54 protein-coding genes and 1 pseudogene (2 of these 55 cut by a window edge) are annotated in these 56864 nt (G+C 68.9%); 36 read left to right on the forward strand and 19 right to left on the reverse strand.

Annotation, left to right across the window (positions count from 1 at the left end; translation table 11 throughout):
• Both ACFWHU_RS09970 and ACFWHU_RS09975 read right to left on the reverse strand, forming a co-directional pair.
• On the reverse strand, nt 1-246 hold the beginning of the coding sequence (locus ACFWHU_RS09970) for a TetR/AcrR family transcriptional regulator (RefSeq protein ID WP_387224558.1). 384 nt of this gene lie to the left of the window's left edge; the window shows 246 of its 630 coding nt (coding positions 1-246); it begins with the start codon at nt 244-246; the stop codon falls past the left edge of the window.
• A gap of 52 nt (nt 247-298) precedes the next feature.
• The gene (locus ACFWHU_RS09975; protein WP_387224559.1) at nt 299-1012 is read right to left on the reverse strand and encodes a hemolysin III family protein; all 714 of its coding nucleotides are present in this window, start codon (nt 1010-1012) and stop codon (nt 299-301) included.
• Nucleotides 1013-1251: 239 nt separating this feature from the next.
• On the opposite strand from ACFWHU_RS09975, the gene ACFWHU_RS09980 reads away from it, so the two are divergent.
• Nucleotides 1252-3114, forward strand: a complete 1863-nt coding sequence (locus ACFWHU_RS09980) for a phosphoenolpyruvate carboxykinase (GTP) (RefSeq protein ID WP_385791202.1) — start codon at nt 1252-1254, stop codon at nt 3112-3114.
• Between the two features lie 96 nt (nt 3115-3210).
• Here the strand turns inward: ACFWHU_RS09980 and ACFWHU_RS09985 are convergent, their stop codons facing one another.
• The 3 genes from ACFWHU_RS09985 to ACFWHU_RS09995 form a co-directional block, all read right to left on the reverse strand.
• Nucleotides 3211-5640, reverse strand: coding sequence for an endonuclease/exonuclease/phosphatase family protein (locus ACFWHU_RS09985; RefSeq protein WP_387224560.1), 2430 nt, complete (start codon nt 5638-5640; stop codon nt 3211-3213).
• A gap of 293 nt (nt 5641-5933) precedes the next feature.
• A complete protein-coding gene (locus tag ACFWHU_RS09990; protein ID WP_387224561.1) occupies nt 5934-6350 on the reverse strand; it encodes a hypothetical protein in 417 nt (138 codons plus the stop codon).
• 82 nt (nt 6351-6432) lie between these two features.
• Entirely contained in the window at nt 6433-7644 is a 1212-nt protein-coding gene (locus ACFWHU_RS09995) for a pyridoxal phosphate-dependent aminotransferase (RefSeq protein ID WP_387224562.1), read from the reverse strand.
• A 182-nt stretch (nt 7645-7826) separates the two neighbouring features.
• Between ACFWHU_RS09995 and ACFWHU_RS10000 the strand changes: the two genes are divergently transcribed.
• Nucleotides 7827-9449, forward strand: coding sequence for a choice-of-anchor I family protein (locus ACFWHU_RS10000; protein WP_387224563.1), 1623 nt, complete (start codon nt 7827-7829; stop codon nt 9447-9449).
• A 101-nt stretch (nt 9450-9550) separates the two neighbouring features.
• On the opposite strand, the gene ACFWHU_RS10005 is transcribed toward ACFWHU_RS10000, so the two are convergent.
• The gene (locus tag ACFWHU_RS10005; RefSeq protein ID WP_387224564.1) at nt 9551-11176 is read right to left on the reverse strand and encodes an amidohydrolase family protein; all 1626 of its coding nucleotides are present in this window, start codon (nt 11174-11176) and stop codon (nt 9551-9553) included.
• A 73-nt stretch (nt 11177-11249) separates the two neighbouring features.
• Nucleotides 11250-12539, reverse strand: coding sequence for an amino acid deaminase (locus ACFWHU_RS10010; RefSeq protein WP_385791191.1), 1290 nt, complete (start codon nt 12537-12539; stop codon nt 11250-11252).
• Nucleotides 12540-12715: 176 nt separating this feature from the next.
• Between ACFWHU_RS10010 and ACFWHU_RS10015 the strand changes: the two genes are divergently transcribed.
• The 6 genes from ACFWHU_RS10015 to ACFWHU_RS10040 all read left to right on the forward strand — a co-directional run bounded on the left by ACFWHU_RS10015 (nt 12716) and on the right by ACFWHU_RS10040 (nt 18553).
• The gene (locus ACFWHU_RS10015) at nt 12716-13819 is read left to right on the forward strand and encodes a sugar kinase (protein WP_387224565.1); all 1104 of its coding nucleotides are present in this window, start codon (nt 12716-12718) and stop codon (nt 13817-13819) included.
• A complete protein-coding gene (locus ACFWHU_RS10020; protein WP_385791187.1) occupies nt 13816-14604 on the forward strand; it encodes an IclR family transcriptional regulator in 789 nt (262 codons plus the stop codon). The genes ACFWHU_RS10015 and ACFWHU_RS10020 overlap by 4 nt, the downstream gene beginning before the upstream one ends.
• A complete protein-coding gene (locus ACFWHU_RS10025; RefSeq protein WP_387224566.1) occupies nt 14601-15020 on the forward strand; it encodes a RidA family protein in 420 nt (139 codons plus the stop codon). The genes ACFWHU_RS10020 and ACFWHU_RS10025 overlap by 4 nt, the downstream gene beginning before the upstream one ends.
• A gap of 172 nt (nt 15021-15192) precedes the next feature.
• Complete coding sequence (locus ACFWHU_RS10030; protein WP_387224567.1) at nt 15193-16671, forward strand: GntP family permease; 1479 nt, start codon at nt 15193-15195, stop codon at nt 16669-16671.
• A 15-nt stretch (nt 16672-16686) separates the two neighbouring features.
• Nucleotides 16687-17127: a hypothetical protein gene (locus ACFWHU_RS10035; protein ID WP_387224568.1), complete on the forward strand. Its 441-nt coding sequence runs from the start codon at nt 16687-16689 to the stop codon at nt 17125-17127.
• A gap of 115 nt (nt 17128-17242) precedes the next feature.
• A complete protein-coding gene (locus ACFWHU_RS10040; protein WP_387224569.1) occupies nt 17243-18553 on the forward strand; it encodes an Nramp family divalent metal transporter in 1311 nt (436 codons plus the stop codon).
• Between the two features lie 89 nt (nt 18554-18642).
• Here ACFWHU_RS10040 and ACFWHU_RS10045 read toward each other — a convergent pair.
• From ACFWHU_RS10045 to ACFWHU_RS10070, 6 genes and pseudogenes are all read right to left on the reverse strand, one after another.
• Nucleotides 18643-19751: pseudogene (locus ACFWHU_RS10045) on the reverse strand (chitinase).
• A gap of 111 nt (nt 19752-19862) precedes the next feature.
• Nucleotides 19863-21524: a chitinase gene (locus tag ACFWHU_RS10050; protein WP_385791722.1), complete on the reverse strand. Its 1662-nt coding sequence runs from the start codon at nt 21522-21524 to the stop codon at nt 19863-19865.
• 253 nt (nt 21525-21777) lie between these two features.
• A complete protein-coding gene (locus tag ACFWHU_RS10055; protein ID WP_385791176.1) occupies nt 21778-22221 on the reverse strand; it encodes a hypothetical protein in 444 nt (147 codons plus the stop codon).
• A 64-nt stretch (nt 22222-22285) separates the two neighbouring features.
• The gene (locus ACFWHU_RS10060) at nt 22286-22708 is read right to left on the reverse strand and encodes a DUF3592 domain-containing protein (RefSeq protein WP_385791174.1); all 423 of its coding nucleotides are present in this window, start codon (nt 22706-22708) and stop codon (nt 22286-22288) included.
• A 10-nt stretch (nt 22709-22718) separates the two neighbouring features.
• Nucleotides 22719-23363: a hypothetical protein gene (locus tag ACFWHU_RS10065; protein WP_385791172.1), complete on the reverse strand. Its 645-nt coding sequence runs from the start codon at nt 23361-23363 to the stop codon at nt 22719-22721.
• Between the two features lie 25 nt (nt 23364-23388).
• Nucleotides 23389-24852 (reverse strand): hypothetical protein, encoded by a 1464-nt coding sequence (locus ACFWHU_RS10070; RefSeq protein ID WP_387224570.1) that lies wholly within the window; start codon nt 24850-24852, stop codon nt 23389-23391.
• 484 nt (nt 24853-25336) lie between these two features.
• Here ACFWHU_RS10070 and ACFWHU_RS10075 point away from each other — a divergent pair, with 484 nt between their 5' ends.
• From ACFWHU_RS10075 to ACFWHU_RS10175, 21 genes are all read left to right on the forward strand, one after another.
• Entirely contained in the window at nt 25337-26215 is an 879-nt protein-coding gene (locus ACFWHU_RS10075) for a hypothetical protein (protein ID WP_385791168.1), read from the forward strand.
• Between the two features lie 127 nt (nt 26216-26342).
• The gene (gene cpaB, locus ACFWHU_RS10080) at nt 26343-27056 is read left to right on the forward strand and encodes a Flp pilus assembly protein CpaB (protein ID WP_078075323.1); all 714 of its coding nucleotides are present in this window, start codon (nt 26343-26345) and stop codon (nt 27054-27056) included.
• Nucleotides 27057-27063: 7 nt separating this feature from the next.
• The gene (locus ACFWHU_RS10085) at nt 27064-28311 is read left to right on the forward strand and encodes a CpaE family protein (RefSeq protein ID WP_385791166.1); all 1248 of its coding nucleotides are present in this window, start codon (nt 27064-27066) and stop codon (nt 28309-28311) included.
• Between the two features lie 65 nt (nt 28312-28376).
• A complete protein-coding gene (locus tag ACFWHU_RS10090) occupies nt 28377-28835 on the forward strand; it encodes a TadE family protein (protein ID WP_387224571.1) in 459 nt (152 codons plus the stop codon).
• Nucleotides 28836-28838: 3 nt separating this feature from the next.
• Nucleotides 28839-29225 carry a TadE family protein gene (locus ACFWHU_RS10095; protein WP_387224572.1) on the forward strand — a complete coding sequence of 129 codons (387 nt, stop codon included), beginning with the start codon at nt 28839-28841 and terminating at the stop codon, nt 29223-29225.
• Between the two features lie 89 nt (nt 29226-29314).
• On the forward strand, nt 29315-30655 hold the full coding sequence (locus tag ACFWHU_RS10100) for a CpaF family protein (protein ID WP_387224573.1): 1341 nt from the start codon (nt 29315-29317) through the stop codon (nt 30653-30655).
• Nucleotides 30656-30712: 57 nt separating this feature from the next.
• Entirely contained in the window at nt 30713-31651 is a 939-nt protein-coding gene (locus ACFWHU_RS10105) for a type II secretion system F family protein (RefSeq protein ID WP_387224574.1), read from the forward strand.
• A 16-nt stretch (nt 31652-31667) separates the two neighbouring features.
• Complete coding sequence (locus tag ACFWHU_RS10110) at nt 31668-32552, forward strand: DUF5936 domain-containing protein (protein ID WP_387224575.1); 885 nt, start codon at nt 31668-31670, stop codon at nt 32550-32552.
• A 61-nt stretch (nt 32553-32613) separates the two neighbouring features.
• On the forward strand, nt 32614-33951 hold the full coding sequence (locus tag ACFWHU_RS10115) for a sensor histidine kinase (RefSeq protein WP_387224576.1): 1338 nt from the start codon (nt 32614-32616) through the stop codon (nt 33949-33951).
• Nucleotides 33952-34023: 72 nt separating this feature from the next.
• Nucleotides 34024-35124 carry a response regulator gene (locus tag ACFWHU_RS10120; protein ID WP_387224577.1) on the forward strand — a complete coding sequence of 367 codons (1101 nt, stop codon included), beginning with the start codon at nt 34024-34026 and terminating at the stop codon, nt 35122-35124.
• A 221-nt stretch (nt 35125-35345) separates the two neighbouring features.
• A complete protein-coding gene (locus ACFWHU_RS10125; RefSeq protein ID WP_387224578.1) occupies nt 35346-35582 on the forward strand; it encodes a hypothetical protein in 237 nt (78 codons plus the stop codon).
• Complete coding sequence (locus tag ACFWHU_RS10130; protein ID WP_387224579.1) at nt 35579-36223, forward strand: pilus assembly protein TadG-related protein; 645 nt, start codon at nt 35579-35581, stop codon at nt 36221-36223. Before ACFWHU_RS10125 ends, ACFWHU_RS10130 begins: the two co-directional genes overlap by 4 nt.
• Before the next feature lie 86 nt (nt 36224-36309).
• The gene (locus tag ACFWHU_RS10135) at nt 36310-36840 is read left to right on the forward strand and encodes a hypothetical protein (protein ID WP_387224580.1); all 531 of its coding nucleotides are present in this window, start codon (nt 36310-36312) and stop codon (nt 36838-36840) included.
• Nucleotides 36840-37508 carry an OmpA family protein gene (locus tag ACFWHU_RS10140; protein ID WP_387224581.1) on the forward strand — a complete coding sequence of 223 codons (669 nt, stop codon included), beginning with the start codon at nt 36840-36842 and terminating at the stop codon, nt 37506-37508. The genes ACFWHU_RS10135 and ACFWHU_RS10140 overlap by 1 nt, the downstream gene beginning before the upstream one ends.
• Before the next feature lie 290 nt (nt 37509-37798).
• Nucleotides 37799-38035: a hypothetical protein gene (locus ACFWHU_RS10145; RefSeq protein ID WP_387224582.1), complete on the forward strand. Its 237-nt coding sequence runs from the start codon at nt 37799-37801 to the stop codon at nt 38033-38035.
• A 553-nt stretch (nt 38036-38588) separates the two neighbouring features.
• The gene (locus ACFWHU_RS10150; RefSeq protein ID WP_387224583.1) at nt 38589-39758 is read left to right on the forward strand and encodes a Hint domain-containing protein; all 1170 of its coding nucleotides are present in this window, start codon (nt 38589-38591) and stop codon (nt 39756-39758) included.
• Complete coding sequence (locus ACFWHU_RS10155; protein WP_385791143.1) at nt 39758-40150, forward strand: hypothetical protein; 393 nt, start codon at nt 39758-39760, stop codon at nt 40148-40150. Before ACFWHU_RS10150 ends, ACFWHU_RS10155 begins: the two co-directional genes overlap by 1 nt.
• Before the next feature lie 444 nt (nt 40151-40594).
• A complete protein-coding gene (locus ACFWHU_RS10160; RefSeq protein ID WP_387224584.1) occupies nt 40595-41794 on the forward strand; it encodes a polymorphic toxin-type HINT domain-containing protein in 1200 nt (399 codons plus the stop codon).
• Complete coding sequence (locus ACFWHU_RS10165; RefSeq protein ID WP_387224585.1) at nt 41791-42321, forward strand: hypothetical protein; 531 nt, start codon at nt 41791-41793, stop codon at nt 42319-42321. The genes ACFWHU_RS10160 and ACFWHU_RS10165 overlap by 4 nt, the downstream gene beginning before the upstream one ends.
• Nucleotides 42318-43418 (forward strand): phosphotransferase family protein, encoded by a 1101-nt coding sequence (locus ACFWHU_RS10170; protein WP_387224586.1) that lies wholly within the window; start codon nt 42318-42320, stop codon nt 43416-43418. Before ACFWHU_RS10165 ends, ACFWHU_RS10170 begins: the two co-directional genes overlap by 4 nt.
• Nucleotides 43419-43548: 130 nt before the next feature.
• Nucleotides 43549-44376, forward strand: a complete 828-nt coding sequence (locus ACFWHU_RS10175; protein ID WP_387224587.1) for a hypothetical protein — start codon at nt 43549-43551, stop codon at nt 44374-44376.
• 17 nt (nt 44377-44393) lie between these two features.
• Here the strand turns inward: ACFWHU_RS10175 and ACFWHU_RS10180 are convergent, their stop codons facing one another.
• Entirely contained in the window at nt 44394-44747 is a 354-nt protein-coding gene (locus ACFWHU_RS10180; protein WP_385791132.1) for a DUF192 domain-containing protein, read from the reverse strand.
• A gap of 125 nt (nt 44748-44872) precedes the next feature.
• On the opposite strand from ACFWHU_RS10180, the gene ACFWHU_RS10185 reads away from it, so the two are divergent.
• The gene (locus tag ACFWHU_RS10185) at nt 44873-45829 is read left to right on the forward strand and encodes a prepilin peptidase (protein WP_387224588.1); all 957 of its coding nucleotides are present in this window, start codon (nt 44873-44875) and stop codon (nt 45827-45829) included.
• A gap of 68 nt (nt 45830-45897) precedes the next feature.
• Nucleotides 45898-46686, forward strand: a complete 789-nt coding sequence (locus tag ACFWHU_RS10190; RefSeq protein ID WP_387224589.1) for a class I SAM-dependent methyltransferase — start codon at nt 45898-45900, stop codon at nt 46684-46686.
• Between the two features lie 58 nt (nt 46687-46744).
• Here ACFWHU_RS10190 and ACFWHU_RS10195 read toward each other — a convergent pair whose 3' ends face one another.
• Both ACFWHU_RS10195 and mgrA read right to left on the reverse strand, forming a co-directional pair.
• Complete coding sequence (locus tag ACFWHU_RS10195) at nt 46745-47938, reverse strand: winged helix DNA-binding domain-containing protein (RefSeq protein WP_387224590.1); 1194 nt, start codon at nt 47936-47938, stop codon at nt 46745-46747.
• 358 nt (nt 47939-48296) lie between these two features.
• Nucleotides 48297-49334 carry an L-glyceraldehyde 3-phosphate reductase gene (mgrA, locus tag ACFWHU_RS10200; protein WP_387224591.1) on the reverse strand — a complete coding sequence of 346 codons (1038 nt, stop codon included), beginning with the start codon at nt 49332-49334 and terminating at the stop codon, nt 48297-48299.
• A gap of 187 nt (nt 49335-49521) precedes the next feature.
• On the opposite strand from mgrA, the gene ACFWHU_RS10205 reads away from it, so the two are divergent.
• The 5 genes from ACFWHU_RS10205 (at nt 49522) to ACFWHU_RS10225 (ending at nt 55414) form a co-directional block, all read left to right on the forward strand.
• Nucleotides 49522-50286, forward strand: a complete 765-nt coding sequence (locus tag ACFWHU_RS10205) for an isoprenyl transferase (protein WP_385791121.1) — start codon at nt 49522-49524, stop codon at nt 50284-50286.
• A gap of 413 nt (nt 50287-50699) precedes the next feature.
• Nucleotides 50700-52016, forward strand: coding sequence for a PhoH family protein (locus tag ACFWHU_RS10210; protein WP_387224592.1), 1317 nt, complete (start codon nt 50700-50702; stop codon nt 52014-52016).
• Between the two features lie 391 nt (nt 52017-52407).
• On the forward strand, nt 52408-53106 hold the full coding sequence (locus ACFWHU_RS10215; RefSeq protein WP_385791118.1) for a transglycosylase SLT domain-containing protein: 699 nt from the start codon (nt 52408-52410) through the stop codon (nt 53104-53106).
• 137 nt (nt 53107-53243) lie between these two features.
• Nucleotides 53244-54638, forward strand: coding sequence for an AI-2E family transporter (locus ACFWHU_RS10220; protein WP_387224593.1), 1395 nt, complete (start codon nt 53244-53246; stop codon nt 54636-54638).
• A complete protein-coding gene (locus tag ACFWHU_RS10225; protein WP_385791114.1) occupies nt 54635-55414 on the forward strand; it encodes a hypothetical protein in 780 nt (259 codons plus the stop codon). The genes ACFWHU_RS10220 and ACFWHU_RS10225 overlap by 4 nt, the downstream gene beginning before the upstream one ends.
• Here the strand turns inward: ACFWHU_RS10225 and ACFWHU_RS10230 are convergent.
• The 3 genes in view from ACFWHU_RS10230 to ACFWHU_RS10240 are tightly spaced (at most 22 nt apart) and all read right to left on the reverse strand, a layout consistent with a single transcriptional unit that may run on beyond the window.
• Nucleotides 55401-55982: a carboxymuconolactone decarboxylase family protein gene (locus ACFWHU_RS10230; RefSeq protein WP_385791112.1), complete on the reverse strand. Its 582-nt coding sequence runs from the start codon at nt 55980-55982 to the stop codon at nt 55401-55403. The genes ACFWHU_RS10225 and ACFWHU_RS10230 overlap by 14 nt on opposite strands.
• Before the next feature lie 22 nt (nt 55983-56004).
• Nucleotides 56005-56271, reverse strand: coding sequence for a hypothetical protein (locus ACFWHU_RS10235; protein WP_387224594.1), 267 nt, complete (start codon nt 56269-56271; stop codon nt 56005-56007).
• On the reverse strand, nt 56268-56864 hold the 3' portion of the coding sequence (locus ACFWHU_RS10240; RefSeq protein ID WP_385791108.1) for an SPFH domain-containing protein. It continues 339 nt past the right edge of the window; 597 of the gene's 936 nt are visible here — the last part of the coding sequence; its start codon lies beyond the right edge, outside the window; it ends in the stop codon at nt 56268-56270. The genes ACFWHU_RS10235 and ACFWHU_RS10240 overlap by 4 nt, the downstream gene beginning before the upstream one ends.

A 56864-nucleotide genomic window follows, 5' to 3' on the forward strand; every position in this document is an offset into this window, starting at 1 on the left:
GGGGTCGAACTCGTCGGTGAGGACGATGTCTTCCTTCGTCGGGAAGTAGCGGAAGAGGGTGGACGGGGAGACCTCGGCCGCCGCCGCGATCTGTTCGATCGTGGTCGTCTCGTAGCCCTGCTCGTCGATGAGCCGGTACGTCGCCTCCCGGATCGCGACGCGGGTCTTGAGCTTCTTGCGTTCGCGCAGGCCCAGCCGGGGCTGTGGCGCGTCGTCGCCGGGAGGGGGAGGTGCGGAAGCGGCCATGCCGCTTATTGTCCGGCATCGCGCGGGGGAGCCGCTTCGGCGGCGGGCCTGGTCAGGAGTGCTGGTAGGCCACCAGCGAGATCCCGACGTAGTGCGTGACGAACGCGGCGAGCGTCAGGGAGTGGAAGACCTCGTGGAAGCCGAACCACCGCGGTGACGGGTTCGGTCGCTTGAGCCCGTAGATCACGCCGCCCGCGCTGTAGAGCAGCCCGCCGACGATGATCAGGACGAGGACGACGATCCCGCCCGTACGCATGAAGTCCGGCAGGAAGAAGACCGCGGCCCACCCCATCGCGATGTAGCAGGGGGTGTAGAGCCAGCGCGGGGCGCCGACCCAGAAGACCCTGAACGCGATGCCCGCCGCCGCCGCGCCCCAGACCGCCCAGAGCAGCGTCCGGCCGGTGGAGTCCGGCAGCAGCAGCATGGTCAGCGGGGTGTACGTGCCCGCGATGATCAGGAAGATATTGGCGTGGTCGAGCCGGCGCAGTACGGCCTCGCCCCGAGGGCCCCAAGTGCCGCGGTGGTAGACGCCGCTGACGCCGAAGAGCAGGCAGGCCGTGGCGACGTAGATCGCGCAGGCCACCCGCGCCTTGGTGGAGTCGGCCATGGCGATCAGCACGATTCCCGCGATCACGACGGCCGGGAACATCCCCATGTGCAACCAGCCGCGCATCATCGGCTTGACCGGGGTCGGCAGCTGGATCTCGGTCGGCCCCCCTTCGGGTGGTTGGGGGTTCGCGAGCGAGTCGGACGCGGGAGAAGTCATGCGCTCATGCTACCTACGGGACCGTAGGTTCCGGGTGGCTGTGTGGCAGGCCCGACATCCCGCGTAGCGGGAGGGAGCGGGGCGGAGTGGCGATGCTCACGTGTGCGGCCCTCTGGACAGATGGGCGCGGGCGTCGGATGATCAAATGAGTGCGGTCGGCACCGGATGAGCGGTAACGAAGCATCCGGGTCGCAGCCCCCACGGGGCATACACCTACAAACCCTCACCAAGGAGTAACCGTGGCGCGCGACGCAGGGATTTCCAACGGAGACCCCCTCAATCCCGTGGCTCCCACCGCCCCGACCGGCCACCAGGAGCTGATCTCCTGGGTCGACGAGATCGTGGCTCTGACCCAGCCGGACCGGGTGGTCTGGTGCGACGGCTCGGAGGCCGAGTACGAGCGCCTGTGCGGGGAGCTCGTGGCGAAGGGCACGTTCACGAAGCTCGACCCGATCAAGCGCCCCAACTCGTACTACGCGGCCTCCGACCCCACCGACGTGGCGCGCGTCGAGGACCGCACCTTCATCTGCTCCGAGAAGGAGGAGGACGCGGGCCCCACGAACAAGTGGAAGGCCCCGGCGGAGATGCGCGACATCTTCACCGGCGAGCAGGGCGTCTTCCGCGGCTCGATGCGCGGCCGGACCATGTACGTCGTCCCGTTCTGCATGGGCCCGGTCGGCTCCCCGCTCTCCGCGATCGGGGTCGAGATCACCGACTCCGCGTACGTCGCGGTCTCCATGCGCACGATGACGCGCATGGGGCAGCACGTCCTCGACGAACTCGGCGACGACGGCTTCTTCGTCAAGGCCGTTCACACGCTCGGCGCGCCCCTTGAGGCGGGCCAGGCCGACGTGCCGTGGCCGTGCAACTCCACCAAGTACATCTCGCACTTCCCCGAGGACCGCGAGATCTGGTCGTACGGCTCCGGATACGGCGGCAACGCGCTGCTGGGCAAGAAGTGCTACGCGCTGCGCATCGCCTCCGTCATGGCGCGCGACGAGGGCTGGCTCGCGGAGCACATGCTGATCCTCAAGCTCACGCCCCCGCGCGGCGAGTCCAAGTACGTGGCCGCGGCCTTCCCTTCGGCCTGCGGCAAGACCAACCTCGCGATGCTGGAGCCCACGATCTCCGGCTGGACCGTCGAGACGATCGGCGACGACATCGCGTGGATGCGGTTCGGCGAGGACGGCAGGCTGTACGCGATCAACCCGGAGGCGGGCTTCTTCGGCGTCGCGCCGGGTACCGGTGAGCACACCAACGCCAATGCCATGAAGACGATGTGGGGCAACTCCGTCTTCACGAACGTCGCGCTCACCGACGACGGCGACGTGTGGTGGGAGGGCATGACGGAGGAGCCGCCCGCGCACCTCACGGACTGGAAGGGCAACGACTGGACCCCGGAGTCCGGGACCCCGGCCGCCCACCCCAACGCCCGCTTCACCGTGCCGGCCGGCCAGTGCCCGATCATCGCGCCCGAGTGGGAGGACCCCAAGGGCGTCCCGATCTCGGCGATCCTCTTCGGCGGGCGCCGCGCCTCCGCCGTACCGCTGGTGACGGAGTCGTTCAACTGGCAGCACGGCGTCTTCCTCGGCGCGAACGTCGCCTCCGAGAAGACCGCCGCCGCCGAGGGCAAGGTGGGCGAGCTGCGCCGCGACCCGTTCGCGATGCTGCCGTTCTGCGGCTACAACATGGGCGACTACATGGCCCACTGGGTCAAGATCGGCGCCACGGCCACGGCCAAGGGCGACGAGTCCAAGCTCCCGAAGATCTACTACGTCAACTGGTTCCGCAAGAACGAGGCGGGCAAGTTCGTCTGGCCCGGCTTCGGCGAGAACGGCCGCGTACTGAAGTGGATCGTCGAGCGCCTTGAGGGCAAGGGCGAGGGCGTCGAGTCCCCGATCGGTATCCTCCCGGCGAAGGGCGCCCTGGACACCAAGGGCCTCGACCTCTCGGACGCGGACCTGGACTTCCTGCTCACGGTCGACAAGGAGGTCTGGCGCGAGGAGGCGTCCCTGGTCCCGGCCCACCTGAACACGTTCGGCACGCACACGCCGCCGGAGCTGTGGGACGAGTACAACGCGCTGGTGAACCGCCTGTCCTGACCCGTCCCACGGGACGCACCCCCGACCACCCTCCGAGAACGGCCCCCGGAGCCCATCCCTCACGGCTCCGGGGGCCTCGGCGTGCTCGTCGGGGTCCTACTTCAGGCGGACGACCTGCGGGTCGTGGTCGCTCGCCTGGTCGGCGAACTCCGCGTTGATGTGGACCACGTCGTACCCGGGCTTCTTGATGCCCGGACTGACCAGGATGTGGTCCAGGGTCTGGGAGTTGCCGTCGTAGACGTAGCTGTAGCGCTCGTTCCTTGGCAGCTTGTCCATCAGGTCGGTCAGGATTCCGCCGCGGGTGAGGACGGCGACCGGCTTGGAGAACTGGTAGTCGTTCAGGTCACCGAGGACGACGACCTTGGCCTTCCTGTCCTTGGCGAGCAGCCCGGCGACGAAGTCGTGGACCTCCGTCGCCTGGGTCAGCCGCTGGGTCTCGGAGCCGAGCGTCGGCGGCTGGAAGACGCCGTGCGTGGGCTGGTCGCCGCCCTTGGAGTTGAAGTGGTTGCCGATCACGAAGACCTGCTCGCCGCGGAAGGTGAACTCGCCGACCAGCGGCTTGCGGCTGCTCTTCCAGGCGTCCGAGACCGGGCTGATCCGGCCCGGGGACACGGACAGCGTGATGTCCTTGCCGTGCTTGCCGGTGGTGACGACCTCGGTGGCGGTGGTGGCGTCGCCGCCGGGCCGGTCCACGAAGGAGACCCGCGCCGGGTTGAAGAGGAAGACGTTACGGATGTTGCCGCCCGGCTCACCGCCGTCCGTCTTGTCCGCCGGGTCGACGGAGCGCCAGTCGTACGCCGGGCCGCCCGCCGCCCGGATCGCGGCGACGAACTGCGCGAGGGTCCTGTCCGCGGCGACCGTGCCGTCGTCCTTGGCGCCGTTGTTGTCCTGGATCTCCTCCAGGCTCACGATGTCCGGCGTGGCGAGGTTCTTGACGACGCCCTCGGCCAGCCGGTCGAACTTGGCCTGCGGGTCGGTCGGATCGAGGTTCTCGACGTTGTACGTGGCGACCGACAGCTCGTCGGACCTGCCCTTCTTCGCCACCTCGGGCTTGAGACCGCCCGACTTGACCGTGCCCACAGTGGTCGCCTGGAGGCTGTATCCACCGAAGTTGCCGTAGTCCACCGGGCCGCTGGTCGTACCGGCGAGGGTGTCGCCCACATTGGCCGTGACCTTCTCGCCGGTCAGCGAACCGAGCAGCAGACGGCCCGAGTTCAGCTGGTCGTACGAGGGGTAGACGGTGCCGCCGCGCGGGGTCGGGTTCTGCCTGGGCTTGGTGGTGACCCAGGTCTCGCCGTACGCGTTGGAGGCGCCCACCACGCGGCTGTCGCCGACCTGGACGAGCATGCCCTCACGGGACTCGAACCAGTCCAGCGCGTAGCCGCCGGGCTTCAGCGCGAGCGACTCGATGCTGAGTCCCTTCGCGTCCGGCGCGTAGGTCTCGGGCAGTGAGCCGGCGCCGATCAACTCGGCCCGCGGCAGCGGGTTGCCGGAGGAGAGGACGGCGGTCGTCGGGCCGGTCAGCTCGGTGAGCGACTGGGAGCCGGAACTCTGGCCGCCCGGGTAGTACTCGGTGACCTTGCCGCTGACCACGACGGAGTCGCCGAGCTTCACCTGCGGGGCGGACGAACCGGTGAAGACGAAGACACCCTCGCTGGTGGCCGGGTCGCCGTCCGGCGCGGTGTCCTGGATCCAGAAGCCACGCGAGCCGGTCACACGGACCGCGGTGACCACACCCGGCACGTTGGTGACGGTCTTTCCGGCCTGCGGGGAGATCCGGGTGGTGCCCTGGATGTCGTGGATCCGCAGCTCGCCGGGGGTGGTGTCGGTGGGTGAGGGGGTGGGGGACGGCTCGCCGCCGTCGCCCGCGCCCGCGCTGTTGCGCGGCGACGGCGTCGCGCCGCTGAAGTCGGCGGAGTTGTTGTCCGTGTCCGCGAGCGCCGTGTTGCGCGCCACGGAGTGGGTGTTGTCGGAGCCGGTCGCGGGCGTGTTCTCCCGTACGGTGGCGGTGCCGAAGCCGGCCAGGTCCTTGATGTTCGTGTCGGCCGCGCAGTCGGCGGCGCTCACGCAGGTCAGCGGGGTGGTCGAGCGGACGAGCGCGACGGTGCCGCTGCTCGCCGACATGGCGATGGTGCCGGCCGCGTCGGGGGCGGGCAGCGGGGTGTCGCCGCCGGAGCCCTTGGACTCCTCGACGAGGTAGCTGCCGCCCGCGGGGATGGCGCCCTTGATCTCGGTGACCTGCCACTTGGACGTGGGGCCGGGCGAGCCGCTCAGGTACTGCACGGACCAGCCGGTGAGGTCGAAGGGACCGTCGCCGGTGTTGCCCAGCTCGATGAAGTCGTTGGTGAGGGTGGCACCGGAGTTTCCGCCACCGCCGTACACCTCGGAGATGACGGCGTCGGGGGAGGGCGTCGCCTGAGCGGTGAACGGAAGCGCGATGAGCGATGCGGCCAGGCCGACGGGGAGCGCCACGGCGATCGCCCTGGCACGGCGGCCACGCAGGGCCGGGGGTATGGATGGGGGCACGGAGAGCTCTTTCTTGCGGATGTGACAGGAGGTACGCGTGCGAGTCGTGTGACATGCGTACGAAGCGTGAGGACCCTGGAAATCGGCTCAAGATACGCGCGTAGATAAAACGGCAACAAGACCCTGGACGCGGTAAATGCCAAGTTTTTCCCGACTGTTCGCCGGATTTAACCTGGTTGCCCCGGCGGGGAGTGGAGCTCTCTCAGTCGGGGGCCCGGACCGGCCATCTGCCACAGTGCGCCGGCCATGCCGGTCGCCGTGGCCGGCCGCCGTTCGGGTGCGGCGCCGACCGCTCAGCGGGTGGCGGTGAGGGGCTGGGCGGGCTTCTCCTCCAGGGATCGGAGCGCCGCCGTGTGGGCGTCCATGCGTTGCGCCGTGAGGATCGCCGCCGCCGTGTCCGCGCGGGAAGCGGCGACCACCAGGGCGCGGCCCGCCAGGTCCAGCGCCCGCCGGTGCAGGACGACGGGATCGGGGCCGGATTCCCGCGCCGGCGTACGGAGCGGGGGTGCGCCGCGCAGGCGCGTGATCTGCTGGGCGATCCCGTCTCCCGCGTCCGTGAGTCCCAGGTCGTCGGTGACCGCCAGCAGCGCCGCGAGGTGCCGGGCGAGCTGGATGTTCAGCTCCTCCTCGCGGGTGCGGTGCGGGAAGTCGCTGTTCGCGTCGGCGCCGGCCATGGTGTGTACCGACTTGGTGCGGATCGGCTCGTACATGGGAATGGCCTCCTGGCGTCGTCAGGAGGCCACTCTACATTGGAATCAGTCTAAAGTTGAGCCCAGTCAACAGACCCGCCGTCTACGGCTGCGAATAGCCGTCCAGGAAGTTTCCGATCCGCGTCACCGCGTCCGCCAGTTCCCGCGCCGCCGGGAGCGTCACGATGCGGAAGTGGTCGGGCTCCGGCCAGTTGAATCCCGTCCCGTGCACCACCATGATCTTCTCGCGCTGGAGCAGATCGAGGACCATCTGCCGGTCGTCCTTGATCTTGAAGACCTTCGGATCGAGCCGGGGGAAGAGATAGAGCGCGCCCTTCGGCTTCACGCAGGTGACGCCCGGGATCTGGGTGAGCAGGTCGTACGCGGTGTTCCGCTGCTCCAGGATGCGCCCGCCCGGCAGGACGAGATCGTCGATCGACTGCCGGCCGCCGAGCGCCGTCGCCACCGCGTGCTGCGAGGGCATGTTGGCGCACAGCCGCATATTGGCCAGGATCGTCAGACCCTCGATGTACGAGGTCGCGTGCTTCTTCGGGCCGCAGACCGCCAGCCAGCCGGAGCGGAAGCCGGCGACGCGGTAGTTCTTCGACAGGCCGTTGAAGGTCAGGGTCAGCAGATCGGGCGCGAGGGCCGCGGTCGGGGTGTGGGTCGCGCCGTCGTACAGGATCCGGTCGTAGATCTCGTCCGAGCAGACGATGAGCCCGTGCCTGCGGGCGATCTCCGTGAGCGCGAGGAGCATCTCGTCGCTGTAGACCGCGCCGGTCGGGTTGTTCGGGTTGATGATCACGATCGCCTTGGTGCGGTCGGTGATCTTGCGCTCGACATCGGCCAGGTCCGGCATCCACTCCGCCTGCTCGTCGCAGCGGTAGTGCACGGCGGTGCCGCCGGCGAGGGACACGGACGCGGTCCACAGCGGATAGTCCGGCGCCGGTACGAGGACCTCGTCGCCGTCGTCGAGCAGTGCCTGCATCGACATCTGGATCAGCTCGGAGACGCCGTTGCCGAGGTAGATGTCCTCGACGTCCAGCTCGATGTTCTTGGTCTGGTAGTGCTGCATCACCGCCCGCCGCGCGGACAGCAGCCCCTTCGCGTCGCCGTAGCCGTGCGCGTCGCCGAGGTTGCGGAGGACGTCCTCCAGGATCTCCGGCGGGCACTCGAAGCCGAAGGCCGCCGGGTTCCCGGTGTTGAGCTTCAGGATGCGGTGGCCTGCTGCCTCCAGCCGCATCGCCTCGTCGAGGACGGGACCCCGGATCTCGTAACAGACATTGGCGAGCTTGGTTGACTGGATGACCTGCATGACGGCGAGCTTACGACCGGGTTTCGCGAGGCGCCTGGTGTTTTTGACCACGTCGGTCCGGAGTGTGAGACGGGGAGGCCCGAGAACCCCCGGCGGGCCCCGCATTTTGTTGAGGCAGTGTTCACCGAAGCGGCCCGGTCAGTTCACCCGCCCAGCGGGGGGTCGCACAACGCTGGGCGCTCATGAAGAAGCGCAGCACACTCCTCGCCCTGGCCACCGTCACGGTCATGGCCGCCACCACCGCACTGCTGCCGTCGGCCCTGGCCACCGGCTCGCACACGAAGCCCGGCCACGGCGGCAAGCTCGACCTCACCTTCCTCGGCCGCTACGAGAGCGGCAAGTACGACGAGGGCGGCGCGGAGATCACCGCGTACGACTCCAGGACCCGCCGGGTCTTCACGATCAACGCGCAGGCCGGCACCGTCGACATCCTCGACATCCGCAACCCCGCCGAGCCCCGCAGGACCGGGCAGCTCGCTACCCCCGGTGCCAACAGCGTCGCGGTCCACGACGGTCTGGTCGCCGTCGCCCAGCAGGCCGAGGCCAAGACGGACCGGGGCACGGTCTCGTTCTTCCGCGCCTCCGACGGCCGCAAGCTGAAAGAGGTACGGGTCGGCGCCCTGCCCGACATGGTGACGTTCACCCCCAAGGGTGACCGCGTCGTCATCGCGAACGAGGGCGAGCCCGACTCGTACTGCCCGCCCGGCGGCGAGGAGCCCGCGGGCATCGACCCCGTCGGCTCCATCAGCGTCGTGGAGCTGGACCGGGGGCGTGGCGGCGACCTCCGGGGCGCCACCGTACGCACGGCCGGCTTCGAGAAGTGGGACCGCAAGAAGGCGGAGCTGACCCGGGACGGCGTACTGATCTACGGCCCGAACGCCTCCGTCAGCCAGGACATCGAGCCCGAGTACGTGGCGGTGTCCGAGGACGGCCGCACCGCCTGGGTCACCCTCCAGGAGAACAACGCGCTCGCGCTCGTGGACCTGCGCCGCGCCGAGGTCGAGAAGATCGTCCCGCTCGGGAAGAAGGACCACTCCAGGCCCGGCAACGGCCTCGACGCCTCCGACAAGGACGGCGTGAACATCCGTACGTGGCCGGTCAAGGGCCTCTACAAGCCCGACGGGATCCACGCGTTCACCGCGCGCGGCGGCGAGTACACCGTCAGCGCCAACGAGGGCGACGCCCGCGACTGGGACTGCTTCGCCGAGGAGGTGCGGGTCAAGGACGTCGAGCTGAACCCGAAGGCGTTCCCTGACGCCGCCGCGCTCCAGAAGGACGACGCGCTCGGCCGCCTCAACATCACCAGCACCTCACCGCGCGACAGCCGGGGCCGGGTCACCGAGCTGAACTCGCTGGGCGGTCGCTCGATCTCCGTTCGTGACGAGCGCGGCCGGCTGGTCTGGGACTCCGGGGACGACCTGGAGCAGCTCACGGCAAAGGCGTTCGGGGAGAACTTCAACACCGACCACGCCGAGAACGCCCCCGACAGCCGCAGTGACAGCAAGGGCCCGGAGCCGGAGGGCATCACCACCGGAACGGTGCGCGGTACGACGTACGCCTTCGTCGGTCTGGAGCGGGTCGGCGGCATCGCGGCGTACGACCTGAGCGACCCGCGCCGCCCCAAGGCCGCCGGATACGTCAACTCGCGTGATTTCGCGGGTGACCCGGAGGCCGGTACGGCGGGGGACCTTGGGCCGGAGGGCGTGCTGTTCGTCGCGGCGAAGGACAGCCCGACGGGTGACGCGCTGCTGGTGGTCGGCAACGAGGTGAGCGGGACGACGGCGATCTACCGGGTGGGCCGCTGAGGGCGGGGCCGGCCGCCGTTGCCGGGTTGTCCTCGATCGCCGGACGGGCTTGAGTTCCGCCGGACGGGCTTGAATTGCGCCCGTCCGGCGGTGGGGGCGGCCTACGGCTGACGCCGTACCGACCGGCCCGCCAGGACGTCCGTGCGGCGGCCGTCCTCGATCACGAAGCGGCCGTCGATCAGCACGTGCGGGATGCCCACCGGCAGGGTGCGCGGCGCGGCGAAGGTCGAGCCCGCCGCCACCGTCTGCGGATCGAAGAGCACCAGATCCGCGCGGTAGCCCTCGCGGACCAGGCCGCGGTCCGCGAGACGCAGCCGCGCCGCCGGGCGCGAGGTCAGATGGGCCACGCACTCCTCCAGAGACAGGACGTCGAGCTCGCGCACGTACCGGCCCAGATACTGCGGGAAGGTGCCGTACGCGCGCGGGTGCGGCTTCGCGCCCTGGAGGATCCCGTCGCTGCCGCCGGTGTGCACGCGGTGGCGCATGATCTCCCGCACGTTCTCCTCGTGCCCGACGTGCTGGAGGATCGTCGAGCCGAGCCGGTCGTCGATCAGCAACTTGCGGGCGGTCAGCCAGCCGCTCTCGCCGCGCAGCCGCGCCGTCTCGGCGATCGTCCGGCCGACATGCGCCGTGAGCGCCGGGTCGGCGACACCGGAGATCTCGATGGTGTCCCACTCGATGGGCACACCGTGGCAGCCGTCCGCGCCGATCTCCTCCATGTGGTGCCGGATCTTCTCGGCGGTCGCCGCGTCCCGCAGCCGCTCCAGGATCGCGTCCTGACCGCCCGCGCTCGCCCAACTGGGCAGCATCGCCACGAGCGTCGTACAGCCGGGCGTGTACGGATAGGTGTCGAGCGAGATGTCCGCGCCGTCGTCCAGCGCCTTGTCCAACAGGGTGATCAGATCAGGTGCCCTGCCCTTGTTCACACCGAAGTTCATGGTGGCGTGGGCGAGATGGAGCGCGCAGCCCGCGGTGCGCGTGAGGTCGACCATCTCCTCGTACGCGCGCAGGGCGCCCGCGCCGTAACTGCGGTGGTGCGGGCAGTAGTAGCCGTCGTAGCGGGCCACCACCCGGCAGAGTTCGGTGAGTTCGGCGTCGTCCGCGTACATGCCCGGGGTGTACGTGAGCCCGGAGGACATGCCGACGGCGCCCTGCTCCAGGGACTCGGCGACCAGTTGTCGCATTCGGTCCAGTTCGGCGGGGGTCGCCGGGCGGTCGTCCTGGCCCACCGCGTACATCCGGACCGTGCCTTGCGGCACGAGATACGCCGCGTTGACCGCGATGCCCCGGCCGCCGAAGCCGTGGTCGAGCCGGTCCAGGAACTCGCCGACCGTACGCCAGTCGAAGTCCACCGACGTGTCGCCGGGCGCGCCGCCGTTCCAGCCGGTGATGGCCCGGCGGACCTCGGTGAGCGTGGTGTCGTCGACGGGGGCGTACGACAGCCCGTCCTGGCCGATCACCTCCAGGGTCACGCCCTGCGCGGCCTTCGCCGAGTGGTCGGGGTCCCGCAGCAGCGCGAGGTCGCTGTGCGCGTGCATGTCGATGAAGCCGGGGGCGAGGGCGAGCCCCCCGGCGTCGACGACGCGCGCCCCGGAGAGCGCGGGGCCGGCGCCGGGCCCGTGGCGGCGGATCTCGGCGATACGGCCGTCGGTAACGCCGACGTCCGCCCGGAAGGAGTCCTGACCCGTGCCGTCGACGACACGCACGTCCCGTATGACGAGATCCATGGCTGGCAGCGCTCTCTCTGTGTCGTAGGGGTGCTGGTGAGCGGTTCGTCCTCGGAGGAACCCGCGCGTCGCGTCAGAAGAACGTACGGATGAGATCGGTGACCGTGCCGTCCGCCTCGGCCAGCGGGATCAGCTGCCACTTGTCGAACGACGTGCACGGGTGCGAGAGCCCGAAGCCCACCCAGTCGCCGACCTCGATCACAGCGTCCGGCGACGTGTGCAGCTTGCCGTGCTGGTCGGAGAGGCCGGTGACCGTGATGCCGCGCGCCGGACGGATCTCGCCGGTGCGCGCGTCGCGCACGACCTGCGCCTCAGGCAGGTCGAGGTCGTACGCCGCGTCCCGCTTGCCCGCGTTGACGAACGCCTGCTCCGGCGACGGGCGCGAGATCACCTGGGCCCAGAGCCGGAAGGCCGGCTGGAGCGCGCCCTCGGCGGGGATCCGGTTGAAGGGGGTCAGCCGCTTGTAGTGGCCGTCGTCGTGGGACACGTACGCGCCCGAGCGCAGCAGTTTCAGTACGGGGCGGGACAGCACGGGGATCTCGGCGAAGACGTCCGCGACCGCGTCGAACCACGCGCTGCCGCCCGCGCTCACCACCACCTCGTCCACGGTCCCGGAGAACCGGCCCGCCGCGTCGAACTCGGCGGCCAGCGCGGTCAGCCGGCGCAGCCAGGCGCGTACGGTCTCGTTGTCGGCGTGCGGCACTTCGCCCTCGTAACCGGCGACGCCCACCAGCCGCAGCGTGTCGGTGGCGGCCACGGCGTCGGCGACCCGCGCGCACTCCGCCTCCTTACGGACGCCGGTCCGCGCGCCCTCGCCCGCGCCCAGCTCCACGACGACGTCCACGGGGCGCGAACCGCCCGCCGCCCGCAGCGCCTGGTCCATCAACTCGACGCCGCGCACGGAGTCGACGTAACAGATGAAGCGGAAGGCCGGGTCGCCGTCCAGCTCGGCGGAGAGCCAGCGCAGCGCGACCTCGTCGACGACCTCGTTGGCGAGGAAGATCCGCTGGATGCCGAACGCCCGGTAGACACGCACCTGGTGGGGGAGCGCGGCGGTGATCCCCCACGCGCCGTACTCCAGTTGGCGCGCGAAGAGCTGCGGGGACATGGACGTCTTGCCGTGCGGGGCGAACGCCAGGCCGTGCCGCTCGGAGTAGGTCTCCAGGAGCGCCAGGTTGTGGGTGAGGGACTCGGCGGAGAGGGCCAGCACCGGGGTGGTGAAACCGCCGGTGAAGAGGTTGCGGCGTTCGGCGGCCAGCTCGGCGACGGTGAGGCCGTCGGCGTCCGGCGGCAACCCTTTGAAACGGTGGTCGAGACGCTCGTTCCTGAGGTGCTCTTCGCTGAGTCGTCCGGCGACCGCCATAGGGCCTCCTCCATCTGTCTCGTTGCAACATGTGCAACACCCATTGCGTATGACGCTTGACGCTGTCTAACATCCGAGCCGTTGCCGGGTCAATGATGGGCCCGGCGCCCCGGCCGGTGAAGGCCAAGGCCGGACCAGGTGAAGTCCGCCGGCCATGACGAGCGAGGAGCCCCCGAGTGCCCGCAACGGTAGAGGCGGACCCGACCGGCCCCGGTGGGCCCGGCGGGTCCGTCGACGTGGTCAGCCTCGGTGAGTCCATGGTCACCTTCCTGCCCTCGCGCCCCGGCCGTCTCGCCGACGTCCCCTCTTTCACGCGGACCATCGGCGGCGCCGAGTCCAACGTCGCCTGCGCGCTCGCCGCCGCCGGGCACACGGTCAAGTGGATCAGCCGCGTCGGCGCCGACGGCTTCGGCGACCATCTCGTGGAGGCGATCGGCGCGTACGGCGTCGACACCTCCGCCGTACGCCGCGACGCGGACGGCCGCCCGACCGGCATCTACTTCCGTACGGCCACGGACCGCTCCACCACCGCCCACGAGGTCGCCTACTACCGGGCGGGCTCGGCCGCGTCCGCGATGTCGCCGAAGACGATGGACCGCGCCGACCTGTTCTCCGGCCGCGTCCTGCACCTGTCCGGCATCACGGCCGCGCTCTCCGGCGACTGCCTCGCCCTGATGCGCGAGCTGTCCGAGTGCCGGGCGGGCCGGCCGCTGCTGTCCTTCGACGTGAACCACCGTCCCGCCCTCTGGCGCGACGACTCCGGTCCGCGCGAGCTGCTCGACCTCGCTCGCGGCGCCGACCTCGTCTTCGTCGGCGACGACGAGGCCGCGCAGCTCTGGGACCTGCACAGCCCGGAGGCGATCCGGGAGGCGCTGCCGGAGCCCGCGGTGCTGGTGGTGAAGGCGGGCGCGGACGGCGCGACAGCCTTCGTACGAGACCCCGCCACCGACACAGGCTCCGGCACGGACACCGTCACATCCGTACCCGCCCTGGCCGTCGACGTCGTGGCACCCGTCGGCGCGGGCGACGCCTTCGCCGCCGGCTTCCTGTCCGCGACGCTCCGGGACCTGCCGACCGCGGCCCGGCTGCGCCACGGCCATCTGATGGCCGCCGCCGTACTCACCGACGCCGGCGACGTCTGCGTCCCGCCCGCCCGCGCGCACGCCGACCGCCTCGCCGCACTGGACGACGCGGCGTGGGGCACACTGCGGCTCGGCCCCGGCTGGACGTCCGGGGCCGAGGAGCCCGGACAGCGCCAGGAAGCGGTACCCACCTCATGAGCCAGACCGTCGACCGCGCGCTGAGCATCCTGCCTCTCCTCGCCCGTGGCCCCGCCGACCTCGGACAGGTCGCCGCACGCCTCGACGTCCACAAGTCCACGGCCCTGCGGCTGCTCCGCACCCTGCACGAGCACGGGCTCGTCTACCGCCAGCAGGACCAGCGCTACCGCCTCGGCGCCCGCCTCTTCGCGCTCGCGCAGGAGGCCGTGGAGAGCCTGGACGTACGCGAGATCGCCCACCCGCACCTCACGGCGCTGGGCGAACAGTGCGGCCACACCGTCCATCTCGCCGTCATAGAGGACAGCGAAGTCCTCTACATCGACAAGGTCGAGAGCCGCTACCCGGTCAGGATGTACTCCCGGATCGGCAAGCCGGTCGCCGTCACCGTCGCGGCCGTCGCCAAGCTGCTCATTGCCGACCTGCCCGAAGCCGAGCGCCGCGCACTCGCCGAGCGGCTCGACTTCCCCATGTACACCCCCCGTTCGATCCCGAACGCCGCCGCCTTCCTCAAGGAGCTGGCGACCGTACGCGAACAGGGGTGGGCCACCGATCTCGGCGGCCACGAGGAGTCCATCAACTGCATCGGGGCCCCGATCCGCGGTGCGGACGGCCGGGTCGTCGCCGCCATGTCGGTGTCCGCGCCGAATGTCGTCGTCACCGTCGATGAACTCCTCGCCCTGCTCCCGCTGTTGCGCCGCACCGCCGACGCCATCAGCCGCGAGTATTCGGGGCACACGCACCAACCGGAACCCGCACCCCACGCTCTTCGGAAAGAGATCTCATGAGCGACCAGACCGCGAAGACCGCAGTCGTCCCCGCCACGCACGCCGCGCCGCCGGCCAAGTTCTCCCACGGCATCCGCAAGGGCAACATCCTCCAGGTGGCCGGGCAGGTCGGCTTCCTGCCGGCCGTTCCGGGGGAGGCCCCGACCGTGGCCGGACCGACACTGCGCGAGCAGACGCTCCAGACCCTCGCCAACGTCAAGTCCGTCCTGGAGGCGGGCGACGCGAGCTGGGACGACGTGATGATGCTGCGCGTCTACCTCACGGACGTCGCGCACTTCGCCGAGATGAACGAGATCTACAACACCTACTTCGAGGAGCAGAACCTCAAGGACGCGCCCGCCGCGCGTACGACGGTGTACGTCGGTCTGCCCGCCGGGCTGCTCATCGAGATCGACGCGCTGGCCGTACTCGGCTGATCCGGGCCCTCCGGCCCCTCGGCCGGACGGTCCGACCGCCCGATCCCCACTCGGCACGGCACGGTGCCCGTTCCCCGTACCCCACGGGCGCCGCGCCGCTATCCCCCCTGCCCGATTCCCCGCTCGGGAGCCCGCTCGACACGCTCTGATGCACGAAACACGAGGTCCCCCCATGCTGCTCGCAGCCGACGCACCCCCCGCGCCCGAGGCCCCGCCCCACACCGGCGGACTGCTTCTCCTGATAGACGGGACGGCCGGTCTGCTGACCGTCGCCGTCCTCGGAATCGTTCTCCTCCTCGTCCTGATCATCAAGGTCAGGCTCCAGCCGTTCGTCGCCCTGCTCGGTGTCTCCATAGCCGTCGGCCTCGCCGCCGGACTGTCCGTGACCGAACTCTTCGGCACGGTGCAGAAGTCGGCCGCAGTCTCGATGATCGAGTCGGGCATGGGCGGCATCCTCGGCCATGTCGCGATCATCATCGGACTCGGCACGATGCTCGGCGCGATCCTCGAAGTGTCGGGCGGCGCCGAGGTGTTGAGCACCCGCCTGCTCAACCTCTTCGGCGAGAAGCGCGCCCCGCTCGCGATGGGCGTCACCGGTGTCGTCTTCGGTATCCCGGTCTTCTTCGACGTCGGCATCTTCGTCCTCGCGCCGATCGTGTACGCCGCCGCCAAGCGCTCCGGCAAATCGATCCTGCTCTACGCGATGCCTTTGCTCGCCGGTCTGTCGATGACCCACGCGTTCCTGCCGCCGCACCCGGGCCCCGTCGCCGCCGCCGGTCTGTTCAACGTGGACCTCGGCTGGGTCATCCTGATGGGCGTCGTCGTCGGCGTCCCGGCCGTGCTCGCCGCCTGGGTCTACGCCGCGTGGATCGGAAAGCGCATCTTCGTCGACGTACCGCAGGACATGGTCGAGGCCGCGGCCGAGGCAAAGAGCGCCGTCGCCGCCGAACAGGAGGCGTCGGGCGTCGCCCCGCCCGAGAGGCCGGTGGCCCTCGGTACGGTGCTCGCGATCATCGGCACCCCGCTGATCCTCATCCTGCTGGCGACGTTCTCCTCCATAGCCCTGGACCCGAGCACGCTCCGGTCGGTCGTCGAGTTCTTCGGCCACCCCTTCGTGGCGCTGACGATCGCGCTGCTGCTCGCGTACTACCTGCTCGGCATCCGGCGCGGCTGGTCCCGCAACTCCCTGGAGACCGTCTCCACCGCGTCCCTCAAGCCGGTCGGCAACATCCTGCTGGTCGTCGGCGCGGGCGGGGTCTTCGGAGCCGTACTCAAGGGCAGCGGCATCGCGGACGCGCTCGCCGACACCTTCAACGACGTCGGCCTGCCGATCATCCTGCTGGCGTGGCTGATCTCGGTCGTGCTGCGCGTCGCCCAGGGCTCGGCGACCGTCGCGATCGTCACCACGGCGGGCATCGTCGTGCCGCTGGTCGAGGGCCAGGACATGTCGCAGGCGCACCTCGCGCTGATCATCATGGCGATCTCGGCGGGCTCGATCTTCGCCTCGCACGTCAACGACGGCGGATTCTGGATGGTGGCCAAGTACTTCGGCATCTCCGAGCGCGACACCCTGAAGTCGTGGACGGTGCTGGAGACGGTCCTGTCGGTGGCCGGATTCGTGGTCGCGGCGCTGCTCAGCCTGGTGATTTAGGTACGGTACGGCTCCATGTACCCGGAGCCGAACCCGTACGCGAATCAGCAGCAGAACCCGTACCTGAATCCGCCGCCACACCCCCAGCAGAACCCGTACCTGAACCCGCCACCGCAACCCCAGGCGCAACCGAACCACTACGCCGGCCCGCACGCCAATCCCGAATTCCTCGCGGCCGACAGCACGAGCGGCATCGTCGTCGACGAGACGGGCGTGACGTTCGACTTCGAGGGGCAGAGCGCCGAGTTCCCCTGGTCGGACATCCAGTCCGTGCACTCCAAACCGGGCGGCGGCCACCGGCTCATGGTGGCCGTCGTGCTGCCCGGCGGGAAGTTCTACGAGTGCGTGGTGAAGGCGCGCAACCGCGTGACGCTGGAGCAGTGGTTCCGCGACCTCGGTCACGTCCTCCACGTCTATCTCGGCCGCCAGGACAACCCGGCCTCCTGGACGCCCTGAGCGACACCTCTCGTCGGCGGAAACGGAACCGAGACCGCCGGACCTCTTGCGCGATCTTCGCCGTACGGCTTTGGTGACCCGAGTCACTTACGGGGACGAGTGTGGAGGTCGACGCATGGCAGAAATCACCGACAGCGGTACGGACGCCGCCGAATCGCGGCCGCGCAAGTCGAGTTGGAGGTACATCGGCCCCGGCATCGTCGTGGCCGCGACCGGTGTCGGCGCCGGCGACCTGGTCGCCACCCTCATCGCGGGCAGCAAATTCGGCTACACGCTGCTCTGGGCGGCCGTCATCGGCTGCGTCGTCAAGATCTCCCTCGCCGAGGCCGCCGGCCGCTGGCATCTCGCCACCGGCCGCACCCTCTTCGAGGGCTGGCGCAGCCTCGGTCAGTGGACCACCGTCTACTTCGCGATCTACGTCGTGATCTGGGGCTTCGTCTACGGCGCGACGGCCATGTCGTCGAGCGCCCTGCCGATCGTGGCGCTCTTCCCCGACGGTCCCGGCCTCAAGACCTGGGCGGTCGTCTTCGGGCTGCTGGGCCTGCTGTTCGTCTGGTTCAACAGGTATCTGGTCTTCGAGAAGTTCATGACGGTCGTCATCGGCATGAAGTTCCTGATCGTCGTGTACGTCGCGATACGCGTGGCGCCCGACCTCGGAGCTGCCTTCGCGGGGCTCGCCCCCGTACTGCCTGACGGCTCGCTGCTGTACACGCTCGGTCTGATCGGCGGGGTCGGCGGCACGATCACGATGGCCGCCTACGGCTACTGGGTCAACGCCAAGGGCTGGACCAACACCAGCTGGATGAAGGTGATGCGGATCGACAACCGCGTCGCCTACCTCACCACGGGCGTGTTCGTCGTCGCCATGCTGATCATCGGCGCCGAGCTGCTGCACTCCTCGCAGATCGCGCTCACCTCCGGCGACCGGGGCCTCATCGACCTCGGTGTGGTCCTCGAGGAACGCTTCGGCGTCGTGACGGCGAAGCTCTTCCTGATCGGCTTCTTCGCCACGTCGTTCGGCGCGCTGGTCGGCGTGTGGCACGGCGTGAGCCTGATGTTCGCGGACTTCGTCGAGCGCTTCCAGCGCGAGCGGAAGACCGGCGAGGCCGTCGGCGAGCGGACGGTCGACGAGGTCGCCTCGGGTGCGCGCGAGCGGTCGGTGCCCTTCCGGGCGTATCTGCTCTGGCTGACCTTCCCGCCGATCGGACTGCTCTTCCTGGACCAGCCGTTCGGCCTGGTCGTGGTCTACGGCGTGCTGGGCGCGTTCTTCATGCCGTTCCTGGCGCTCACGCTGCTGTGGCTGCTCAACTCCTCGCGTACGCCGGCGGAGTGGCGCAACGGCATCGTCAGCAACGTGATGCTCGCGGCGGGCGGGCTGCTGTTCGTCGTCCTGTGCGTGCAGCAGGTGCGGGACCTGCCCTGGTGAGCGACGGGTGAGGGAAACACACGGTGGCGCCGTCGGAGTCCGACGGCGCCACCGGTCTGTGGGGGGTGGTTCGGGGTGTCGCGATACGGCTACGGCAGGCCGTGCACGTGCGGGCCGACCGCCTTGGACCAGGCGTCACCGCTGGACGCGTCCCAGTTGGTGGACCAGGCCATCGCGCCGCGCAGACCCGGGTAGGTCTTGTCGGGCTTGAAGCTGCCGCAGTTAGTGCCCTGCGTCAGACAGTCGAGCGCGTCGTTGACGACAGCGGGGTCGGTGTAGCCGCCGCCCGCCGCGCTCGGCGAGGCCGGCAGGCCGAGGCCGACCTGGGAGGGGTCGAGGCCGCCTTCGAGCTGGACGCAGGCGAGTGCGGTGAGGAAGTCGACCGTGCCCTGGGAGTAGACCTGGCCGTCGCAGCCGAGCATCGAACCGCTGTTGTAGTACTGCATGTTGACGACCGTGAGGATGTCCTTCACGGCGAGCGCGGTCTTGAAGTACTCGTTGGACGTCGACTGCATGTCGATGGTCTGCGGCGCCATCGTCAGGACGAATCCGTCGCCCGCCCGACCGGCGATCGACTTCAACGCCTGCGTCATATAGGTGGAGTTGAGGCCGTTCTCCAGGTCGATGTCGACGCCGTCGAAGCCGTACTCGTCCATCAGCGCGGACACGGAGTCGGCGAAGGCGTTCGCCGACGCCTCGTCGTTGACCGAGACGGTGCCCTTCTCGCCGCCGATGGAGATGACGACCGACTTGCCCGCGGCCTGCTTGGCGGCGACGTCGGCCCTGAACTGCTCGTCGGTGTAGCCGCCGAGACCGGCCGAGTCGAGGGTGAAGTCGACCTGCCCGGCCGTGCCGGTGGCGTCCGCGAACGCGACGGCGATGATGTCGTAGTCGTCCTGGACCTCGGCCAGCGTCTGGACGGTCGCGCCGTTGTTGAAGTTCTGCCAGTAACCGGTCACGGCGTGGGCCGGTACGGCGGCGGGTGCGGCGGCGGGTGCGGCGCGGGCTCGTTCGCGGCGTTGGCCGCGGGTACGGCCAGTCCGGCGACGGCGAGAACGCCTGCTACGGCGAGGACTTTGAGCGTGCGGGGCGTGCGGGATCGCGCTTTCCTGTGCACTGCATGGCCTCCGTGGGGGGAGATGTGGGGGCGGTACGGAACGGTGGCCACCGTTTGAACGTACAAACTGGTCCAGACCATTGGCCTTGTCAAGGGCCTGGACACGATGGGCCGTTTTCGGCCCGGATCACACAGCAGCGCCGCCGGGGGAGCGGCGGCGCTGCTGGTCCGTGCGTGGGGGAGCGTGGGGATCTACGGCAGGGCGTGGACGTGCGGCCCTACCGCGTTGGACCAGGCGTTGCCGGCCGTCGCGTCCCAGTTGGTGGACCAGGTCATCGCGCCGCGCAGCGCCGGGTAGGTCTTCGACGGCTTGAAGTTGCCGCAGTTGGTGCCGCGCGTCAGGCAGTTGAGGGCGTTGTTGACGATGGTCGGGGAGACGTAACCGCTGCCCGCGCCACGGGTCGAGGCGGGGACTCCCAGGCCTACCTGGGAGGGGTCGAGGCCGCCTTCGAGCTGGATGCAGGCGAGTGCGGTGAGGAAGTCGACGGAGCCCTGGGAGTAGACCTGGCCGTCGCAGCCGAGCATCGAACCGCTGTTGTAGTACTGCATGTTGACGACCGTGAGGATGTCCTTCACGGCCAGTGCCGTCTTGAAGTACTCGCTGCCGGTCGACTGCATGTCGATGGTCTGCGGCGCCATGGTGAGCACCAGCCCGGAGCCGGCCTTCGCCGAGAGCTGCCGCAACGCCTTCGTCAGATACGTGGAGTTGATGCCGTGCTCGAGGTCGATGTCGACCCCGTTGAAGCCGTACTCCTGCATCAGGGCGTAGGTGCTGTTGGCGAACGCCGTCGCCGAGGCGTCACTGTTGATCGTGACGTTGCCCTTCTCACCGCCCACCGAGATGATCACGGACTTGCCGGCGGCCTTCTTCGCGGCGACGTCGGACTTGAACTCGGCGACCCCGGAGTAGCCGACGGCCGGGTCGAGGTTGAAGACGATCTGGCCCGGCGTGGTCGTCGAGTCGGCGAACGACACGGCGATGATGTCGAACTGGGCCTGGACGTCACGGAGTTTCTGGACGGCAGCGCCGTTGTTGAAGTTCTGCCAGTAGCCGGTCAGCGCGTGCCTCGGCACACCGGGCCCGCCCGGGTCGCCGCCGCCCGGCGAGGTCCGGCCGCTGACGGCAGCGGACTTCGCGGACTCGCCGGCCGCGTTGGTCGCCGACACCTGGAACTGGTACGAGGTGGCCGCCGCCAGCCCGGTCACGGTCGCCGAAGTCCCGGTCGCCGTCTGGACCTTCGTACCGTCGCGGTAGACGTTGTAGCCGGTCGCGCCGCTCACCGCGTTCCAGCTCAGCGCCACCGAGGAGGCGGTCACGGCGCCGGTGGCGAGCCCCGCGGGAGTGCCGGGAGCCTGCGGGTCGGGGTCGCCGCCCCCGCCGCCGTCAGGGCCGAAGACGGAGACGTCGTCGACGAGGTACGCGCTCTGCCCGTACCAGCCGTGCGTGTAGACGGTCACCGCACGCGTCGAGCCGCCCGTCCTGAAGGTCGTGGTGAGCTGCTTCCAGCCGCTCTCGCCGGGTGTCCAGGTCGACACGTCGGTGGTCCCGGTGCCGCTGGCCCCGAGATACGCGTACCCGCCCTGCACCCACGCGCTCAGCGTGTAGGTGGAGTTGGGCTGCACGGCCACGGACTGCGAGCACTTGGCGTTGTCCTGCCCGGCGGGCGTCCCCTTCAGCGCGCCGGCCCCGCTCCGTACGGGAGACCCGACGACGGCCCCGCTCCCGCCGGAACAGGACCAGTTGGCGAGCCCGGCCTCGAAGCCGGCGTTCTTGGCGACATTGATGTCGGCGGCCTGCGCGACGCCGCCCAGCCCGCCCACACTCAGGGCCCCGGCGGCCAGGACGGCCACCATCCCTCCCAGCCAACTCCGCTTCCGGCTGGGTCGGTTGCCGGTGCCGCCCGTGCTGCCGGGTCTGCGTCTGCCGTCGGGTACACGTTCCACTTGATGCCTCCGCTGGGGATGTCGGGTTGGAGGTACGGATCAGGAACGGTGGCCACCGCCAGGCCCGGGACAGGACCTGGCGTAAAAATGGTCCAGACCATTCAAGTTGTCAATACCTCTGACACGACATCCCGCCGACGCGGCACATGGGCCCGACGCAGGGCTACTCGTCCTGGAGCCGTTCCGCCGCGTAACCCGCCACCACGCCCACCACCAGGACGGCGTTCGACATGAGGATGCCCTCGGCCTCCAGGTCCTGCCACTGAAGCACCATGTTCAGCGCCTGGGCCGCCACGCCGACCGTGAAGACCGCCAGGACGTGCTGGGTCCTCGAGTCGCGGAACGGGTCGCGGTGGAACCTGCCCGCCGCCCAGGTGGCCAGCGCTATGCAGACCGCGTTCGGGATGTGGATCAGCATGAGTCTGCCGTTGAAGGTCTCCAGGTTCTCCGAGGTGGCCAGGTGATCGTTGACCAGTGTGGTCTGCAGATACTCCGTCAGGAGCAGGACGACGATGCCGGCCGCCCAGGCGCGTGCGAGGGCGAACACCGCCGCTCCGCGTCCCTCGTCCCGCTGGGCTGACGCCCCCGGGTAGCCGTACCTCGTCATCGCCAACCGCCTCCGTAAGTGCTCGTGCTGTGGGGCCGGGGGCGGGAACCTGAATCCCGCCCTCTCAGACCACCGTGAAAAGAAGAACCGCCGCGAAGCCGGCCGCCGCCAGCCCGCAGCCCGCCACCAGCAGCCCGTACTGGAGTACCGGCGACCAGTTGCCGCGGCACGCGACCGTCGCCGTGCGCTCCGGGGCCGCCGGGTCGTACGTCACCGTGACCGGGTCGCCGACGCGAATCGACCGGCTCGCCAGATCCTCGAACTCGATCTGGCGGCCGTCCGGCAAACGGAAGGTGAAGAAGTACTGCCGTGCGTCGGACCTGTTGTAAGGCTCCTGCTCGATCCGTACGCAGACGCCTTCCGCCCGAATGCCCTTTCGCAGTGCCCGATTCACGCCCGAAAGGCGACGCGCGTAGTGCGTTGCCAACCAGCCGAAAAGCAGAATCATGCCGCCGAAGAAAAGGTAATCACCGCCCGGAACAACCATTGCCGACCGCCTATTCGACCGTGATCGAGTCGATGATCTTCTTCAGGTCGCCGTCGCTGAGCTTGCCCTTGACCGCGTCGATCCGTACCGCGAATGTCTTGTCGTCGGCATCCAGGCCCGCGATGATCACGCCGTCGACGCGGGTGCCCGCCTTCGGGTCGAGTGCCCCTCCCGGGGTCCCCGCCCCGGAGTCGGCACCCGAATCCTTCTGGGTGAATTCGAAGTTGATCCGCCGAGCCTCCTCCTCGCCGTCCGGGCCGGAGACCTTGATCTCCTCCTGCTTCCCGAGCGTCGAGCCCAGCGCGACCCCCGCCTCGGCGCCGATCGCCGCCTCCTCCACGGAGTCGGCGTCCGTGAAGTCGAGCTGCACGGTGATCATGCCGATGGTCCCGCTGTCGTCCGAGAGCGTCGCCGCCGCCGCGTTGTACTTGCTGCGTTCGGCGGCGCTCTGCGCTTCGAACGCCGACGGGTGCGCCACCGTGACGGCCGGGGTCTTGAGCGTGCCCCAGCCCTCCGGCACCGTGCCGGTCCTGGCCTCCGTGCCGCACCCTGCCGCGAGCAGGAGCGTCGCGAGCGCGGCGGTCGCGGTCGCGAGGGCCGTCCGTCCGGCCGAGCCGGCCGTCTTGTCTCTCGTCTTGCCGTCGTTGCTGCTCATGGCGTGTGTGCTCCTGTCCCCGGGATCAGTTCGCACAGTAGCTGTACGGGACATAACTGCGGTTGTCCCCCTGCGGCGCACCAAGGAACTGTGCGTCGTTGAGGTTCTCCTCCTTCTTCTCGGTGGAGACCGAGAAGCCGAAGCTCAGACCCAGATTCAGTTCGAATCCGTACTCCGCGGCCTCGGTCTGGCCGGTGTAGGTGTTCTTGCTGGACAGGCCCTCGTCGAAGAGGAGCTGACCGAACGGGTCGTCCGCGCCGGGCCGCTTCGTCGGCGCGTGGTCGTCGAACATGTAGGCGAACGGCGCTCCGTTGTCACCTGTGCCGTCGAGCCACTCCTGGGCGACCGCACGCTGCTTGTCGCCCTCGGCGCCCGGCTTGAGGACGATGGAGTTGGTGACGACCTCGATGCCGGTCTCGCCCTCGGTGCCCTTCCCGCTGCCGCTGCCGCCGCGCTTGTCGCCGTCCTTCTTGCCGTTGTCGCCGCCGACCGTGACGCCGTCCTTCGTGGCGCCCTTCTCGACCGTGCGCGTCATGTCGATACGCAGCAGCTCACCGGTCGTCTTGTCGTGGCTGACCGTGATGGTGCCGGTCTGGGTGTTGGTCGCGCTCGACTCGCCGCTGATGGGCCCGGCCTCGTAGCCGACCTTGCCCGTGTACTCGATGGCCGCGCTGTACGTGTACGACTTGAGGTTGCGGTAGTTGTTGTCCGTCCAGGTCACCTCGGGCGAGAACTTGAAGGTGCCCCCGAGTGTCGCGCTGAGCTTCTTCTCGTCGCCCGCCGACAGCTTCATGCCACCGGCGGCGCTGGCCTCCAGGCCGACCTTGCCGTAGCTGATGTGCCGGTTGCCGAGCTTCTCGTCGATGCGCTTGCGGAGCTGCTCCTCCTCGTACATCGGACCGCTGTTGAAGAGGTAGGCGATGCTGTTGCCGAGCCCGCCACCACGCGAGTTGGCGTGCCGGTTGGCCAGCTCGTACGTCTTGAGGTCCTCGATGTCGTCGCGGAACTTGGCCGCGTCCTCCTCGCTGTCGAAGACCCAGGTGTCCCCGTTGGTCACCTTGATCCCGGCACCGAGCTCGACCTTGTCCGAGCCGAACTTGCCCACCTTGGCGCCCGGCTTCCAGTCCTTCTTGGCGGCTATGGACGCGGCGTCGGTGAAGGTCATCATCACCTGCTGGTCCTGGTCGTCGACCTTGCCGTCCTTGTTCACGTCGTTCTTGGACTGGAAGGTCTGCTGCTGGAAGCCGTACTCCTCGCCCCACTCGATGAACAGCAGCTTGCCCTTGGCGCCGGCCTTGTCGCTGATCGAGGAGATCTGGCAGAGCGGCGGCTCGTAGTCGGCGTCCGTCTTCGGCGCGGCCTGGTTCTCCTTGCCGCCGCCGGGTGTGCACGGTCCGAACGTGACCAGGCACTTCAGCTGGTCGGCGATGGTCCCGTCGACACCGGTACCCACCAGTGCCCCCGCGACGGCCGCGACGACCACCACCATGCCCACGTACTCGGTGGCGGAGGTGCCGCGGTCCCCCCGCGGCCCTCCTCTTGCCCCTCGTACCGGTTCCCGCCTCATCCGACCGTCCCCCTCGGTGGACCGCACAGCTCTTACGTATGCGGAATCGGATTCGGAGCGTACGGACGGGCCGGACCCGGTTGCGTGGGTCCCTGGACCCAACCCGGACCCAAAGAGCACCAGTCGCCTGGTGGCCGGTGTTCGGGTCGGCTACTTTCAAGTTCAAATGAAACATGGGTTAACGCCTGACTGCTTCGCCCGATTTTGGTGGTGCCTACGATGTGCGGGCCGAGCCACCGACATCGGTGAGGTGTTCTCTGTGCCCTAAGTCGTGGATAAAGTGCTGAGCAGTAGTTCAAGCTGTTTCGAAGCGGAAGTGCGCGGAAGGGCTGCGACCAGCTGTACCCAGCAGGAGAGAGAACCGCGGTCACCGGAACTCCGGCGGCCGAGCTGAACGGGGATCCAGGTGTCAACCGCCATAGCTGTCACCAGTCATGATCTGGTGCTGCCACCGACCGACCAGCAGACGCCCACGGCGGCCCTGTTGCAGGCGCCCGATGCCCAGCCTCTGGAGGCTGCGCTCGCGGACATGCAGGTCCTGGTGGAGCAGCACGGTTACGTCGTCGCGCTCTATCCCGCCTCCATCCCGGTGGCGCACGAGCGGCGGCTGCACACGGTCCGTTCGGTCCTGGAGAGCGACCGGATCGCGCTCCTCAAGCTGGATCTTCCGCCGCTCGGTCTCGCCGTACTCGTGCGGCAGCTACGGCAGTTGTCGATCTGCGACTTCAGTGCCGGGGTCGTCGCGTCGGCGGCCCGGCTGCTCTCCCACTACATCCACGCGGGCGCTCTCCTCAACTCGGTCACCAAGCTCGACCGCGTCCCGGTGAGTCTCAAGTCGCACGCCAAGTCCTGGGTGCCGGGCTCACAGTTCGGCGTCCTGGCCAACCCGGAACCCCAGTTGATCAAGATCGGGACCGGTGAACTCACCGGCCCCGAATTCGGCACTCAACTGCTGGTGGGAAAGGGACAATTGCAATCGGACTGGGTGACCGCGACACTCGCGCCGGCCTGGCGGGTACAGGGAGTACAGGAGATGTCACTTCTCGCTGACTCCCCCCGCTGGTGGGGAACGTCCAAGATGGTCGAATTCGCAGCGTTCCTGCCGGATATTTCCGTTCTTTACCAACTGGTTTCATCCGTACGGCGAGAGGTGTGTTCCTGGTGCGGTCTCGAACTCATCGGTGATCGTTGCGGATTCTGTTCGGCTCCGCTCTCCCCGGCTGAGAACCAAACGAACGGTTCAGGTGTCCTGAACCAAGGAACACCAACGCGCCACGGGTCGTAACCCGCCTGCCAGGCGGTCCGTACGGACCGGAGGCGGCAGCCGGCACCGCGCGGCGACCGCCGACTCCCGTACCCGCGTCCGCCCCGTCAGTCCCCGTCCCACGTCTTCGAACGAGGTTGTCCCGCTCATGAATTCACGGCAACGCCGCGGCATCATTCTTCTGCTCCTCTCGGTCCTCTGCGCCTTCGGCGCCTTCGCCGGCGTGCTCTCGGTGATCAGCGACGTGAATTCGAAGGTCGGACCCGAGGTGGCCGCGTACCGGCTGAAGGCGGACGTCGCTCCCTACACGGCGCTGGAGGAGGGGCAGTTCGAGAAGATAGAGATGCCGAAGCGCTGGCTGTCCGACAACGCGGTCACCGACCTCGCGGTCGTCAACGGCAAGATCGCGGTCACCCAGCTCAAGAAGGGATCGCTGCTCCAGGACGACATGATCGTCAAGCGGCCCGCCCTCGCCAACGACGAGCAGGAGATCGCGATCATGATCGACGCCGCGACAGGCGTCGCGGGCAAGATCAACGCGGGTGACCTGGTCAACATCTTCGCCACCTTCTCCGCCGAGAACGAGGGCGCCAAGGCGCAGTCCCGGATCATTGTCCCCAACGCCAAGGTCATCGACGTCGGTTCGCTGACGCCGCTGGAGCCCAAGGAGGACGACCGGGGCAGCAACACCGGCCCGCGCTCGGCCGTCCCGATCACCTTCGCCCTCAAGACCAAGGACGCCCAGCGCGTCGCCTACGCCGAGTCCTTCGCACAGCACGTACGCCTCGCCCTGCTTCCCGACGACAGCCCCACCACGCTGCGCCCCGGGGAGAGCACCTACACCCTCGAAGGGGACAAGTGAGGGACGAATGACGACCAGAATTCTTCCGGTCGTCGGTGATGCCGACGCCGCCAGATCCATCACCACCCTGCTCAGCCAGCTCCCGGACGCGGAGCCGGCCGGGCCGGTCGGTGACTCGACCTCGCTGATCGACACCCTGGCCAGGCTGGCCACGGAGTCGATCGACGAACTGCCGGAAGTGGTTCTGGTACATGAGCGGATCGGCCCGGTCCCAGCCCTTGAGCTGATCCGGGAGGTAGCCCTCCGCTTTCCCGCGGTCGGGGTCATTCTGGTCACCGCCGACGCGAGCCCCGGCCTCTTCTCGGCCGCGATGGACTCGGGCGCGCGCGGACTGGTCGGACTGCCCCTGTCGTACGAGGAGCTCGCCCAGCGCGTCCAGGCCGCCGCGGCCTGGTCCGTGGGCGTACGGCGCCATCTCGGCCACGGCGGCGACGTGTTCACCGGCCCCGGCGGCACCGTCGTCACGGTCAGCGGTGCGAAGGGCGGCGTCGGCACGACCGTGGCCGCCGTCCAACTCGCCCTCGCCGCCAAGGCGTCGGGCATGACGGTGGCCCTCGCCGACCTGGACCTCCAGGCCGGCGACGTCGCCTCCTACCTGGACGTGCAGTTCCGCCGCTCGATCGTGGACCTCGCCACCATCCAGGACATCTCGCCCCGCGTGCTCCAGGACGCGGTCTTCACCCACCACACCGGAATGGGGCTGCTGCTCGCGCCGGGGGAGGGGGAACGCGGTGAGGAGATCAACGACCGTTCCGTACGCCAGATCGTCAGCGCGCTCCGCAACCGCTACGAGGTCGTGATCATCGACTGCGGCACGCAGACGACGAGCGCGAACGCGGCGGCGATCGAGATGGCCGACACCACCCTGCTGCTGACCACACCGGACGTGGTGGCGGTACGGGCGGCCAAGCGCATGGTCAAGCTCTGGGACCGGCTCCAGATCCGCAAGGCGGAGGAGACGACGATCGTGGTGAACCGCTACATGCGGAACACCGAGATCCAGCCGCCGCTCATCGAGAAGATCACCAGCACCAAGGTGTCACGGGTGGTCATCCCGGCGAACTTCAAGGAACTCCACGCGGCGGTCGACGCGGGCCGGATGCAGGACCTGGAGTCCAAGTCGACGGTGAAGCAGGCACTCTGGGGGCTCGCGGGGGAGCTGGGACTGGTGAAGACTCCCGAAGGCGCGGAGAAACAGGGGAAGTTCAAGGGAGACCGGGGGTCGGTCGGGGTGCGACGCGGACGATCGAAATGACCGGACGACGGCAGAGAAGTCCGCATGGCCGACAGGGCCGACGAGACCAGGGGGCACGTTGAACCATGAGCAATCCAGGAACGGACGCGCTGGACGAGGGGGGAGCGGTGACCGCGACATACGGTGACGTCTCGCGGCGCCGCGACGGCCTGCGCCGGCAACGCATGCGCGACGACAGCGGCCAGACCGCGGTCGAGTTCACCGGCGTGGTCCCGATCATTCTCGCCACGGTGGTCCTGCTCTGGCAGGCCACGCTCGTCGGCTACACCTTCTCCCTCGCGGGCAACGCGGCCGACGAAGCGGTACGCGCGGGGACGGTGGCGTATCCCACCAGCATGCGACAGACGGAGTGCATAGCGGCCGTGAACGAGGATCTGCCGGACGCGTGGAATCACGACACCACGTGCTGGGCCGACGGCGATGTCGTCAGGGCAGAGGTCAAGCTTGAGATTCCGGTCCTCTTCCCGGGCTTCAACGTCGACATCGACGTCACCGGTGACGCCGTCGCGGTGAGGGAGAGCTGAGACATGGTGAACCGAATGCTCCATGGCAAGCACTCCGCACGCGGTGACAGGCGTGACAGGGGCCAGGCATCCATCGAGTTCGCGGGTGTCCTCTTCATCCTGCTCATCGCCGGCCTGGCGGCCATACAACTGGGCCTGGTCGCCTACTCGATCCAGCAGGCAGGTACGGCCTCCAGGGCCGCCGCCCGCGCGGCTTCCCAGCACGATGTCGAGTGGGAGCAGGTCGGACAGTCCTCGATGAGCGACTGGCTGGCCAACGGCACCGACTTCGAACGGACCTTCCCCGGGACGGGCGAGGTCGAGGTCGAGGCCAGGGTCGAGGTCCCGTCGATCATTCCGATATTCGACTTCGACGACGCCAAGAGGAGCACCACCATGCCCACGGACTGAGGATTGACCGGCCTGTCACTTACCCGGATCGCCGGGAGGCAGCACGCACCACCCGAACACCGCATCAGCATCACCTGGGAGTTGAGGACATGAGCCTGAGGGCGCGCATCAGCAGCCCCGAGCCGACCAATGGGCGCAGCGAAGAGAGCCTGCTCGTCGGCATCTACCGGGCCAAGCTCCTCGAGGAGATCGACCTCGCGGAGATGTCCGCTCTCGCCACCGCCGAGCGCCGGGCCAGGCTCGAACGAGTCCTCGGCCACATCATCAGCCGCGAGGGCCCCGTGCTCTCCTCCGGCGAGCGCTCCCAGCTCATCCGCCGCGTCGTCGACGAAGCCCTCGGCCTCGGCATCCTGGAACCCCTGCTCGAAGACGCCTCCATCAGCGAGATCATGGTGAACGGCCACGAGCAGGTCTTCGTGGAGCGCGGTGGCCGACTGGAAATGCTGCCTATGCGGTTCGCCTCCAACGAGCAGCTCATGCAGACCATCGAACGAATCGTCTCCACCGTCAACCGCCGTGTGGATGAGGCGAATCCGATGGTGGACGCGCGACTGCCGTCCGGCGAGCGTGTCAACGTCATCATCCCGCCGCTGTCCCTGAGCGGGCCCATCCTCACGATCCGCCGCTTCCCGCGCGCGTTCACTCTTCCGGAGATGATCGGACTGGGCTCGCTGGACGAGCAGATGATGGTCCTGCTGTCCGGGCTGGTCAGGGCGAAGTTCAACGTGATCGTCTCCGGAGCCACCGGTACCGGCAAGACCACACTTCTGAACGCCCTGTCCGGGCTCATCCCCGACGGGGAGCGCATCGTCACCATCGAGGACTCCGCCGAACTCCAGCTCCAGCAGCAGCATGTGATCACGCTGGAGACCCGCCCCTCCAACGTCGAGGGCAAGGGCCAGGTCACCATTCGCGACCTCGTCCGCAACTCCCTGCGTATGCGTCCCGACCGCATCATCGTCGGTGAGGTCCGTGGCGGTGAGACGCTCGACATGCTCCAGGCGATGTCCACCGGTCACGACGGCTCGCTCGCGACCGTCCACGCCAACAGCGCCGAGGACGCGCTGATGCGACTCCAGACCCTGGCCTCCATGTCGGAGGTCGAGATCCCCTTCGTGGCGATCAAGGACCAGATCAACAGCGCCGTCGACGTGATCGTCCAGCTGACCAGGCACGCGGACGGCTCCCGCCGTATCACCGAGATCGCCATCGTCGACTCCCACGGCCGCGAGGAGTACCGGATCGTCTCGGTCTGCCGCTACCTCGCCCAGCCCATGGCCGCCGACGGCCGGATTCCCGGCCACTTCGAGTACTACCCGATGCCCCGCCGGGTCGCCGAGCGCCTCTACATGAAGAGCGAGCCGATTCCCCCGGCCTTCGGCGTCGCGGAGTCCGAGGAAGAACTCGCCCTCCGTAAGGCAGCAGCCTGATGTCCGCCCCCGAAGACCGTCCCTGCCCGCCGCTCACCCAGAAGGTCCCCGCACGACATGGATAATCTCCCGCTCCTGACGATAGGCATCACGCTTCTCACGTGTGTGCTCGCCGTCATCGGCGTGCACGTCTACTCGTCGGGCAAGGCCCAACGCGAGGCGCTCGTCGAGCGAATGTCCCACACGGGGCAGATAACGGTGGTCGGCCGACGCCGCCGCTTCCGAGGACTCGACCGTCGCCTGCGCACGACCGGCATCGGCAAGCGCATCGAGAGAAAGATCGCGGTCACCGGCCTCGATCTGACACCGGGTGAATACGTCGTGTACGTGGTGGCTGGTCTGCTCGGTCTCTACTTCCTCGTCGGTGCCATCTTCGCCTCGTTCTTCGGGGTGCTCGCGGCACTCGCCGGTCTCTGGGGCGGCAACGCGTTCCTGAACTGGCAACGCGTCAAGCGGACCGAGGCCTTCATCAACCAGTTGCCCGAGCTGACGCGAGTACTCGCCAACGCCACGCAGGCCGGTCTGGCCATGCGTACTGCCCTGGTCATGGCGTCCGAGGAACTGGACGACCCCGCGGGTGAGGAACTGCGCAAGGTGGCTGACCAACTGGCGGTCGGGCACACGCTGGACGACGCGCTCGGAGAGCTCGCGGACCGCCTGCCCTCCCGTGAACTGGTCGTGCTGGTGACCACCCTGGTGCTTTCGAGCCGGGCCGGTGGACAGGTCGTGACGTCGTTGCGAAATCTCACCGAGACGCTCGAAGAACGCAAGGAGACCCGGCGCGAGGTGAAAACCGTGCTCTCGCAGATCCAGGTCACGGCCCTCGCCGTCCCCATGATCGGCCTCGGCTTCCTGCTGCTCATCAACAACATGACCCCCGGAGCGCTGGACAAGATGACCGGGGCAACGGTCGGCCAGGTCGGCACGATCGTCGCGTTCGCGCTGTACGCGGTCGGATATCTCGCCATCCGGCGAATGTCCCGGATCCAGGTCTGAGAGGGGGATACGAGACATGGGACTTCTACTCGCCGCTGTCATCGGTCTCGCCGTATACGGCGCCTTCTACGGTGTTCGTCTGTACCGCGCCGACGCAAAACTCCCCGGCGACCTGGCCGTTGCCCTGGAGAGCGGCGCCACCCGGACCACCGCGGTCGGCTCCGGCATCGACCGGCTGGGCATCCGCTACGCCCCGTCCGTGCTGCGCATGATGGGACCCAAGCGCGTCGACGCCCTGCGCCGCCGCCTCGACATGGCGGGCAATCCCGGCGGTATGACGGTCGACCGGTACGCGGCCCGCCGCGCGGTCTACGGTTTCCTCGGCGGTTTCGCCTGCTTCGCTCTGGTGATCCGTGGCCAGGCACCACTGGGGATCTTCGCCCTGGTCTACGGATTCTTCTGGACTGACGTCATCATCCGCGTCGCCATCCGCAAGCGTCGTGACGACATCGAACGCACGCTGCCGGACTTCCTGGACGTCCTCGCCGTCGTCGTCTCCGCCGGCCTTGGTTTCCGGCAGGCGCTGGAGCGTGTCGCGGAGAAGTACAAGGGACCGTGGTCGGACGAACTCCGCATCACACTGCGCCAGATGGACATGGGTGTGAGCCGTCGTGAAGCCTTCGACCATCTGCGCAAGCGCAACGACTCGGACCAGGTCTCGATGTTCGTCACCGCCCTTCAGCAGGGCGAGGAGCTCGGCGCGCCGATCGTGGACACCTTGATCCAGATCGCCAACGACATGCGGCGCACCGACTCGCAGAACGCCCGTCGGAACGCGGCGAAGGCCGTGCCGAAGACCACCCTCGTCGTCACGATGGTCATGCTCCCGGCGACCATGATCCTCATTGTTCTCAGCTTCTACTACGGTTCCGGAGTCGACTTCGGAAACATCCTCGGCTGATCGGACCATGGCCGACCGAGGCGCAGCAGCCCAACGACATCCGAGCGGGAGGTGAGCCACCATGGCCCCCAGATTCGCCGTACTCACGGGCGGCATCAGCAGCGAACCACCCGGTTCGCCCACCACCGCACCTGATCATGTGCCGTCACTGCCGATTCAGGTCAACGCTCTTCAGGCACTGTGCCGGCAAGTCTTCGGCTTTCGACTGGCGATGATCGCACTCGCGTCTCCATTCGCTCTGGAACGCACCGCGGCCGGACTCGCCACCTGGCTCGTCGCCTCCGCGGTCATCGTCACCTTCATGGTGTCGTACCTGCTGTTTCGTGACTGGGAGCGCTTCGGGCCCGTACTTCTGCGGCATCCAGTGCTTCTCGCCGCGGACACGCTCTTCGGGGCGCTCCTTCTCATCACCGCCTCGCCGGATTCCACACTCGCCTACGTCACCATCTGCACGCCGCTACTGGCGGGACTCGTGTACGGCTGGCGTGGTGCCACGTTCTTCGCGGTGCTCCAATTGCTGATGCTCGGCGGAGCGTACGCGGTGAACACCGATGTCGAGGTCTCGTTCTCGGCGCTGCTGCTTCCCGGACTGTGCGTCATCGCCGGTGCGATCGGCAGCACGCTGCGCAACCTGATGCTCGGCTTCGGCACCGCCAGCCAGGCGCTCACCGAGGCCCGCGCCCGGCTCGCGGTCACCGGCGCGGTCGAGGAGGAACGGGCCCGGCTGGCCCGCGAGATGCACGACTCGGTGGCCAAGACCCTGCACGGTCTGGCGATGGCCGCCGACGGTCTCGCCAGCACGGCGGACCGCATGGACCCGCTCACCGTCAAGCACCAGGCGGAACTCGTCGCCCGCTCGGCCCGCCGCGCCGCCGCCGAGTCCCGTGAACTCCTCTCCGACCTGCGCCGGGAGTCCGGTCTCGACGGCGGAGTGGACGTCGTCGCCGAACTCCGGTCGCGTACGGAGGACTTCACCCGGCGCCACAGCGTTCCGGCGTCCTTCCGCCAACTGGGCGAAACCGCGATGCCACCCATCCCGCACGTCGTGGCCAGGCACGCCCTGACCATCGCCAGCGAGGCCATGGAGAACGCGAAGCGGCACGCGCACCCGACGTACGTCGACGTGTCGGCGGGAGTGGTACGCGACGTGCTGCGCATCAGCGTGTACGACGACGGGAAGGGCCTGCCCGAGGGCACCTCGCTCGAAGACCTCAGACGGGCCGGTCACTTCGGCCTCGTCGGCATGGTGGAACGCGCGGCGTCGATCGGCGCCCGTATCCGCATCGGCAGAGGCCGGGCGGCGAAGGGCACGGAAGTACGGCTGGAACTCCCGCTCACGGCCCTGGGACTGCCCCCGGGCCAACGTCCGCAGCAGCACCCCGCACCACAGCTGAACTGACCCGCCCGCAGAACTTCCGTCTCGGAGCAGCAACTCACCCATCGTCCCCACCCATGAGAGGAGGCCGCAGCCATGCCGGACGATTTCTCCCGGAGTTCCGGGCAGCACTGGACGCAGCAGTCGCACGTATCGCAGCACTCGTCCTCGCACACCACACCGCTCAGTTCGGAGCACACCGCGGGAGTCCCCACGTCAGCACCGCCGGCGGCATCCGGAGGTTTCCCCGCCCTGCCGGGCCCGATGCCCACGGCGCCCGCGCTGCGTGTCGTGGTCGCCGACGACAATCCGGTCGTACGGGCGGGCCTGACCGTCCTGCTGTCGGGACGCGACGACATCGAGGTCGCCGCGGAAGCGGTCGACGGCCGCCAGGCATACGAACAGACCGTTCAACACAAGCCGGACGTCGTCCTGTTGGACGTCCGCATGCCGGGTGTCGACGGGATCTCCGCCCTGCCGCACCTGGTGCGGCTCGCGCCGGTGCTGATGATGACGTACAGCCGCGAGAGCGAGATCGTCCATGAGGCGCTGCGGCTCGGCGCGGGCGGCTATCTCGTCCACGGCGAGTTCACGGCCGACCAACTGGTCGCCGCCGTCCGGGACATCAAGCAGGGCAGGGCCCACTTCACACACTCCGCGTCCAGCGCGCTGCTGGCGAGCGTGCGGGACGGGGGCGGCGCGGACCCGGGCGCCGGCGCTCTTCCCGAGGGACTCGGGACGGCGTTCACCGGGCCCGGCTACCAGCCGGCCCAGCCGGGCCATACGTCTGCAAACGCACACGCCGGTCATGGGCATCCGCCGTACGTTTCTCCGACAAACCGGCAAGTAACACCCGGTGATCGGGAGTTGAACCGGCAACAATTTGCTCCAGCTTCTTCGCTTTCGCAATCGAATATGGCACACTCGCCTCATGGGCAGACGGCCCCGGGGATGCCTCGGGCGTCAGGGGCCTCGGAGGGGCTCTACTCCGAGCTGAGTCAGCGGGAGGTGGAGATCATGGACCTGATCGCGTCAGGGATGACCAATCAGCAGATCGCCGCCGCCTGCTTCATCAGCCAGAAAACCGTGAAGAACCACATCAATCGCATCTTTGCCAAACTGAACGCCGGTAGCCGGGGTGAGGCCATCGCCTTCTGGCACGGTGTCGCGCGAGGGGGGTCGGCCGGTCGTGACTGAGCGCGCCGAGGGCCGGACGGCCCATGAATTCGCCAGCAGTGCCAAGTCCGCTATTGGGCCCGGAGGTTGGATTTCGGGGCCCATGTCGGGGGGTGTTGTGTCATCGTATGTTTCTCATGCCGCCAGCGAGACCGGCCCGGAGGAAGTCGGAAGCGCGGGTGGCGTCAAGGGCTCGTACGAGTCGGCCGGTTGCCGGCCGGCCGACACCAAAGGGGATTCTCATGTCGAGCGTCACGCTGAAGTCCGTCACCAAGGCCAGACTGTACGTCGGCACCTGGGCGAACACGGCCGCAGCGACGATGAAGCGCCGGAGCGACAAGGGCCAGGGTGCGGTCGAGTATGTGGGTGTGATCGTGCTGGTGGCGCTGATCATCGCCGCGATCGTCGGTTCGGAGGTCGACACGGCGATCGCCGACGGTCTCACCAACACGGTCGGCGAGATCCTCGGCGGCGAGTGACCAATTCTCGCGACGCAGGGCAGGCCGCTCCCATCTACATCACGGTGGTGGCGGGCCTGCTCTTTCTCGCGCTCGCGTTCTTCGCGGTCGGACAGGCGGGCGCCACGCGTAACGGCGCCCAGTCCGGGGCCGACGCGGCAGCTTTGGCAGCGGCCCAGGAATCCCGCGACCGGTTCGCGGAAGAGCTGCTGACGAACTTCTTCACGCCCGGCTATCTGGACGAGATCTTCAACGGAAATCCGGTCGGCTCCTTCATCGGCTGCGCCGCGGCTCAGCAACTCGCCGACAAGAACGGCGTGGACGTCAAGCCGAATGGGTGCAAAGCCTTGGGCGGCGCGAGCTGGGGTTTCACGGTTGATGTCAGAACCCAGGAGCCGATGGGCGATAACATCCTGCCCGGCACCGAGGACAAGAAGGCTGAGGCCACGGCCACAGCGGTCGTCGAGCCTCGTTGCATGTTCAAGCCGGCAGAGGATGACGGGGAGACGGAAGAGAATCCCGAGCCCGGCGAGGAGGGTGAGGAAGAGCCTTCCCTGCCCGGTGAGCTCGTCTGCGACGGCAGGGGTTTGGACCTCGACCCGAAGAATCTGGTGTTGCCGGACATGTCTGTCCTGTTCTCCGTCCGACTGGCCGAGGACTGACCGCGAGTGAACACAAAGGATCAACACTAATGAATATGCGGCATGGAACGAAGGCCCGTAGGGCAGCGGGGTGCGTCCTCGCGGCCGTGGCGCTGACAGTGTCCTTGACGGCCTGTGGCAGTGGTGACGACGGCGGGAACGACGACGCGGGCAAGTCCTCGTCAGCCCCGGCCAAGGACAATTCGAATGACGACGGCGGGAACACGGTGCCGGACACCAGCCAGACGCTGGCGACCATCAATGGCAGCAACGGGTTCCAGTTCACCATTCACACCGCTGCCCGCGACGACGGCGGTTTTCTGACTGTGACAGGCACCATCAAGAACACCAGCGGCGGCAGGGAATCACTTCCAAGCGCATGGAGTGGTGACGAGAGTCAGGTCCGGCGTACCGGTAAGTCGTTGGCCGGTGTCACACTCGTGGACAAGGCGGACAAGAAGCGCTACTACGTCTTGCGTGACACAGAGGGCAATCCTCTGACCACAACCGGAATCATCGGTATGGACGACGGTGCCACGGAGGACTTCTTCGCCCAGTTCCCGGCCCCGCCGGACAGCACCTCCCAGGTCGACATTCAGGTGCCGCTGATGCCCACCGCGACGATTGAGATCTCCTGATGCGTGCCTTCACGCCGCGTACGCGGCGTGCCGCCGCACGTCCGGCGGTGACGGCGATCGCCGCGGCTGTTCTGTTCACCAGCGTGCAGTTCACCATGGCGGGGAGCGCGTCCGCGGACGAGAGCCCCAGCACGCCACCGGGCACCGAGTCGACGTCCCCGCCGCCGGAGGTGGACGGCAACGCCAACGGGCTCAAGCTCCGCGACGGCGCCACGCTCGCCCCCGCGAAGGTGCTGCCGATCATCTCGGTCGTCGAGTCGGAGGGCGGAGAAGAGCGTCGCGAGGAGACCAGCGAGAGTCTGAAGTTCGCTCTTCAGGCCGAAGTTCTCTTCGGCAAGGACAGCTCGAAGCTGTCCAGCGCCGCGAACTCCCGTATCGCCGCCGTGGCGGCGGAGATCGAGAAGCAGGGCGCCAAGAAGGTCCGGGTCTTCGGCTTCACCGACAACCTCGGCTCGTCCGCCCATGGAGACGTGCTCTCCAAGCAGCGCGCCGAGGCCGTGCACGGGGTCTTGGAGAAGGAACTGGCCGAAGCCGGCATCACGTACGAGATCCGGGGCTACGGCGAGCAGTATCCGATCGCGGACAACGGCAACGAAGAGGGACGGAAGAAGAATCGTCGCGTGGAGATCTCCTTCCCGCGCGGTGAGACCGACAGCTCGCAGAACTGAGGACACAGCGAGCCTGTGCGCACACGGCCGTTGTCGTATGGAAGTCGCATACGGCAGCGGCCGTCCGCGTTCGCGGGGCCGTCGTCGTTTCCCCCCCAGGGGACGGGGCCCAGTCTCTTGGTTGGGCCCTGGGTTGGGTCTTGGGGCCCATGCGGGTGGGTGTCGCCCCGTCGTACTTTTCTCATGTCGCCAGCGAGACCGGCCAGGAGGAAGCCGGAAGCGCGAGGCGGCACCAGAGACTCGTACGAGTCGGCCGGTTACCGGCCGGCCGACACAATAAGGGGAAGCTCATGTCGAACGTCACGCTGAAGGCCGCCACCAACGCCAAGGTCTACGTCGGTACCTGGGCGAACACCGCTGTCGCTGCGATGAAGCGTCGCAGTGACAAGGGCCAGGGCGCGGTCGAGTACGTGGGTGTCATCGTCCTGGTGGCGCTGATCATCGCCGCGATCGTCGGCTCGGACGTCGACACCGCCATCGCCGACGGTCTCACCAACACTGTCGACGAGATCCTCGGTGGCGAGTAACCAGCACTCTCCCGAGACAGGGCAGGCCGCATCCATCCCAGGCCAGGATGGTGCAGGGCCTGCCCTTCTCGTGTTCCCGGACCCCCACCGCCTTTGAGCCCCAGTTGGGCCCTGGGACCCATGACCAGGTCCGAGGTCGCGCCGTAGCGTCGTGGGTATGTTGTCATCGGGGGTAGTACGTCTGGTTCGTCAGATCCGTCGTCGTGCGCGGCCGGCTATGCCGCGCACCGACGTCCGGCTGTTGGGTGCGTTGCGTTGGTCGCAGCGGGGGCAGGGGGCCATCGAGTACGTGGGTCTGGTCGTCGTTGTGGCGGCGATCGTGGGTGCTCTGGTGGGTACGGGTGTCGGGCCGGCGTTGGCCGATGGGATCAGTACGCAGGTCTGCAGGATCACCGGTGGTGGGGACTGTGGTGGTGGCAGTGATTCCGTCGCGGAAGGCGATGAGGACGGCCAAGGTGATCAGCCTGGTGAGCCTGCTGTCGACGACCCGGCCGCTGATTCGGGTAATGACAGTGGTGAGAAGTCGCAGGCAGAGTTGGATTATGACGCCGCGTTGAAGGAGCTTCAGGACGCTCAGGCGGCCGAGAAGAGTGATTCCGACAAGGCCAAGGAAGCGGCGAAGGAGCTCGCGAAGATCCTGGCGGATGAGCTCGGGATCACGGACGCGCTGGACTGCATCACCAAGGGCGACATGGGCGCCTGCACGGAGACGCTGATCAACGTCCTGCTCAGTGTTGTGGGCGGGGCGGTCGGCAAGTTGGCGGCGAAGTACGGCGCTCCGTGGAAGTGGAAGAAGGCCGTCGAGCTGGTCAAGAAGCTCAAGAAGCACGGCGGTGATCTGTACGACGGACTCAAGGGTCTGATCAAGAACCGCAAGCGTGTCGACGACGCGGAAGACAAACTCGCCGACGCCAAGAAGAAGCTCGACCAGGAGAACAAGGACAAACCCAAGGACGGCGACAAGCCCGAGGACAAACCGGAGTCCTGCGCCGTCAAGCACAGCTTCCTGCCCGGCACGCCGGTGCTGCTCGCCGACGGCCGCCGGATGGCGATCGACAAGCTCCGCGCCGGTATGTACGTCGTCGCCACCGATCCGAAGAGCGGTCGGAGCGAGGCCCGCGCGATCGAGCGGACGATCACCACGCACGACGACAAGGACTTCACGCGTCTGACGGTCCTCACGGACTCGGGCACGGACGTCCTGACGGCGACCGACACGCACCCGTTCTGGCTGACGGACCGGGGCCGCTGGGCGGACGCCGGTGACATCAGGGCCGGGGACGACCTCCGTACCCCTGCCGGTACATCCGTGCAGGTCACGGCCGTTGACCGGTACACCAAGCGGCAGACCACGCACGACCTCACCATCAACGGCATCGCCACGTACTATGTCGTCACAGGTGACACCCCGGTCCTCGTGCACAACAACGACTGGTGCACCGACGAGGAGCGGCTCGAAGACGCCGGCGACATCGCGAGTGGCCACGCGGACAACAAGCACGCGAAGGACTTCCCCGGTGTCTCGGCGAAAGACCTCGGCGAACTCGCCACCGACGTCATGACGAATCCCTCGCGGACCAAGCCTCTTGGCAGCGGTCGTAAGGCATACCTCGGCAAGGACGGCACGACCATCGTGATCCATGACCCGATGCATCCGGACGGCGGAACCATCTTCCGCAGGGACCCGGCATCGCTGGAAGACTACTGGGCGGAACTCAACTGATGGCGGGTAGCGAAGTGGCGGCGAGCGCACTGCTCGCCGAGGACGAGACGGCGCTCCTGCGGCGGGCGCTCCTGGAATGGGGCGGGCCCGCCCGGTGCTCGGATCAACTCGCCGTCGGCATGGGGTTCGCGAGCGAGCGCGATCTGCTCGACCAGTGCCCCCGGCTGCGGCGTGCCCTCGCCGGCGACGTGCCTCTCGCCCCGGTCGACTGGGCACGGATCCTGCTCGCCGTCGAGATCGTCTTCGTCAGCGACCTGGCGGGCACGGGCTTCGAATGGTCGACCACCACCGGACTCAGTGACGAGGCGACGATCAAGGCCCTGCGGTCCATCCAGCGGAAGCTCGGACGAACCGTCAGGCAGTACTACGGGGAGACACCGAGCGACGCGTAGCGACCGCGGTGACGCGTGACGTTCCCGAGGGAACTGCACGGCCCATTCCTGTGTCCTGTACCACCAGAGGCTGACGTATAGGGGGGATGGGTCGTGCGTCGTTTGCGGCTGGGGTTGCGCACCGAGGCGCGATTGTTGGGTGCGTTGCGTTGGTCGCAGCGGGGGCAGGGGGCCATCGAGTACGTGGGTCTGGTCGTCGTTGTGGCGGCGATCGTGGGTGCTCTGGTGGGTACGGGTGTCGGGCCGGCGTTGGCCGATGGGATCAGTACGCAGGTCTGCAGGATCACCGGTGGTGGTGACTGCGGTGGTGGCAGCGATTCCGTCGCGGAAGGCGAGGACGGCCAAGGTGATCAGCCTGGTGAGCCTGCTGTCGACGACCCGGCCTCTGATACGGGTAATGACAGTGGTGAGAAGTCGCAGGCGGAGTTGGATTATGACGCCGCGTTGAAGGAGCTTCAGGACGCTCAGGCGGCCGAGAAGAGTGATTCCGACAAGGCTAAGGAAGCGGCGAAAGAGCTCGCGAAGATCCTGGCCGATGAGCTCGGGATCACGGACGCGCTGGACTGCATCACCAAGGGCGACATGGGCGCCTGCACGGAGACGCTGATCAACGTCCTGCTCAGTGTTGTGGGCGGGGCCGTGGGCAAGTTGGCGGCGAAGTACGGCGCTCCGTGGAAGTGGAAGAAAGCCGTTGAGCTGGTCAAGAAGCTCAAGAAGCACGGCGGTGATCTGTACGACGGTCTCAAGGGTCTGATCAAGAACCGCAAGCGTGTCGACGACGCGGAAGACAAACTCGCCGACGCGAAGAAGAAATTCGACGCCGAGAAGCCGAAGAACCCCGAGGAAAAGCCCGGGGAGAAACCCGAAGAGAAACCCGGCGACAAGCCGGTCGGGTGCGCCCCGAAGCACAGCTTCCTGCCCGGCACGCCGGTGCTGCTCGCCGACGGCCGCCGGATGGCGATCGACAAGGTCCGCATCGGTATGCGCGTCGTCGCCACCGATCCGAAGAGCGGTCGTACGGAAGCTCGTGCCATCGAGCGAACGATCACCACACGCCACGACAAGGACTTCACCCGGTTGACGGTCCTCACGGACTCGGGCGCCGAGGTCCTGACGGCGACCGACACGCACCCCTTCTGGCTGACCGACCGGGGCCGCTGGGCGGACGCCGGTGAGATCGAGGCCGGGGACGACCTCCGTACGCCCGCCGGTACCTCCGTACCGGTCACCTCCGTCGACCGGTACACCAAGCGGCAGACCACGCACGACCTCACCATCAACGGCATCCACACGTACTATGTGCTGGCCGGCGAGACGCCGGTCCTTGTACACAACACGCCGCCCGGAACCTGCTCCATCACGACGCCGGCGGACGCCCCGGTGATCAACAGCAAGACGGTGTACACCTCCACCGACCGCTCGTTCCGCGTGGACATCGAGAATCAGAACCCGGGCAAGCCGGGCGCCGGAATCCATGTGCAGTTCATGGGCCGTGGCGCGGACCCGAAGAAGTACTACTTCGACCCCGCCGACGGAAAGTTCCGTACGGAGGCCGGTGACGTCCTTTCGTCGAAGCTGGCCAAGAAGGTTCCGCGGAGTGCGATCGACAAGGCTTACCAGTACTTCGGAATGAGTGCACCGTGAGAATGAACGCCTTGATGCTGCCGCTCTGGAAGGCCACCGAGGTGCGCGATCCGGAGATTCTCCCGGAAGAACTGCGGGATTTGATCGACGGTGGATGGCGAACCGGGCCGGCCGGTGCCCTGTTGCTCGACGGCTGTTACGGCGACGGGTCCGGATGGCGCAGTGACTGGCAGGCGGGGGATGTCGCCCAGCACGAGCTGGACGTGAATGACGTCGGTATTCCTTGCCACGATCTGCCCCAGGAGCGCGAGCCTTTTCTGCGCGGTGCAGTGGCGCGGTCACGGGCATTCGCCGAAGCCGCGCTGAGAGCCGCCCACGGCCTGCCGGCGGCCGACTCCCTCGTGGCGATCGTCTCCGTCGGTGTGGACGACGACTTCCTCACGCACGGCGCGACGGTCAAATTCGCCACCGAACGCGGTGGATTCCCCGAGACATTCGCGGAGTTGGACCGATTCCGCTTCGAGGCGATGGCCGTGCTCGACGCCCACGGGGACGGCGCCCAGAACGAGGACCGGGGCCGGTCGTGACCACCGACGTGGAGCCCGGCGCCGGGAGCGGCGACGGACCACCGCAGGTGCCCTTCGGGGACGCCCTGCGGGACGCGCTCGGTGCGCCGGGCGCGGTGCGGCTGCTCGACAGCAGCCCGCGCTCATCGGTGTGGGCGGCGGAACTGCCGCGTGGCGGACCGGTCGTCGTCAAGCAGCTCGTCGAGGGGCCGGGGGCCGAGGAGCGATACGCACGCGAGGTCGCCGGGCTCCGCATCGCCGGGCGGCTCCGACCTCCCGTCACGCCCACGCTGCTCGGTACGGATCCGGGTGCGCGCGTGCTGGTCCTCGAACGGGTGGAGCACGGAGCGCCGCAGGAGGGCTGGGAGGTCGCGTACGCCACGGCCCTGGCCCGGCTCCACGCCGCCGCGCCCACCGCCCCCGCTGCCCCCGAGTCCGCCTCGCTGCCCCGCTGGTCCGGCCCCGACCGCACCGACATCGACTCGTTCCTCGCGCTCGCGCGGTGGCTGGGCGCCGCCGTCCCCGCCCAAGTCCCGGACGAACTCGCACGGTTGACGCGACGGCTCGGCCGGCCACCGCGCCGCCCCGCCCTCCTGCACGGCGACCCCTGTCCCGGCAACGACCTCCATACGGCCGACGGCATCCGCTTCATCGACTTCGAACAGGCCTCCCTCGGCAACGGCCTGAACGAACTCGCCTACCTGCGCGTCGGTTTCCCCACCTGCTGGTGCGTGACGGCCGCCCCGGAACCGCTGCTCGTGGCCGCCGAGGCCGCCTACCGCTCCACCTGGCGCGAGGCCACCGGCACCGAACCCGAGGGCGAACTCGCCGACGCCTGCGCCGGGTGGCTGATCCGCGGTGACGCGCTCGTCGAGCGCGCACGACGCGGGACGGCCGACCAACTCGCCCGGCTCACACACGAGGACTGGACGTGGGGGACCGCGACCGCCCGGCAGCGGCTGCTGCACCGCCTCGAAGTCGTCGCCCGCATGGTCCCGAAACCGGACACCGACCTGGCCGAACTCGGCACGCTCTGCGTCGACATGGCCGACCGAGTGCTCACCCGCTGGCCGGAGCTGCGCCCCGTACCGGCCCGACGCCCCCACCCGTACCCATGACAGAAGGCCAACCGGCCCCGACGCCGGGGCGAACCAGGGGTGACGGGGTTGGGTCCTTGGACCCATGCGAGGCGGCGTGAGCCGCTGTTAGCGTGCAATACCGGTCAGTAGAGAGCGAGATGGGATTCCGATGAGGACGCGCACCGCAGGTACGTCACGGCGGACCGGCACGGTCGCCGCGCTGGCCGCGCTCGTGCTGGGGCTCACCACTGCCTGCGGCGGCGGGGACAGCGGCGGCGACGACACCGACAAGCCGAAGAAGCCCGACGCCGCCGCCAACGCCACGGCGGAGCCGAAGGACCCCAAGGATCCGGGCCAGGTCTCGGAACCGCCGGCCCTGGAGGAGCAGCCGAAGACGGTCGACCCGAACGTGAAGGGCGTCGGCGCCGGCGGCGGCAAGGAGCTGACGAAGGCCGAGCTGGACACCGCGGTGCTCGCCACCGGCGACGTGTCGACGTTCAAGGCCGGACCGATGGACGCGCCGCCCGCGCAGGGCGAGACCGCGGACGACCCCGCGTGCGCGCCGCTCACCGCGATGATCAACGGCAGGCCCGAGCCCGAGGCTTCGGCGGCCGTCTACCGTCAGCTCGTCGGCGCGAAGACCGGCCGCCCCGCCATCTCCGAGTTCCTCACCACCCACGGGACGCAGGGCGCCACCACCCTCCTCAGCCGGCTGAGCGACGCGGTCAAGGCATGCGAGGGCGGCTTCAAGGGAAGCGGCGCCGGCAGCCCGTCGACGTACTCGGCCGTGAAGCGACTCGACACCCCCAAGGCGGGCGACGACACCCTCGCCTACCAGGTGACGGGCGACTTCGAGGGCGATCCGGTGCCGCTGGTGTTCCATGTCGTACGCGTGGGCGGCACCGTCGCCACGTTCTACACCGCGAACTTCGAGGGCGCCAAGACCCCCGAGATACCGTCCATCCTGCTCGCGACCCAGGCGGCCAAGCTCAAGTAACGGCGAAACGCCGGACTTTACGCGTCCACGCCCAGTCGTACGCCCGGACGGACACCCCATCGCTCCATCGCTCCGGCCTCCGCCTCCAGCACGTGCCGGGCCCGCAACCGGGGCAGCGGCATCCGGCCGGGCTTCAGCGTGTGGACGTCGACGACCTTCAACTCCTTGTCCAGATAGGCCACATCGATCGTGAAGCCCATCCGGAACGTGTGAACGCTGCTGCACGGCGTGATCAGCAGCGCCCCGTCGAGTCCGGTCCGCCCGAGCAGACCGCGCCGCCGTGTGTTGTACGAGGCCGCGATCTCCAGCTCCACCGGCTCGTCCCGGCCCTCGACCGTCAGCCTGCCCTTGCCGTTCTGCCATTTCCCCATGGCGGTAGACCATACGACCACCTCGCACGGCTTTCGGTCGCGGAGGCCGGATCTGGGCCCGGGAGCGGCCGGATGTGGGCCCCAGGACCCATGACCCGCGCCGCGGTCCGCTCTAAGGTCGACCTGTGTACGCCACGCTGATCGTTGTCGCCGTCCTCTGGGGCTCAGCCACCGGGCTCCTCCTGCCGCGCGCCGCGTACCGGCTCTCCGTCGAGCCGGAGGACCCGTACCGCGACAGTTGCGACGCCGGGCACCCGATCACCGGACCGGCACGGGGCTGGCTCGGCACCGCGGGCTGTGCGACCTGCGTCGCGGCGGGCGGGGTGGTGACTCCCGCCGGCGCGAGCGGGCGTACGGACTCCGTGGCCACCGCGTCGACCGGGCGCTCGGAGGCCGGCGAGGCCGCGCTTCCCCGCACCGACGAGCCCGCGACGGCGCCGGGCGCGGATGCCCCCACAGGCGCCGACGACGACGAGGCGGACGCGGCCGACAGCGTCCAGGACGCCCGCGCCACCCCCGCGCCCGTCCTGCGCGGCGCGCGCTACACCCCTTCCGTCCCCGTCATCGTCATCACCGCCCTCGTCTGCGGCGCGCTCGCCGCCGCCACCGGCGCCCGGCCCGAACTCGCCGTATGGCTGCTGCTCGCGCCCTTCGCCGTACTGCTCGCGCTCGTCGACCGCAACGTGCACCGCCTTCCCGACCAGTTGACGCTGCCGCTCGCGGCGGCCTCCGCCGTGCTGCTCGGGATCGCCGCGCTGCTTCCGAACGACGGCGGCTCCTGGTCGACCGCGCTGCTGGGCGGACTCGTGCTCGGCGCCTGCTACTTCGTGCTCTTCCTGATCAACCCGAACGGCATGGGCTTCGGCGACGTCAAGCTCGCGCTCTCGCTCGGCGTCGTCCTCGGCTGGTACGGCTGGCTGGTGCTGTTCGTCGGCGCGTTCGCCGGATTCCTGCTCGGGTCGCTGTACGGCCTCGGGCTGATACTCCTGCGCCGCGCGAACCGTAAGTCCGCGATCCCGTTCGGCCCCTTCATGATCGCCGGGGCGCTGCTCGGCGTACTGCTCGGTGCCCTCGCCGTCTGACCCGGCCGGTGGGCGCCGCGCGTGAAATGCGTTCGCGGCCGGTACGGGGCTCCTGCCACCATCCCCTCATGTCCACCACGCCCCGCCCCCGTCCCGACACTCGCACCTTCGACGAGCTGATCGCCGAGGCCGACGCCGTCTCCGTCGACGGCTGGGACTTCTCCTGGCTCGACGGGCGGGCGACCGAGGAGCGGCCCCCGTGGGGCTACGCCCGTGCCATGGGCGAGCGCATGGGCCGCGCCACCGCCGCCCTCGACATCCAGACCGGTGGCGGTGAAGTCCTCGCCTCCGTACCGAAGTTGCCGCCGCTGACCGTCGCCACCGAGTCGTGGCCGCCGAACGTCGCCCGCGCCACCGCGCTCCTGCACCCGCTCGGCGCGGCCGTCGTGGGCGACCACGACGAGCCGCCGCTGCCCTTCGGGGACGAGGCGTTCGACCTCGTCGTCAGCCGTCACCCGGTGCGGGCGTGGTGGACGGAGATCGCCCGCGTCCTGCGGCCCGGCGGCACCTACTTCTCCCAGGAGGTCGGCCCGGCCAGCGTCTTCGAACTGGTCGAGTACTTCCTGGGACCGCAGCCACCCGAGGCGCGTGCCGCGCGCGACCCCGAACGGTCCGGGGCGGCGGCCGAGGCGGCGGGGCTCCATGTGGTGGATCTGCGAACGGCGGCCCTGCGCACCGAGTTCCACGACATCGGCGCCGTCGTCTACTTCCTGCGGAAGGTGATCTGGATGGTGCCCGGTTTCACCGTCGACGGATACCGGGACCGACTCGCGGCCCTGCACCGCCGTATCGAGACCGAAGGCCCCTTCGTGGCCACCACGACACGCTTCCTGATCGAGGCGGTCAAGCCCGTCTGAGTCCGGACACGGATGGACGGACAGACGGACAGACGGGCAGAAAGGCACGTGCCACGCGCTACGCGTGCGCCCCGACCGACACCGTCCCGACCGTCAGGCGCGGTGTCCCCTGAAGGATCTCGCCGGTCCGCTCCACCTGTTCCTCAAGTCCCGCGCGATGCGCGGCGCTCAGCGTGCCCAGCGGCTCCACCGTCACGTCGAGCCACTTCCCGGACCGGCGCTGGTGCCACACCCCGGCGACGGCTCCGTCGATCAGCAGCACGGGGAAGTTCCCGGCCTGCCCGCCCCCGAGCGCCCGCTCGTACGCCGCGCCCGCGAAGAGCCGTGTCCGCGGCTGGGAGGCGATGGTGAACGCGTCGAAGTAGGGGAGGAGCCGTACGCCCGGGACCGGTGGCTCCGCCGGGAAGTCCGTGTCACCGGACCTCACCCACGCCGCTTCACCCTCGAAGTCGACCCGCTCCGTCCGGCCCTCCGCCGCGAGCGAGCCGAACAGCTCCTTGGCCCAATTCACCGGCGCGGCCAGCCACTTGGCGAAGTGCTGCGGCGTGGCGGGTCCGTACGCGTACAGATAGCGGTCAACGAGCCCGGCGAGCGCCTCCCGCCCCGCCAGCGGCGTGAATCCGGGCAGCAGCCGGTGCGGGTTGGTGTACGTGACCTTCCGCCCCCGGTTGGGGCCGAAGCAGAGCGCGCCGCGGTGCGCCGCCGTGTGTGTCATCTGCCGCCAGCGCGGCCACTTGGTCTGGAACGCGTCCATGACGCGCTCGCCGGCCCACGGCCCCGTGCGCGCCACGATCGCCTCGGTCAGCTCGTCCACGGTGAGGTCGTCGTCCGCCAGCGCGTCCGCGATCGCGGCGACGACCTGATCGGTCTCGTCCTCGCTCATCCGTACGCCGTCGGGCATGGCGTTGCGCCCTGCGGGCAGCGCGGAGAGCGCACCGGTCCACAGGGGCAGGTCGGCGGACGGCAGCAGATGTACGGTGCCGCGCGGCCCGAACGTCTTCACCAGGCTGCCGTCCTTCCACAGCGCGCTCCGCACCGATTCGCGCGTCTCGCCGCCGTCCAGCCGCAGCGCCACCGACAGTTCGGCCGCCGACAGGACCTGAGCGTGGGCGCCGACCATGGCGCCGGTGACGGCGGCGGGGCCACCGCCGGTCGGTGTGGTGAGCCCCTGCCGGGCCAGCCGCCGGGCGTTGGCCGCCGCCCAGCTCACCCTCGGACTCCCGGTCCTGGCATCCGCGTTGTTCGTCGTCATGCGGCCGAGCCTAGGAGTCATTGAGGACAGATTCCGTCCGCATTGCATCGGGATTGCGGCGTCCATCTCCCTGACGTCCGAAGCCCCGACGTCAAAGCGGCGCCCCTCGCACAGCCCGCTCCCGAGTACTCCCATCGGGTGGCGACTTCTCGCCATTCCCCCGCCCCGGACAGTGTCCTCAGCCCCGCTGTCCTGGGCCTTTTACGTGTCCGGCACAGCAATCGGGTGACTCCGGAGCGTAGCGACGGCGCGGCTTGGCACGCAGCATCACTTACGAAGGGTTATGGTGGAAACCCCCCCTCGGGCCGGTCCGTATCCCCCCCACGGACCGGCCCGTTTTTTCATGTCCGCGCCGCGGTCAGCCCCGCCCGGCCCAGATGTTGGTGCCCTCGGTGTCCACGGCGAAGGTGTCGATCTCCTTCAGCTCGTCGGCCGACAGCGTGGCCCCGGACAGCGCCGCGACGTTCTCCTCCAACTGCTTCACGCTGGACGCGCCGATCAGCGCCGACGTCATCCGCTCGTCGCGCAGCACCCAGTTGATCGCCAGCTGCGCCAGCGACTGACCGCGTCGCCGCGCGATCTCGTCGAGCCCGTTCAGCCTCCGCACGACCTCGTCCGAGAGCAGATCGGGGTCCAGGGACTTGCCCTGCGTGGCCCGCGAGCCCTCCGGAATTCCCTTGAGGTACTTGTTCGTCAGCAGGCCCTGCGCCAGCGGCACGAAGGAGATGCAGCCCATGCCGGCCGCCTCCAGCGTGTCGAGCAGACCGTCGTCCTCGATCCAGCGGTTGATCATCGAGTACGAGGGCTGGTGGATGAGCGCGGGGACCCCCATCTCCTTCAACAGCCGTGCCGCCTCGGCGGTCTGCTCGGCCTTGTACGAGGACACGCCCACGTACAGCGCCTTGCCCTGCTGAACCGCGGACGCCAGCGCGCCCATCGTCTCCTCAAGAGGCGTGTGCGGGTCGAAGCGGTGCGAGTAGAAGACGTCGACGTAGTCCAGGCCCATCCGCTTGAGGGAGGCGTCCAGCGACGACGTCAGATACTTACGGGAGCCCCATTCCCCGTACGGGCCCGGATGCATGAGATAGCCGGCCTTGGTGGAGACGATCAACTCGTCGCGGTAGGCCGAGAAGTCCTGCGCGAAGATCTTGCCGAAATTCAACTCCGCCGATCCGGGCGGCGGTCCGTAGTTGTTCGCCAGGTCGAAGTGCGTGACGCCGAGGTCGAAGGCGCGGCGCAGGATCGCGCGCTGCGAGTCGAGGGTCCGGTCGTCACCGAAGTTGTGCCAGAGGCCGAGGGAGAGCGCGGGCAGCTTGAGGCCGCTGCGTCCGCTGCGCCGGTACTCCATGGAGTCGTACCGGTCATCGGCTGCGAGATAAGAGGGGAATTCAGTCACGAGTCCTTCCTTATCACGGACTTGTGACAGACCGGGTTGGGCCGTCGTGCCGCCCGCGCAGTAATGTGACGGCTTCGGGTGCCAGGGGCGGTCCCCATCTCTCGCGGACGGCCTTCCCCGCGGTGGACGGGCGGCCCCGCGGGCCGCCTGGTGGCGGTCCCCATCAGAAATCGAAGAGGTGGACTCAGTGAACTTGCGCGACCTGGTGTACAGGCTCTACGCACGCCGGGTGGAAAGGCGCCTCGATCACACCCAGGTGCTGCCCAAGCACATCGGCGTCGTTCTCGACGGGAACCGCCGCTGGGCCAAAGCCTCCGGCGGTACGACCGAACAGGGGCACAAGGCCGGTGCCAGCAAGATCCAGGACCTGCTCGGCTGGTGCGACGAGACGGACGTCGAGGTGGTCACCCTGTGGCTGCTGTCCACGGACAACCTCGACCGCGCCGACGACGAGCTGATCCCCCTCCTCGGCATCATCGAGAGCGCCGTGCGTGACCTCGCCGCCGACGGCCGCTGGCGCGTCCACCACGTGGGCACGATGGACCTGCTCCCCGCCCGTATGCAGACCGTCCTGAAGGAGGCCGAGCAGGCCACCCACGGCAACACCGGAATACTGGTCAACGTGGCCGTCGGCTACGGCGGCCGGCAGGAGATCGCCGACGCGGTCCGCTCCCTTCTCCTGGACCACGCGAGCAAGGGCACCTCGTTCGAGGAGCTCGCCGAGATAGTGGACACGGACCTGATCGCCTCGCACCTCTACACGCGCGGCCAGCCCGACCCCGACCTGGTGATCAGGACGAGCGGCGAGACGCGGCTCTCGGGCTTCATGCTCTGGCAGAGCGCCCATTCGGAGTACTACTTCTGCGAAGTCTTCTGGCCGGCTTTCCGCAAGGTCGACTTTCTGCGAGCCCTTCGTGACTACGCGGCGCGACACCGCCGCTACGGAGCCTGAGCCCCTGCCCCGCAAGGCTTCCGATACCCCTCCCCGGAATCCCCCCTGACGACCGCGCCGAACGGCGTTCACGACCGCCCGGGCCGTCCCGTCACCCGAGGTTCACACGCTGTCCGTCATATGCCGTGGCATGGCGGCGGGTGTTCGAGGGAATACCTCTCCACAGGTCGACGTCCGAGCAGAACCGTCAGCGATGACGGCGGGCGTCGAATCTCAGCGGTCGGCCCAGCCGTCCGCCCGGGAGGCCCTTTGCACCAGGACGATCGTACGGTGACGCGTACGGGCGCCGTGGAGGGCCGGTCCTCGGCCCGCGCACTTGGGCCCGAGTCCGGTCCGCCGTCCGCCGCCAGGCGGGCGACCACAGCCCGTGACGCCGTCGCATCCCGACCTCGTCCGAGGGGGTACGTCCTTCCGTGGTGACCAGCACAAAGCGCCGCATGCCCGACAGGCGCACCTATGTTCTCGACACCAGCGTCCTGCTGGCCGATCCGAACGCCATGTCCCGCTTCGACGAGCACGAAGTCGTGCTGCCGATCGTGGTGATCACGGAGTTGGAGGCCAAGAGGCACCATCCGGAGCTCGGATACTTCGCCCGGCAGGCCCTGCGCCTGCTCGACGACTTCCGTATCCGGTACGGCCGCCTCGACGCCCCCATCCCGCTGGGCGACCTGGGCGGCACGCTGCGCGTCGAGCTCAACCACTCCGATCCCGGCGTCCTTCCCGCCGGCTTCCGATTGGGGGACAACGACTCGCGGATTCTCGCGGTGGCGCGCAATCTCCAGGCGGAGGGGTACGACGTCACCGTCGTCTCCAAGGACCTGCCGCTGCGCATCAAGGCATCGTCGGTCGGGCTCCTCGCCGAGGAGTACCGCGCCGAGCTGGCCATCACCGACTCCGGCTGGACCGGTATGAGCGAGATGGCGCTCTCCGCCGAGCAGGTGGATCTCCTCTTCTCCGAGGAGACCCTGTACGTGCCGGAGCTGGCCGAGCTGCCGGTGCACACCGGACTGGTCCTCCAGTCCGACCGGGGCAAGGCTCTCGGCCGTATCACCTCCGAGGGCAATGTGAAGCTCGTCCGCGGCGACCGGGAGGCCTTCGGGATCCACGGCCGCAGCGCCGAGCAGCGCATCGCGCTCGATCTGCTGCTCAACCCGGACATCGGCATCATCTCGATGGGTGGCCGCGCGGGCACCGGCAAGTCGGCCCTGGCCCTCTGCGCGGGCCTGGAGGCGGTCCTGGAGCGCCGTCAGCACAAGAAGGTGATGGTCTTCCGGCCGCTGTACGCGGTGGGCGGGCAGGAGCTCGGCTATCTGCCGGGTACCGAGGCCGAGAAGATGAGCCCCTGGGCGCAGGCGGTGTTCGACACCCTGTCGGCCGTCGCCGGCCGTGAGGTGATCGAGGAGGTGCTCGGCCGCGGCATGCTCGAAGTGCTGCCCCTGACGCACATCCGCGGACGGTCGCTGCACGACGCGTTCGTCATCGTCGACGAGGCCCAGTCGCTGGAGCGGAACGTACTGCTGACCGTTCTCTCCCGTATCGGGGCCAACTCGCGTGTGGTGCTGACCCATGACGTGGCGCAGCGCGACAACTTGCGGGTGGGCAGGTACGACGGGGTGGTCGCCGTCGTCGAGAAGCTCAAGGGCCATCCGCTCTTCGCGCACGTCACCCTCAACCGCTCCGAGCGCTCGCCGATCGCCGCGCTCGTGACCGAAATGCTGGAGGAAGGTTAGTTCTCCGCCTGAATGCGGTAGTTGGCGCCGCCCGGCAAGGCCGTAAGAGCCTAGCCGGGCGGCGCTGTGCCATGCCGCCATTTCCGTGAAACTGGTGTGCCAAACGGGGTGTGAGCTATCCCACGCAACGAAGAATTGCCTTGCGGCGTAGGCGTCCGGCAGAGTCTTGCTTCCGTCAGGCCCCGCATACGACACACGTGCATCCCCAGGGATGCGGAACCACACAACTCAACACTTGCCGTCGTATGCCGCCCGCGCTTCATCCGGTGCTTCCGCCATGGGAGTTGCCGACGGGCCCGTGTCTCCCGTGACGTGCGGTACGGAGACCAGTGCCAGGGGCACGATTGCATCCGTGAGGTCACGTACACGGACGCTGCTGGAAGGAAACCGTGTGAGCCGGATCTCGGTCCGGGGATTCGCCGTGGCATCAGCTACAGCGGTCACCACCGTCGGCGCAGTCGTGGGAGTCGCTTCGGGCGCTCCCCAGGCCTCGGACGACAATTTCGAGGCGACCGCAGCTGACACGACGCTCCTCGCAGACATCCCCGCGGGCCAGCACGCCCAGGTCCAGACCGCGTCGTTGACGCAGCAGGCCGACGCGCAGGCCACTGCCGCCGATGTGGCAGCGAAGAAGTCCGCCGAGGAATCGGCTCGTATCCAGGCGGCCAAGGACGCCAAGGCGAAGAAGGAAGCGGCCGAGGAGAAGGTCGAGCAGGCGCGCGAGGCCAAGCTGGCCGAGCAGCGCGCCAGCCGCGACGAGACGCGTGACTCCTCCGACTTCTCGGTGCAGAGCTCGTACTCCGTCTCCGAAGTCCAGGCCATGGCCCGCCAGATGATCCCCGGCGACCAGTTCCAGTGCTTCAGCAACATCGTGGACCACGAGTCCACCTGGAACTACAAGGCGCAGAACCCGTCGTCGGGTGCCTACGGTCTCGTCCAGGCACTGCCCGGCACCAAGATGGCGTCCGCGGGCGCCGACTGGCAGACCAACCCGGCCACGCAGATCAAGTGGGGCCTGAACTACATGAACGACCGCTACGGCAGCCCGTGCGGTGCCTGGTCGTTCTGGCAGGCCAACAACTGGTACTAGGCCCGCCCGATCACGCACTTCCCCGTCGGGTTTTCAGGCCGTCGGCGCTCAACCTTGTGAAGCCCCTCCCCGTCCTACGGTGAGGGGCTTTGCGCGTGTACGGTCAGGCAGTACGACTCCGGGGAAGAAGGATCAGCATGTCGAAACTGCCGGGGTGGCTCGGCCGGGTCGGAGCCGAACTCACCGAGCTGGGCGAGCGGTTGGGGGAGCGCCGGGCCGAGGCCGCGGGGGACGACGGGCCCGCGGACGGTTCGGCACGGGACAGCGTCCCGGCACCGCCGGACTACGCGCCCAGTGTCGCGGCCAAGCCGGAGCCCGTGGCAGCCATTCCCTGGGGCATGCGGGTCGCCGCCGAGGCCGCCTGGCGGCTGGTCGTACTGGCGCTCCTGCTCTGGGTGTTGATGAAGATCATCAGCGCCGTTCAGCTCGTGGTGATGGCCTTCGTCGGCGCCCTGCTGGTCACCGCGCTCCTGCAACCCACGGTCGCCCGGCTCAAGAAGTGGGGCCTGCCGCGTGGTCTGGCCACGGCGGTCACCGCCTTCGCCGGCTTCATCGTCATGGGCCTCATCGGATGGTTCGTGGTGTGGCAGGTCGTGGAGAACATCGACGTGCTCTCCGACCGCGTCACCGACGGCATCGACGAACTCAAACGCTGGCTGCTCAACAGCCCCTTCCATGTGACCGAACAGCAGATCAACGATCTCGCGAAGAGTCTGAGCGACGCGATCGGCACCAACACCGAGGAGATCACCTCCGCCGGTATCCAGGGCGTGACCGTCGTGGTCGAGCTGCTGACCGGGATCCTGCTCGCCGTGTTCTCCACGCTCTTCCTCCTCTACGACGGTCGGCGGATCTGGGAGTGGTCGCTCAGGCTGTTCCCCGCGGCGGCGCGTCCGGGCCTCGCCGGCGCCGGACCGCGCGCCTGGCGCACGCTCACCGCGTATGTGCGCGGAACGCTCATAGTCGCGCTCATCGACGCCGTGTTCATCGGCCTCGGGCTCTACTTCCTCGACGTCCCGCTGGCGGTGCCGCTGGCCGTCTTCATCTTCCTCGGCGCGTTCATCCCGCTCGTCGGAGCGGTCATCTCGGGCGCGCTCGCCGTGGTCGTCGCGCTCGTCACCCAGGACGTGTTCACGGCGCTGATGGTGCTGATCGTCGTCCTGGCCGTCCAGCAGATCGAGGGCCACGTCCTCCAGCCGTTCATCCTCGGCCGTGCGGTGCGCGTGCATCCGCTGGCCGTCGTCCTCGCGGTCGCGACGGGCGGCCTCGTCGCCGGTATCGCCGGAGCCGTCGTCGCGGTGCCGCTGGTCGCCGTCACGAACACCGTCGTCGGCTACCTCCGCGCGCACAGCCAGGAGCAGAGCCTGCGCGGCGGCCCCGGGCCGCACGGCGCCACGGCGCTCGACATCGCCCCGACACCCGCCCCGGGCGCCACGGCCGCGCCCCCGGCGAGCTCCGCGGCCCCGGCCGCCGGTCCGGTCGCGCCGGTCTCCGACGCGCCGCCCGCCGAGCCCCGGAACGGTCAGGAATGATCTCCGAGCCGGAGCTCGAGGGCGAGCTCTCGGCGCCGGCGACCGTGCCCGCGCCACGAGGCCCGGAGCACGCGGCCGAGACCCTTGGCGCCGACGGTTCACCCCTGATACCCGGCCCGCCGCTGCGGCGGCGCCCATGGGTGTGGGGACTGACCGGTGTGCTGGTGACGTCGGCGGTGTGGGCGGGCGCCCTGTGGGCGTACGGCAGGACAGGGCCGGATCTCCAGGGCTACGGGGTCAGCCGCAACCTGTGCCTCGACGCCGATCTCGCGGCGCTCTCCGCGGCCCTCGGCAAGAAGCGGGACCCGTTCGCCGCGGTGGGCGAGGACAAGGCGCTCGACCAGGCCGTCTGCACGGTCAACCTGGTACCGAAGCGGCCGCCGAAGCCCGAGGGGCATCCGGGGCCGACCGTGCGGGCGTACGCGGAGATCACGTACACGCTGCACAAGAAGACGGATCCGGGGCCGCAGTTCGACGCGTCCCTGATCGAACCGGCCGACCAGGGGGCCGGGGAACAGATCCTGAAGCTCGTCCCCGAAGTGGGGGAGCGCGCCTATCTGGTGAGCCGGCCCGGTGACGAGAGCCCGTCACTGGAGGTCCTCGACGGACAGGCGGTGCTCTCGCTCTCCGTCGGTCAGGTCACCGAGTACAACGACGTGGATCCGCTGAACCCGGAGTTCGAGAGCGACGACCAGGACATCGTGCACCTCGGCGGCCTCGAACCGGCCATGGTCGAGGACATGCTGGCGCTGATGGACGAGCTCAGGAAGAAGTGACCGGGGCGGTCCCGTCCGGCGGTCGGACGTCACCGAGGCCGTCCATGACGGCCTCCGCGTCGAGCGTCGTCGCCAACGCCTGGATCACGGACGCGATCTTGATGCCCTCCTGGATCGTCTCGCGGTCCACCTCCAGCCTCCGCAGCGCGCGCTCGTGCGCGTCGAGGCACAGTCCGCAGGCGTTGATCGCGGAGACCGCGAACGACCAGAACTCGACGTCGGCCTTCGTGACGCCCGGATGACCGATCGCGGTCATCCGCAGGCCCGTGCGCAGCTCTCCGTACGCGGGGTCGGACAGCAGATGCCTGGTGCGGTGGAACACGTTGTTCACCGCCATGACGGCGGCGGCCGACTTGGCCGCGGTGAAGGCCTCGGGGGAGAGCCGCGCGCCGGCCTCGGGCGCCAGCTCGCGCAGCACCCGCGCCGAGCGCGCGGCGATCGCGCAGGCCAGCACCGTTCCCCACAGCCGCTGTTGACCGAGCCCGCCGTGCTCGACGACCGCGTCGAGATTGCGCCGCAGGTCCCTGGCGTAGTCGGGAACGGCGGCCTTCAGCGCGTCGAGTGACATCGTGCTCTCCTGGGGGCAGGGCCTACGGTGCGTGGTCGTCGGGGGTGTGGTCTGTGTCCGGGGGTGCCGCGTCGCCGGGCTGGTCCGGAGGCTTCGGGGCCTTCGGGGGCCTGCCCCGGCGCGGGATCGGCTTCGCGTCGCCGGGGAGCCGGCCCCCCTCCGCCAGGGCCCGGCGGAGCAGGAACTCGATCTGCGCGTTGGCGCTGCGCAGTTCGTCGGACGCCCACCGTGCCAGGGCGTCGTACACCGCCGGGTCGAGGCGCAGGAGAACCTGCTTCCGTTCGGTCACTGGTAGAGAGTGCCCGTGTTCACGACCGGCTGCGCGGCCCGGTCACCGCAGAGTACGACGAGCAGGTTGCTGACCATCGCCGCCTTCCGCTCGGAGTCCAGCTCGACGATGTCCTGCTCGGTCAGCCGGGTGAGGGCCGCCTCGACCATTCCGACGGCGCCGTCCACGATCAGCCGGCGCGCGGCGACGACCGCGCCCGCCTGCTGGCGCTGGAGCATCGCCGAGGCGATCTCCGGAGCGTACGCGAGGTGGGTGAAGCGGGACTCGATGATGTGCACACCGGCCGCCTCGACCCGTGCGTGCAGTTCGACGGCGAGCTTCTCGGTGATCTCCTCGGCGTTGCCGCGCAGCGAGAGACCGTCCTCCTCGTGGGCGTCGTACGGGTACTCGATGGCGATGTGCCGGACGGCGGCCTCGGTCTGGGTGGAGACGAACTCCAGGAAGTCGTCCACCTCGAAGAGCGCCTGCGCGGTGTCCTCGACGCGCCAGACGACGACCGCCGCCAGCTCGATCGGGTTGCCGTAGGCGTCGTTGACCTTGAGGACGGCGGTCTCGTGGTTCCGTACGCGGGTCGAGATCTTCGCGCGTGAGGT

This window comes from Streptomyces sp. NPDC060366 (assembly GCF_042725135.1).
Taxonomy (GTDB): domain Bacteria; phylum Actinomycetota; class Actinomycetes; order Streptomycetales; family Streptomycetaceae; genus Streptomyces.

Coding starts and splice junctions, on each gene's coding strand:
- ACFWHU_RS10175 (WP_387224587.1), top strand. CDS start 43,549: ATGAGGACGCGCACCGCAGGTACGTCACGGCGGACCGGCACGGTCGCC.
- ACFWHU_RS10115 (WP_387224576.1), top strand. CDS start 32,614: ATGGCCCCCAGATTCGCCGTACTCACGGGCGGCATCAGCAGCGAACCA.
- ACFWHU_RS10155 (WP_385791143.1), top strand. CDS start 39,758: ATGGCGGGTAGCGAAGTGGCGGCGAGCGCACTGCTCGCCGAGGACGAG.
- ACFWHU_RS10140 (WP_387224581.1), top strand. CDS start 36,840: ATGCGTGCCTTCACGCCGCGTACGCGGCGTGCCGCCGCACGTCCGGCG.
- ACFWHU_RS10060 (WP_385791174.1), bottom strand. CDS start 22,708: ATGGTTGTTCCGGGCGGTGATTACCTTTTCTTCGGCGGCATGATTCTG.
- ACFWHU_RS09975 (WP_387224559.1), bottom strand. CDS start 1,012: ATGACTTCTCCCGCGTCCGACTCGCTCGCGAACCCCCAACCACCCGAA.
- ACFWHU_RS10100 (WP_387224573.1), top strand. CDS start 29,315: ATGAGCCTGAGGGCGCGCATCAGCAGCCCCGAGCCGACCAATGGGCGC.
- ACFWHU_RS10055 (WP_385791176.1), bottom strand. CDS start 22,221: ATGACGAGGTACGGCTACCCGGGGGCGTCAGCCCAGCGGGACGAGGGA.
- ACFWHU_RS10190 (WP_387224589.1), top strand. CDS start 45,898: ATGTCCACCACGCCCCGCCCCCGTCCCGACACTCGCACCTTCGACGAG.
- ACFWHU_RS10035 (WP_387224568.1), top strand. CDS start 16,687: ATGTACCCGGAGCCGAACCCGTACGCGAATCAGCAGCAGAACCCGTAC.
- ACFWHU_RS10145 (WP_387224582.1), top strand. CDS start 37,799: ATGTCGAACGTCACGCTGAAGGCCGCCACCAACGCCAAGGTCTACGTC.
- ACFWHU_RS10010 (WP_385791191.1), bottom strand. CDS start 12,539: ATGGCGGTCGCCGGACGACTCAGCGAAGAGCACCTCAGGAACGAGCGT.
- ACFWHU_RS10050 (WP_385791722.1), bottom strand. CDS start 21,524: ATGGTGGCCGTCCTGGCCGCCGGGGCCCTGAGTGTGGGCGGGCTGGGC.
- ACFWHU_RS10005 (WP_387224564.1), bottom strand. CDS start 11,176: ATGGATCTCGTCATACGGGACGTGCGTGTCGTCGACGGCACGGGTCAG.
- cpaB (WP_078075323.1), top strand. CDS start 26,343: ATGAATTCACGGCAACGCCGCGGCATCATTCTTCTGCTCCTCTCGGTC.
- ACFWHU_RS10105 (WP_387224574.1), top strand. CDS start 30,713: ATGGATAATCTCCCGCTCCTGACGATAGGCATCACGCTTCTCACGTGT.
- ACFWHU_RS10020 (WP_385791187.1), top strand. CDS start 13,816: ATGAGCCAGACCGTCGACCGCGCGCTGAGCATCCTGCCTCTCCTCGCC.
- ACFWHU_RS10040 (WP_387224569.1), top strand. CDS start 17,243: ATGGCAGAAATCACCGACAGCGGTACGGACGCCGCCGAATCGCGGCCG.
- ACFWHU_RS10000 (WP_387224563.1), top strand. CDS start 7,827: ATGAAGAAGCGCAGCACACTCCTCGCCCTGGCCACCGTCACGGTCATG.
- ACFWHU_RS10030 (WP_387224567.1), top strand. CDS start 15,193: ATGCTGCTCGCAGCCGACGCACCCCCCGCGCCCGAGGCCCCGCCCCAC.
- ACFWHU_RS10195 (WP_387224590.1), bottom strand. CDS start 47,938: ATGACGACGAACAACGCGGATGCCAGGACCGGGAGTCCGAGGGTGAGC.
- ACFWHU_RS10090 (WP_387224571.1), top strand. CDS start 28,377: ATGAGCAATCCAGGAACGGACGCGCTGGACGAGGGGGGAGCGGTGACC.
- ACFWHU_RS09995 (WP_387224562.1), bottom strand. CDS start 7,644: ATGCAGGTCATCCAGTCAACCAAGCTCGCCAATGTCTGTTACGAGATC.
- ACFWHU_RS10120 (WP_387224577.1), top strand. CDS start 34,024: ATGCCGGACGATTTCTCCCGGAGTTCCGGGCAGCACTGGACGCAGCAG.
- ACFWHU_RS10225 (WP_385791114.1), top strand. CDS start 54,635: ATGATCTCCGAGCCGGAGCTCGAGGGCGAGCTCTCGGCGCCGGCGACC.
- ACFWHU_RS10065 (WP_385791172.1), bottom strand. CDS start 23,363: ATGAGCAGCAACGACGGCAAGACGAGAGACAAGACGGCCGGCTCGGCC.
- ACFWHU_RS09990 (WP_387224561.1), bottom strand. CDS start 6,350: ATGTACGAGCCGATCCGCACCAAGTCGGTACACACCATGGCCGGCGCC.
- ACFWHU_RS10125 (WP_387224578.1), top strand. CDS start 35,346: ATGTCGAGCGTCACGCTGAAGTCCGTCACCAAGGCCAGACTGTACGTC.
- ACFWHU_RS10095 (WP_387224572.1), top strand. CDS start 28,839: ATGGTGAACCGAATGCTCCATGGCAAGCACTCCGCACGCGGTGACAGG.
- ACFWHU_RS10025 (WP_387224566.1), top strand. CDS start 14,601: ATGAGCGACCAGACCGCGAAGACCGCAGTCGTCCCCGCCACGCACGCC.
- ACFWHU_RS10085 (WP_385791166.1), top strand. CDS start 27,064: ATGACGACCAGAATTCTTCCGGTCGTCGGTGATGCCGACGCCGCCAGA.
- ACFWHU_RS10230 (WP_385791112.1), bottom strand. CDS start 55,982: ATGTCACTCGACGCGCTGAAGGCCGCCGTTCCCGACTACGCCAGGGAC.
- ACFWHU_RS10180 (WP_385791132.1), bottom strand. CDS start 44,747: ATGGGGAAATGGCAGAACGGCAAGGGCAGGCTGACGGTCGAGGGCCGG.
- ACFWHU_RS10110 (WP_387224575.1), top strand. CDS start 31,668: ATGGGACTTCTACTCGCCGCTGTCATCGGTCTCGCCGTATACGGCGCC.
- ACFWHU_RS10070 (WP_387224570.1), bottom strand. CDS start 24,852: ATGGTGGTGGTCGTCGCGGCCGTCGCGGGGGCACTGGTGGGTACCGGT.
- ACFWHU_RS10220 (WP_387224593.1), top strand. CDS start 53,244: ATGTCGAAACTGCCGGGGTGGCTCGGCCGGGTCGGAGCCGAACTCACC.